Origin of the sequence: Sphingomonas sp. 2R-10 (genome assembly GCF_030062225.1) — a bacterium.
Taxonomy (GTDB): Bacteria; Pseudomonadota; Alphaproteobacteria; order Sphingomonadales; family Sphingomonadaceae; genus Sphingomonas.
Genome location: NZ_JASCXF010000005.1, coordinates 1 through 57,671 on the forward strand (window position 1 = coordinate 1; position 57,671 = coordinate 57,671).

The 57,671-nt window shown below is 68.2% G+C and carries 47 protein-coding genes and 1 tRNA gene (1 of these 48 running past the window's edge); 20 read left to right on the plus strand and 28 right to left on the minus strand.

Features of this window, described 5'->3' with window-relative positions:
* Nucleotides 1-360: 360 nt before the first annotated feature.
* The 3 genes from QLH51_RS03305 to QLH51_RS03315 are packed head-to-tail and all read left to right on the plus strand — an operon-like array spanning nt 361 to nt 2,101.
* Nucleotides 361-633, plus strand: coding sequence for an acyl carrier protein (locus tag QLH51_RS03305; protein WP_125655634.1), 273 nt, complete (start codon nt 361-363; stop codon nt 631-633).
* A complete protein-coding gene (locus QLH51_RS03310) occupies nt 630-1,292 on the plus strand; it encodes a hypothetical protein (RefSeq protein WP_125655632.1) in 663 nt (220 codons plus the stop codon). Before QLH51_RS03305 ends, QLH51_RS03310 begins: the two co-directional genes overlap by 4 nt.
* A complete protein-coding gene (locus tag QLH51_RS03315) occupies nt 1,277-2,101 on the plus strand; it encodes a hydrolase 1, exosortase A system-associated (protein WP_125655630.1) in 825 nt (274 codons plus the stop codon). The genes QLH51_RS03310 and QLH51_RS03315 overlap by 16 nt, the downstream gene beginning before the upstream one ends.
* Here the strand turns inward: QLH51_RS03315 and metH are convergent.
* The 4 genes from metH to QLH51_RS03335 all read right to left on the minus strand — a co-directional run bounded on the left by metH (nt 2,055) and on the right by QLH51_RS03335 (nt 7,822).
* Nucleotides 2,055-4,745, minus strand: a complete 2,691-nt coding sequence (metH, locus tag QLH51_RS03320) for a methionine synthase (protein ID WP_125655628.1) — start codon at nt 4,743-4,745, stop codon at nt 2,055-2,057. The genes QLH51_RS03315 and metH overlap by 47 nt on opposite strands.
* Nucleotides 4,746-4,908: 163 nt before the next feature.
* Complete coding sequence (locus QLH51_RS03325) at nt 4,909-5,958, minus strand: homocysteine S-methyltransferase family protein (RefSeq protein ID WP_125655626.1); 1,050 nt, start codon at nt 5,956-5,958, stop codon at nt 4,909-4,911.
* A gap of 26 nt (nt 5,959-5,984) precedes the next feature.
* Nucleotides 5,985-6,926 carry a methylenetetrahydrofolate reductase [NAD(P)H] gene (gene metF / locus QLH51_RS03330; RefSeq protein ID WP_125655624.1) on the minus strand — a complete coding sequence of 314 codons (942 nt, stop codon included), beginning with the start codon at nt 6,924-6,926 and terminating at the stop codon, nt 5,985-5,987.
* Entirely contained in the window at nt 6,923-7,822 is a 900-nt protein-coding gene (locus tag QLH51_RS03335) for an ArsR/SmtB family transcription factor (protein WP_241217887.1), read from the minus strand. Before QLH51_RS03335 ends, metF begins: the two co-directional genes overlap by 4 nt.
* Here QLH51_RS03335 and QLH51_RS03340 point away from each other — a divergent pair.
* The 3 genes from QLH51_RS03340 (at nt 7,736) to QLH51_RS03350 (ending at nt 9,569) form a co-directional block, all read left to right on the plus strand.
* Nucleotides 7,736-8,359: a hypothetical protein gene (locus QLH51_RS03340; RefSeq protein WP_241217888.1), complete on the plus strand. Its 624-nt coding sequence runs from the start codon at nt 7,736-7,738 to the stop codon at nt 8,357-8,359. The genes QLH51_RS03335 and QLH51_RS03340 overlap by 87 nt on opposite strands.
* Before the next feature lie 74 nt (nt 8,360-8,433).
* Complete coding sequence (locus tag QLH51_RS03345; RefSeq protein WP_125655618.1) at nt 8,434-8,616, plus strand: hypothetical protein; 183 nt, start codon at nt 8,434-8,436, stop codon at nt 8,614-8,616.
* Complete coding sequence (locus QLH51_RS03350) at nt 8,613-9,569, plus strand: aldo/keto reductase (protein ID WP_125655616.1); 957 nt, start codon at nt 8,613-8,615, stop codon at nt 9,567-9,569. Before QLH51_RS03345 ends, QLH51_RS03350 begins: the two co-directional genes overlap by 4 nt.
* Before the next feature lie 36 nt (nt 9,570-9,605).
* Here QLH51_RS03350 and trxB read toward each other — a convergent pair whose 3' ends face one another.
* From trxB to QLH51_RS03400, 10 genes are all read right to left on the minus strand, one after another.
* Complete coding sequence (gene trxB, locus QLH51_RS03355) at nt 9,606-10,553, minus strand: thioredoxin-disulfide reductase (RefSeq protein ID WP_125655658.1); 948 nt, start codon at nt 10,551-10,553, stop codon at nt 9,606-9,608.
* A 131-nt stretch (nt 10,554-10,684) separates the two neighbouring features.
* Complete coding sequence (locus tag QLH51_RS03360; RefSeq protein WP_283514227.1) at nt 10,685-10,819, minus strand: hypothetical protein; 135 nt, start codon at nt 10,817-10,819, stop codon at nt 10,685-10,687.
* Nucleotides 10,820-10,904: 85 nt separating this feature from the next.
* A complete protein-coding gene (locus QLH51_RS03365) occupies nt 10,905-11,075 on the minus strand; it encodes a hypothetical protein (RefSeq protein ID WP_164516086.1) in 171 nt (56 codons plus the stop codon).
* A 104-nt stretch (nt 11,076-11,179) separates the two neighbouring features.
* Nucleotides 11,180-14,140, minus strand: coding sequence for a YadA family autotransporter adhesin (locus tag QLH51_RS03370; protein ID WP_125655614.1), 2,961 nt, complete (start codon nt 14,138-14,140; stop codon nt 11,180-11,182).
* Nucleotides 14,141-14,408: 268 nt separating this feature from the next.
* Nucleotides 14,409-14,485 (minus strand) — tRNA-Met (locus tag QLH51_RS03375).
* 53 nt (nt 14,486-14,538) lie between these two features.
* Entirely contained in the window at nt 14,539-15,051 is a 513-nt protein-coding gene (locus QLH51_RS03380; protein WP_125655611.1) for a 2'-5' RNA ligase family protein, read from the minus strand.
* Complete coding sequence (locus QLH51_RS03385; protein ID WP_206428882.1) at nt 15,048-16,973, minus strand: potassium transporter Kup; 1,926 nt, start codon at nt 16,971-16,973, stop codon at nt 15,048-15,050. The genes QLH51_RS03380 and QLH51_RS03385 overlap by 4 nt, the downstream gene beginning before the upstream one ends.
* 523 nt (nt 16,974-17,496) lie before the next feature.
* Entirely contained in the window at nt 17,497-20,199 is a 2,703-nt protein-coding gene (locus QLH51_RS03390; RefSeq protein WP_125655609.1) for an exo-rhamnogalacturonan lyase family protein, read from the minus strand.
* Between the two features lie 15 nt (nt 20,200-20,214).
* Nucleotides 20,215-20,880: a DUF6250 domain-containing protein gene (locus tag QLH51_RS03395; RefSeq protein WP_125655607.1), complete on the minus strand. Its 666-nt coding sequence runs from the start codon at nt 20,878-20,880 to the stop codon at nt 20,215-20,217.
* Nucleotides 20,880-24,089, minus strand: coding sequence for a TonB-dependent receptor (locus QLH51_RS03400; protein WP_164516085.1), 3,210 nt, complete (start codon nt 24,087-24,089; stop codon nt 20,880-20,882). The genes QLH51_RS03395 and QLH51_RS03400 overlap by 1 nt, the downstream gene beginning before the upstream one ends.
* A 168-nt stretch (nt 24,090-24,257) precedes the next feature.
* Here QLH51_RS03400 and QLH51_RS03405 point away from each other — a divergent pair, with 168 nt between their 5' ends.
* The 5 genes from QLH51_RS03405 (at nt 24,258) to bglB (ending at nt 31,976) form a co-directional block, all read left to right on the plus strand.
* Nucleotides 24,258-26,132 (plus strand): rhamnogalacturonan lyase, encoded by a 1,875-nt coding sequence (locus QLH51_RS03405; protein WP_164516084.1) that lies wholly within the window; start codon nt 24,258-24,260, stop codon nt 26,130-26,132.
* Nucleotides 26,129-27,328, plus strand: a complete 1,200-nt coding sequence (locus QLH51_RS03410; protein WP_125655604.1) for a rhamnogalacturonan acetylesterase — start codon at nt 26,129-26,131, stop codon at nt 27,326-27,328. The genes QLH51_RS03405 and QLH51_RS03410 overlap by 4 nt, the downstream gene beginning before the upstream one ends.
* 106 nt (nt 27,329-27,434) lie before the next feature.
* Nucleotides 27,435-27,749, plus strand: coding sequence for an L-rhamnose mutarotase (locus QLH51_RS03415; RefSeq protein ID WP_125655603.1), 315 nt, complete (start codon nt 27,435-27,437; stop codon nt 27,747-27,749).
* Nucleotides 27,746-30,730: a glycoside hydrolase family 35 protein gene (locus tag QLH51_RS03420; protein WP_125655602.1), complete on the plus strand. Its 2,985-nt coding sequence runs from the start codon at nt 27,746-27,748 to the stop codon at nt 30,728-30,730. The genes QLH51_RS03415 and QLH51_RS03420 overlap by 4 nt, the downstream gene beginning before the upstream one ends.
* Nucleotides 30,731-30,863: 133 nt before the next feature.
* Complete coding sequence (gene bglB / locus QLH51_RS03425) at nt 30,864-31,976, plus strand: beta-galactosidase BglB (RefSeq protein WP_125655600.1); 1,113 nt, start codon at nt 30,864-30,866, stop codon at nt 31,974-31,976.
* 308 nt (nt 31,977-32,284) lie between these two features.
* On the opposite strand, the gene alaS is transcribed toward bglB, so the two are convergent.
* Complete coding sequence (alaS, locus tag QLH51_RS03430; protein ID WP_125655598.1) at nt 32,285-34,930, minus strand: alanine--tRNA ligase; 2,646 nt, start codon at nt 34,928-34,930, stop codon at nt 32,285-32,287.
* Between the two features lie 111 nt (nt 34,931-35,041).
* On the opposite strand from alaS, the gene QLH51_RS03435 reads away from it, so the two are divergent.
* Both QLH51_RS03435 and QLH51_RS03440 read left to right on the plus strand, forming a co-directional pair.
* Nucleotides 35,042-36,385: a dicarboxylate/amino acid:cation symporter gene (locus QLH51_RS03435; RefSeq protein ID WP_125655596.1), complete on the plus strand. Its 1,344-nt coding sequence runs from the start codon at nt 35,042-35,044 to the stop codon at nt 36,383-36,385.
* A gap of 61 nt (nt 36,386-36,446) precedes the next feature.
* The gene (locus tag QLH51_RS03440) at nt 36,447-36,671 is read left to right on the plus strand and encodes a DUF3072 domain-containing protein (protein WP_125655594.1); all 225 of its coding nucleotides are present in this window, start codon (nt 36,447-36,449) and stop codon (nt 36,669-36,671) included.
* A 115-nt stretch (nt 36,672-36,786) separates the two neighbouring features.
* On the opposite strand, the gene QLH51_RS03445 is transcribed toward QLH51_RS03440, so the two are convergent.
* Genes QLH51_RS03445 through ccmC form a run of 7 tightly spaced genes read right to left on the minus strand, consistent with a single transcriptional unit; the run spans nt 36,787 to nt 41,532 of the window.
* Nucleotides 36,787-37,428: a tetratricopeptide repeat protein gene (locus tag QLH51_RS03445; protein WP_125655592.1), complete on the minus strand. Its 642-nt coding sequence runs from the start codon at nt 37,426-37,428 to the stop codon at nt 36,787-36,789.
* On the minus strand, nt 37,425-37,829 hold the full coding sequence (locus QLH51_RS03450; RefSeq protein WP_125655590.1) for a cytochrome c-type biogenesis protein: 405 nt from the start codon (nt 37,827-37,829) through the stop codon (nt 37,425-37,427). Before QLH51_RS03450 ends, QLH51_RS03445 begins: the two co-directional genes overlap by 4 nt.
* Nucleotides 37,826-38,356 (minus strand): DsbE family thiol:disulfide interchange protein, encoded by a 531-nt coding sequence (locus QLH51_RS03455; RefSeq protein ID WP_125655588.1) that lies wholly within the window; start codon nt 38,354-38,356, stop codon nt 37,826-37,828. The genes QLH51_RS03450 and QLH51_RS03455 overlap by 4 nt, the downstream gene beginning before the upstream one ends.
* Nucleotides 38,353-40,281, minus strand: coding sequence for a heme lyase CcmF/NrfE family subunit (locus tag QLH51_RS03460; protein ID WP_125655586.1), 1,929 nt, complete (start codon nt 40,279-40,281; stop codon nt 38,353-38,355). The genes QLH51_RS03455 and QLH51_RS03460 overlap by 4 nt, the downstream gene beginning before the upstream one ends.
* Entirely contained in the window at nt 40,278-40,706 is a 429-nt protein-coding gene (gene ccmE / locus QLH51_RS03465; RefSeq protein ID WP_125655584.1) for a cytochrome c maturation protein CcmE, read from the minus strand. Before ccmE ends, QLH51_RS03460 begins: the two co-directional genes overlap by 4 nt.
* The gene (ccmD, locus tag QLH51_RS03470) at nt 40,703-40,810 is read right to left on the minus strand and encodes a heme exporter protein CcmD (RefSeq protein ID WP_125655582.1); all 108 of its coding nucleotides are present in this window, start codon (nt 40,808-40,810) and stop codon (nt 40,703-40,705) included. The genes ccmE and ccmD overlap by 4 nt, the downstream gene beginning before the upstream one ends.
* A complete protein-coding gene (gene ccmC, locus QLH51_RS03475; protein ID WP_125655580.1) occupies nt 40,807-41,532 on the minus strand; it encodes a heme ABC transporter permease CcmC in 726 nt (241 codons plus the stop codon). The genes ccmD and ccmC overlap by 4 nt, the downstream gene beginning before the upstream one ends.
* A gap of 180 nt (nt 41,533-41,712) precedes the next feature.
* Between ccmC and QLH51_RS03480 the strand changes: the two genes are divergently transcribed.
* A complete protein-coding gene (locus QLH51_RS03480; RefSeq protein WP_164516083.1) occupies nt 41,713-42,432 on the plus strand; it encodes a Crp/Fnr family transcriptional regulator in 720 nt (239 codons plus the stop codon).
* Nucleotides 42,433-42,482: 50 nt separating this feature from the next.
* Here QLH51_RS03480 and QLH51_RS03485 read toward each other — a convergent pair whose 3' ends face one another.
* On the minus strand, nt 42,483-43,490 hold the full coding sequence (locus tag QLH51_RS03485) for a ferritin-like domain-containing protein (protein ID WP_125655576.1): 1,008 nt from the start codon (nt 43,488-43,490) through the stop codon (nt 42,483-42,485).
* A gap of 17 nt (nt 43,491-43,507) precedes the next feature.
* Complete coding sequence (locus QLH51_RS03490) at nt 43,508-44,473, minus strand: ferritin-like domain-containing protein (protein WP_125655574.1); 966 nt, start codon at nt 44,471-44,473, stop codon at nt 43,508-43,510.
* 157 nt (nt 44,474-44,630) lie between these two features.
* On the opposite strand from QLH51_RS03490, the gene QLH51_RS03495 reads away from it, so the two are divergent.
* Nucleotides 44,631-45,344, plus strand: coding sequence for a Crp/Fnr family transcriptional regulator (locus QLH51_RS03495; RefSeq protein ID WP_164516082.1), 714 nt, complete (start codon nt 44,631-44,633; stop codon nt 45,342-45,344).
* A 21-nt stretch (nt 45,345-45,365) separates the two neighbouring features.
* On the opposite strand, the gene QLH51_RS03500 is transcribed toward QLH51_RS03495, so the two are convergent.
* Together QLH51_RS03500 and QLH51_RS03505 are read right to left on the minus strand one after the other, a co-directional pair.
* Complete coding sequence (locus QLH51_RS03500) at nt 45,366-46,676, minus strand: sigma-54-dependent transcriptional regulator (protein ID WP_125655570.1); 1,311 nt, start codon at nt 46,674-46,676, stop codon at nt 45,366-45,368.
* Nucleotides 46,673-48,391: a sensor histidine kinase gene (locus QLH51_RS03505; protein WP_125655568.1), complete on the minus strand. Its 1,719-nt coding sequence runs from the start codon at nt 48,389-48,391 to the stop codon at nt 46,673-46,675. The genes QLH51_RS03500 and QLH51_RS03505 overlap by 4 nt, the downstream gene beginning before the upstream one ends.
* Nucleotides 48,392-48,631: 240 nt before the next feature.
* Here QLH51_RS03505 and QLH51_RS03510 point away from each other — a divergent pair, with 240 nt between their 5' ends.
* The 4 genes from QLH51_RS03510 to QLH51_RS03525 all read left to right on the plus strand — a co-directional run bounded on the left by QLH51_RS03510 (nt 48,632) and on the right by QLH51_RS03525 (nt 53,752).
* A complete protein-coding gene (locus QLH51_RS03510; protein ID WP_125655566.1) occupies nt 48,632-49,972 on the plus strand; it encodes a dicarboxylate/amino acid:cation symporter in 1,341 nt (446 codons plus the stop codon).
* Nucleotides 49,973-50,055: 83 nt separating this feature from the next.
* Nucleotides 50,056-51,555: an alginate export family protein gene (locus tag QLH51_RS03515; protein ID WP_125655564.1), complete on the plus strand. Its 1,500-nt coding sequence runs from the start codon at nt 50,056-50,058 to the stop codon at nt 51,553-51,555.
* A 73-nt stretch (nt 51,556-51,628) separates the two neighbouring features.
* Nucleotides 51,629-53,242 carry an NAD-dependent malic enzyme gene (locus tag QLH51_RS03520; RefSeq protein WP_125655562.1) on the plus strand — a complete coding sequence of 538 codons (1,614 nt, stop codon included), beginning with the start codon at nt 51,629-51,631 and terminating at the stop codon, nt 53,240-53,242.
* A 117-nt stretch (nt 53,243-53,359) separates the two neighbouring features.
* Complete coding sequence (locus tag QLH51_RS03525; protein ID WP_206428880.1) at nt 53,360-53,752, plus strand: hypothetical protein; 393 nt, start codon at nt 53,360-53,362, stop codon at nt 53,750-53,752.
* A gap of 37 nt (nt 53,753-53,789) precedes the next feature.
* On the opposite strand, the gene QLH51_RS03530 is transcribed toward QLH51_RS03525, so the two are convergent.
* Complete coding sequence (locus tag QLH51_RS03530) at nt 53,790-53,990, minus strand: hypothetical protein (RefSeq protein WP_125655560.1); 201 nt, start codon at nt 53,988-53,990, stop codon at nt 53,790-53,792.
* 41 nt (nt 53,991-54,031) lie between these two features.
* Entirely contained in the window at nt 54,032-56,215 is a 2,184-nt protein-coding gene (locus tag QLH51_RS03535) for a TonB-dependent receptor (protein ID WP_206428879.1), read from the minus strand.
* A gap of 88 nt (nt 56,216-56,303) precedes the next feature.
* Between QLH51_RS03535 and QLH51_RS03540 the strand changes: the two genes are divergently transcribed.
* Nucleotides 56,304-57,671, plus strand: partial view of a sulfite reductase flavoprotein subunit alpha gene (locus QLH51_RS03540; protein WP_125655558.1) — the 5' portion only. 1,080 nt of this gene lie beyond the right edge of the window; only the first 1,368 of its 2,448 coding nucleotides appear in the window; the start codon lies at nt 56,304-56,306; the stop codon falls past the right edge of the window.

Genomic DNA, 57,671 nt, shown 5'->3' on the forward strand with positions numbered 1-57,671 from the left:
CCCCAACCCCTACCCCCCAAAACGCATCGTACCCCCGCGCAGGCGGGGGTCCAGAGCCAGACAGACTACCGCTCCGCGAAATAACCCTGGATCCCCGCCTCCGCGGGGATACGACCTGCGTGGCCGTGAAAGCCCGCCTCACCACCCCCGTACCCCGACGAAGGCCGGGGCCCAGTCGGGCGCTGTTAGCGAGCAGTCGTCGCCCTGCCTCAACTGGGCCCCGGCTGCCGCCGGGGTAGGAAGCGCGCGAGGATCGACCCTCGCCCCTATCCCCGGAACGGGCACATCTGAACCAGCGCCCCCCGCTTGGCAGCACCGTCCGCACCCCCTAAACGTCCCCCACCAGCAGGGGAGTGAGTAGTGGTTCAGACCGGTTCGGCGTCGATCGAGGAAACCGTGCGCGCGGTGTTGCGTGACGTACTGGGCCTGTCCGACGCACGGGTGGCGGCGTTCGACGATGCGACGCCGCTGTTCGGCGCGCTTCCCGAACTCGATTCGATGGCGGTGGCCGGCGTCCTGACCGAGATCGAGGACCGCCTCGGCATCCTGATCGAGGACGACGATATCGACGGCGATACGCTGGAGAGCTTCGGCTCGCTGGTCGCCTTCGCCAACGCCAAGGCGCGCGCTTGATCGACCGCTACGACTGGCCCGGCGGACATGAGGCGCTATGGCGCTTCGGCCCCGATACCGGTCCGGTCGTCCTGCTGCTGCTGCCCCCGTTCGAGGAAGCGAACCGCCTGCGGACCTTCGCCGTCGGGCTGTTGCGCGCGCTCGCCGATCGCGGCATCGCCGGGATGCTGCCCGACCTGCCGGGACAGGGGGAAAGCCTGCTGGCGACCGACGCCGTGACGCTGGGCGACTGGCGTTCGGCGGTCACCGCGCTGGTCGAGGCCACCGACCGCCCGGTCATCAGCGCCGCGATTCGCGCCGCCGTCCTGCTCGACACCGATGCCGCCGTCGCGGGCCGCTGGCAGCTTGCCCCGCAGCCCGGCGACCGGATGGTGCGCGAGCTGGCGCGGGTCGCGGGCGGGATCGACCGCGGCGCGCCGGTCGTCGAGATCGCCGGCAACCGGATCGCCGGCCCGCTGCTCTCCGATCTTGCCGCCGCCGTCCCCGACGCCGCCCATCCGCTGCGCATCGTCCGGCTCGGCACCGATCCCGACCATGCCGACCTGCGCCTCGACGCCGCGCCGCTGTGGCGCCGGTCGGAACCCGGCGACGACCCGGCGCTCGTCGCCCTGCTCGCCGACGACCTCGCCGCCTGGAGCCGCGCATGCGTCGGCTGGTGACCTTCCCCTGTGCCGGTGAAACGCTCGCCGCGACGCTCGACGATGCGCCGGGCACCACCGGCCTGCTGATCGTGTCGGGCGGCAACGAACTGCGCATCGGCGCGCATCGCGGCATGGCGCTGCTGGCCGCCGCCATTGCCGGCGCGGGCTATCCGGTGCTGCGCTTCGACCGCCGCGGCATCGGCGATTCGACCGGCACCAATGGCAGCTTCCGGTCGAGCGGTCCCGACATCGCCGCCGCCGCCGCCGCGCTGCGCGACCGGACCGGGGTTACGCGGATGTTGGCATTCGGCAATTGCGACGCCGCGACCGCGCTCGCCCTGTTTCACGCCGACACCGGAATCGACCGGCTGGTCCTCGCAAACCCCTGGATCGTCGAGCCTGCGGGCGACCTGCCGCCGCCCGCCGCGATCCGCGCGACCTATGCCGCTCGGCTGGCTTCGCCTGCGGCATGGCGGCGTCTGCTCACCGGCGGCGTCAACTTCAGCCGCTTGAAGGCAGGATTGGCAACCATCGCCCGCGCCCCGACCGGCCCCGGCGATCTGACCGCCCGCTTCGCCGCGGCCCTGGCTTCTGGAATCCCTACCGAAATCCTGCTGGCCACCGGCGACCACACCGCGATCGCCTTCGTCGATGCGTGGCACCTTCGCCAACTATCGGCCCTGCGCCGCCGCATCCCCCTCCACCACCGCGACACCGCCAGCCACAGCTTCGCCCGCCCCGGCGACCCGGACTGGCTCTGCGACCGGCTGCTGGACGTCCTCAGTCGAGATTGGGCCGCAGCCACCGCTCCGCCTGCTCGAGGCTGACGCCGCGCCGCGTCGCATAGTCCTCCAGCTGGTCCCGCCCGATCCGCGCCACCCCGAAATACGCGCTGTCGGGATGCCCAAAATAGAAGCCCGAAACCGCCGCCGTCGGCAGCATCGCGAAGCTGTCGGTCAGCGTGATCCCCGTCGCGTCGGTGGCACCCAGCATGTCGAACAGGATGGGCTTCTGGCTATGGTCGGGGCACGCCGGATAGCCCGGGGCCGGTCGGATGCCGCGATATTGCTCGCGGATCATCGCCTCGTTGGTCAGTTGCTCGTCGGGCGCATAGCCCCACAGCTCGGTGCGGACATGATGGTGCAGCCGCTCCGCGAACGCCTCGGCCAGCCGATCCGCCAGCGCCTTCAGCAGGATGTCCTGATAATCGTCGTTCTCGGCCTTGAACCGCGCGATATGCGGGTCGATGCCGTGGATGCCGACCGCGAAGCCGCCCATCCAGTCACCCGCCGGATCGACGAAGTCGGCGAGGCACATGTTCGCCCGCCCCTCGCGCTTCTTCACCTGCTGGCGCAGGAACGGCATGCGGATCGCATGGGTGGCGTGGGTCGTCTGCATCGGCGTCGCGAAGTCGTGCGGTACTCCCGACAGCGGCGATACCCGCCCCGCCTCGATCGCCGGTTCCAGCTGTGCGGCGGGCACGTCGATAATCACGTCGTCGCCGTCGCGCCGGCAATGCCACAGCGCCGCGACCCCGCGCGCCGTCAGCCATTTCTCGGCGATGACGCGGTCGAGCATCGCCTGCGCATCCTCGAACAGCGACGTCGCACTTTCGCCGACCACCGCGTCGGTCAGGATCGCCGGGAAATTGCCCGCCAGCTCCCACGCCCGGAAGAACGGCGTCCAGTCGATGTAATCGCGCAGGTCGCCCAGATCCCAGTCGTCGAACACGTGCTGCCCGGGCTTTGCCGGAGCCCCCGGTTTCTGCACGAAATCGACGACGAACGCATTGGCCCGCGCATCGGCGATCGGCGACAGGTCGCTCTGCCCCTTGCCCGCCCGCGCCACGCGGACCGCTTCGTAATCCGCCGCGACCTGCGCGACATAGGCGTCGCGGCCGGTATCGCTGACCAGGGTCGTCGCGACGCCCACCGCGCGGCTCGCGTCGAGCACATGGACGATCGGCCCGTCATAGGCGGGCGAGATGCGCAGCGCGGTGTGGACCTTCGACGTCGTCGCCCCGCCGATCAGCAGCGGCATGGTCATCCCCGCGCGCTTCATCTCCTCGGCCACCGTCACCATTTCGTCCAGCGACGGGGTGATAAGGCCCGACAGCCCGATCATGTCGGCATCGTTCTCGTTCGCGGCTTCGAGGATCTTCGTCCACGGCACCATCACGCCCAGATCGACGACGTCGAACCCGTTGCACTGCAGGACGACGCCGACGATATTCTTGCCGATGTCATGCACGTCGCCCTTGACGGTGGCCATGATGATCTTGCCCTTGCCCTTCGCGCCGGGCTCCTTGGCCGCCTCGATGAAGGGCAGCAGGTGGGCAACCGCCTTCTTCATCACGCGCGCGGATTTCACCACCTGCGGCAGGAACATCTTGCCCGATCCGAACAGGTCGCCCACGACGTTCATTCCGTCCATCAGCGGCCCTTCGATCACCTCGATCGGCCGCGCGAATTGCTGGCGGCATTCCTCGGTATCGTCGACGACATGCGCGTCGATGCCTTTCACCAGCGCATATTCCAGCCGCTTGACCACGGGAAGCGAGCGCCATTCCGCCGCCGCCTTCTCGGCCACCGCATCGGTGCCCTTGTACTTCTCGGCCAGCGCGATCAGCCGGTCGGTGGCACCCGGATCGCGGTTGAGGATCACGTCCTCGCAGGCGGTGCGCAATTCGGCGTCGATCGTGTCGTACACGTCGAGCTGGCCCGCATTGACGATCCCCATGTCCATCCCCGCCGGAATGGCGTGATAGAGGAAGATCGAGTGCATCGCCCGGCGTACCGGTTCGTTGCCGCGGAAGCTGAACGACAGGTTCGATAGCCCGCCCGAGATATGGCAATGCGGGCAGCGCGCCTTGATCTCCTTGCACGCCTCGATGAAGTCGACGCCGTAGTTGTTGTGCTCCTCGATCCCCGTCGCGACCGCGAAGATATTGGGATCGAAGATGATGTCCTCGGGCGGAAAGCCGATCGTCATCAGCAGGTCGTAGGCGCGACCGCAGATCTCGACCTTGCGTGCCTGCGTATCGGCCTGCCCGACCTCGTCGAACGCCATCACGACGACCGCCGCGCCATAGTTCATGCAGATGCGGGCGTGGTGGAGGAACGCTTCCTCCCCCTCCTTCATGCTGATCGAGTTGACGATCGGCTTGCCGGAAACGCATTTCAGCCCCGCCTCGATCACGTCCCATTTCGAGCTGTCGACCATCACCGGAATCCGCGCGATGTCCGGTTCGGCCTGAATGAGTTTCAGGAAGGTCGTCATCGCGTGGTGCGCGTCGAGCAGCCCCTCGTCCATGTTGACGTCGAGGACCTGCGCCCCACTCTCGACCTGCTGCAGCGCGACCTCGACCGCGGCGGCATAGTCGCCGGCCATCACCAGCTTCTTGAAGCGGGCGGAACCGGTCACGTTGGTGCGTTCGCCGATGTTGACGAAACTGGTCGAGGCGTTGGTCATTTATATCTTCCGATCCTCCCCGGCACGGGGAGGGGGACCGCCGCCGATAGGCGGTGGTGGAGGGGGGTCTCCACAAATGAAACGATGGCGATGGTGAAGACCCCCCTCCACCATGCTGCGCATGGTCCCCCTCCCCGTGCCGGGGAGGATCTTTTCGCGGCCCTTACGCCGCCATCGTGAACGGTTCCAGCCCGGCGAGCCGCGTCTGCACCGGCACGCCCGGCACCTTGCGCGGCGCAATGCCCTTCACCCGTTCGGCCATCGCCTTGATATGCGCCGGTGTCGAACCGCAGCAGCCGCCCAGCACGTTGACCTGCCCATGATCCGCCCAGTCGCCGACCAGCGCTGCGGTCGTCGCCGGCGCCTCGTCATAGGCGCCCAGCTCGTTGGGCAGGCCGGCATTGGGATAGACCATGATGAGCGTATCGCAGATCTCGCTCAGCGTCTTGACGTGCGGCCGCAGCTGCTCCGCGCCGAACGAACAGTTCAGCCCGATCGTTACCGGCTTCGCATGGCGGATCGCGTGCCAGAACGCCTCGACGGTATGCCCTGACAGGTTGCGTCCCGACAAGTCGGTCAGCGTCATCGACAGCATGATCGGCAGGTCGCGGCCCAGCGCCTGCCCCGCCTCGATCGCCGCCAGCACGCCGGCCTTGGCGTTCAACGTGTCGAACACCGTCTCGATCAGCACGAAGTCGATGCCGCCGCTCACCAGCGCATCAATCTGCTCTCGGTACACACCCTTGAGATAATCGAAGTCGATCTCGCGATAGCCGGGATCGTTGACGTCCGGGCTCAGCGACAGCGTCTTGTTGGTCGGGCCGATCGCCCCCGCCACGAAGCGCGGCCGCCCGTCGCGCGCGGCATAGTCGTCGGCAAGGCGGCGAGCGATCTTCGCGCTTTCGATGTTGATGTCGGCGACCAGCGCCTCGGCACCGTAATCGGCCTGGCTGATCAGGTTGGCGCTGAACGTGTTGGTCGACACGATATCCGACCCGGCGTCGAGATAGGCGCGGGTGATCGTTTCCGGCACCTCTGGCCTGGTGATCGCGAGGATGTCGTTATTGCCCTTCTGGTCATGGCCCAGCGTCAGGCTGCCCGCATAGTCGGCCTCGGACAGCTTCCAGTTCTGGATTTCGGTACCGAAGGCGCCATCGGTGATGAGCACGCGCTTGGCGGCTTCGGCGTTCAGGCGTTCGCGGGCATCGGTCATGTCGTTCTTCCCCAAAACCGTTCGTGTCAGGCCGCCACGGCGACCGGCTTCGCCTTGGGCCGGAGCCCCATCAGATGGCAGATCGCGTAGGACAGCTCGGCGCGGTTGAGCGTGTAGAAATGGAAGTCGCGCACCCCGCCGGCATAGAGCTTGCGGCACATCTCCGCCGCGACCGTCGCCGCGACCAGCGCGCGCGCGCCGGGATGGTCGTCCAGCCCCTCGAACAGGCGGTCCATCCATGCCGGGATCGCCGCCCCGCACATGCCGGCGAATTTGCGCACTTGCGCCACGTTCGACACCGGCAGGATGCCCGGCACCAGATCGGCCGTGATGCCGGCCGCCGCCGCCGCGTCGCGAAAGCGGAAGAATGCTTCGGGCGTGAAGAAGAACTGCGTGATCGCGCGGGTCGCCCCGGCATCGATCTTGGCGCGAAGATTGTCGAGATCGGCCGACTGGTGTTCCGAATCCGGATGGCATTCGGGATAGGCCGCGACCGAAATCTCGAACGGATGCAGCTTCTGCAATCCCGCGACCAGCGCGGCGGCATTTTCATAGCCATCGGGATGGGCGACGAACTTCTGCCCCATGGTCGGCGGGTCGCCGCGCAGCGCGACGATGTGCCGCACGCCCGCTGCCCAATATTCCTGCGCGACCTGATCGATCTCCGCCCGGCTTGCCTCGACACAGGTCAGGTGCGCCGCCGCCGGCATCGACGTATCGCGCGCGATCCGCGCGACGGTGGCATGGGTCCGCTCGCGCGTCGAACCGCCCGCGCCATAGGTGACGCTGACGAACTTCGGCGCCAGCGGCTCCAGCGCACGCACCGTTTCCCACAGCGCCGCTTCCATCTTCTCGGTCTTGGGCGGGAAGAATTCGAAGCTGACCGCACAATCGCCGGCAAGATCCGCGAACAACGGCGCATCCAGCGCGCGGCGCGCTTCTTCGAGGTCAGAAATGGTAGGAGTCATGCCGCCTTCACCTCTTGTACGTCATAGGCGCGCCGCGCCATCCACAGCTTCACGGTCAACTCGCCGCCGCCCAGCGTCTCGATCGATACCGGCGCCAACCCGGCATCCCCGAACCACCCCAGCATCTGTTCGTCCGAAAAGCCCAGTCGCGCATGGGCGTCGCGCACCCGTAATTCCTCGCGCTCGTGCGGCGCGAAGTCGCAGATCAGCAACCGTCCGCCGGGGCGCAGCACGCGTGCCGCCTCGGCAATGGCGGCACCGGGATGCTGCACGAAATGCAGCACATGGTGCAGCACCGCCGCCCCCGCCACCGCGCTATCAATCGGCAGCGCGAGGATATCGGCCTGGCGCAGCTCGGCATGGTCCAGCCCGCGCTCGGTCAGCTTCGCGCGCGCCAGCCGCAGCATTTCCGACGAGCGGTCGATCCCGATCGCCTGCGCCGCCAGCGGGGCGAACAGTTCCAGCATCCGCCCGGTGCCGGTGCCGATATCGACCAGCAGGTCGATCCGCGCCGATCCCAGCGCCGCCAGCATCGCCGCCTCGACCTGTTCCTCGGCGACGTGCAACGACCGGATCGCATCCCAGTCGCCGGCATGCGCCTCGAACCACGCCGCCGCCGCCGTTGCCCGGTCGGCACGGACCTCCGACAGCCGCACCCCGTCGGCACGCAGCAGCGCATCGTCGGGCACGGTCCATGCGTCGAGCGCATCGAGCAATGGCCGGACGACTGCGGGATGCCCCAGCGCGACGAAGACCCAGCTACCTTCCTTGCGCCGTACCGCTAGTCCGGCGTCGCACAGGATCTTGATATGGCGACTGACGCGGGGTTGGCTCTGTTCCAGCACCTGCGCGAGTTCGCCGACCGACAGCTCCATCGAGCGGAGCAGACACAGCACCCGCAACCGGGTGGCGTCGCTTGCAGCGCGCAATATATCGAGAGCCGGGACCATGAACCGGGATATAAAGAAATCTTTATATGGCGTCAATCGATCATCTCGCAGCTGCGGCAGTCGATGTGCCATGCGGCGGACCGTGCAACCGGGGCCACGCTCGTGCGTTGGGCGGCGGATCGTAACGGAAGGGAAACCACCATGAAGAAGCTCATCCTGCTGCCGCTCGCCGCTGTCGCATTCTCGATCGGGGCTTGCAGCCAGAAGGCGCAGAACGAAACGGGCGAAGCCGCCGACGCCGTCGCCGCCGATGTGAATGCAACGATGGGCGAAGCGGTCGACGACGTACAGACCGCCGGCGAACGCGCCATCGGCGCCGCCGAGAACGCCACCGACCGCGCCGGCGAAAAGATCGAGAACGCTACCGACCGCGCCGGTGCCGCGATCGATCGCGGCGCTGCCAAGGCCGACGCCGCCGCCGACAATGCGCAGCGCGAAGCCGGCGAGGAACTGGAAAAGGCCGGTCGCGATATGCAGCGCTGATCGCGTTGGCGTAAGGATCGGAAGGCCGCGTCCCGACGCAACGGGACGCGGCCTTTTTCGTTGGGAGACGATCGATGCGCCATCTTGCCACCCTTGCCGTCCTGTTCCTCGCCGCCTGCAACGGGGCCGACCAGCGCTCGGCTCCCGGCGGCGTGACCCAGGACGAGGCTGCCGCGCTGAACGATGCCGCAGCGATGCTCGACGACAACGCGCTCGACGCCAACGCCATCGCACCTGACCCGAAGGAACGTCCATGACCGACCCCGTCCGCCGCCGCATCGGTGCCACCGATCTCGAAACGCCGCCGCTGATCCTCGGCGGCAACGTCTTCGGCTGGACGATCGACCGTGCCGAGAGCTTCCGCATCCTCGACGCGTTCGTCGACCTGGGCGGGACCATGATCGACACCGCCGACGTCTACTCGGCATGGGTCGATGGCCATCGCGGCGGCGAATCGGAAACCATCCTCGGCGAATGGCTGCGCCAGTCGGGCAAGCGCGACCGCGTCCTGATCGCGACCAAGGTCGGCATGCTGCCGGGCGATGGTGGCGAGAAGCTGGCGCCCGCGCGTATCGCCGCGGCGGCGGAAGCGTCGCTCGACCGGCTCGGCACCGACCATATCGACCTATATTACGCCCATCAGGACGATGACGACACGCCGCAGGCCGACTATCTGGCGGCGTTCGGGCAGCTGATCGATGCCGGCAAGGTGCGCGTGCTGGGCGCATCGAACTTCCGCGCGATGCGGCTGAAATCGGCGCTCGACGTGGCGACGGCCGAGGGACTGCCGCGTTTCCACGCGCTCCAGCCCGAATACAACCTCGTCAGCCGTCGCAAGTATGAAGGCGAGCTGCAGAATCTGTGCGTCGAGCATAATATCGGCGTCGCGCCCTATTTCGGGCTGGCGGCCGGGTTCCTGACCGGCAAGTATCGCTCGACCGAGGATCTCGGCAAGAGCGTCCGCGGCAGTGGCATGGCGGACCTGCTGGCGGGCAAGGGCAAGTCGATGCTGGCGGCGATGGATTCGGTCGCGGCGGAGACGGGCGCGACCCTGCCCCAGATCGCGCTGGCATGGCTCGCGGCGCAGGAGGGCGTGGTCGCGCCGATCGCCAGCGCTACCAGCGTCGCGCAGCTGGAGGAACTGGTCGGGTCGTGGCAATTGCGACTGAGCGGCGACCAGCTCGCCCGGCTGACCGATGCGGGCGTATGATCCCGGCCGCCGGGCGCGGTGGCGCCCGGACGGTCCTTACTCCGCGGCCTGGGCGATATCGTCGAACTCGACCGCTTGCAGGAAGCGTTCGGCGTCGAGTGCCGCCATGCAGCCCGTACCGGCGGCGGTGACCGCCTGGCGATAAACCTTGTCCATCACGTCGCCGCACGCGAACACGCCGGGGACGCTGGTGCGGGTCGATCCGGTCTCCACCGCGATATAGCCGTCGTCGTCGAGCGCGATGTGCCCACGGAACAGCTCGGTCGCCGGATGGTGGCCGATCGCCACGAACCCGCCATCGACATCTAGCATCGACAGCTCGCCGGTAACCGTATCCTTCAGTTCGATGCCGACCAGCCCGTGCGGATCGCCACCCCCGACGAAGCGCTCGACCTGCTTGTTCCACAGCACGCCGATCTTATCGCTGGCGAACAACCGCTGTTGCAGGATGCGTTCGGCGCGGAAGCTGTCGCGGCGATGGATGATCGTCACGTCGTCGCTATGGTTGGTCAGGTACAGTGCTTCCTCGACGGCGGTGTTGCCGCCGCCGATCACCGCGACCTTCTTGCCGCGATAAAAGAACCCGTCGCAGGTCGCGCAGGCCGACACGCCCTTGCCCTTCAGCAATTCCTCGCTGTCTAGGCCCAGCCAGCGCGCCTGTGCGCCGGTGGCGATGACGAGGACCTCCCCTTCATACACGTCGCCGCTGTCCCCGGTCAGCCGGAACGGACGGCGGGTCACGTCGACATCGACGATCGTGTCCCACATCATCCGCGTGCCGACATGCTCGGCCTGCGCCTGCATCTCGCCCATCAGCCACGGGCCCTGCACGACATCGCGGAAGCCGGGATAATTCTCGACATCGGTGGTGGTCATCAACTGGCCGCCGGGCTGGATGCCCTGCACGACGATCGGCTCCATCCCGGCGCGCGCGCCGTAGATGGCAGCGGAAAGGCCCGCCGGGCCAGAGCCAAGGACGAGCATGCGGGTATGATGGGTTACAGACATGACTAGATATTCCGTTCGATGCGATCGGTCCGTCTATGCCGGTCGCTGGGTCGAACGCAACATGGGGAACGGGCGGCGCGGCGCAAGCCACACCGCCCGACACGCGATTACAGGATGAAGGCGAGGATCGCGGCCCAGAGCGGCACAGCAAGGAGCAGGCCGAACAGCAGTCCCGACATCGTGGTCGGACGATCGGCGTCGATGCCGGATGGTATCGGGCGGACGGGATTGACGGGCGACATGGCGGCGATCCTCTCATGCTGGCTTGTTAACCATTAACGTACGAGGCCGCCCGAGGTTCGAAAGAATCTGAATGCTGGATGAAGATTACCGTCGTACCGCCCGATCGCCGGACAGAACCGGATCGTCCATCGCCTGCCGATGCGCTTCGGCCAACGCCGCATGGGCGTGCGCTGCCGCCGGCGATCGGGCGGCACGTGCCATCGCCATTTCCTGCGCGTGCCGCACCGCGTGATAGTCGCGTGGCGTCGCCGGCATATCCTGCTTCCTCGCGATCGAAGCGCGGAAGCGACCGAACCAGAAATACATCGGCATCGCTTTCCCAAGGGGTACGCCGGGGCGGCGACGCCCCGGCGCTTCGTTCAGAACTGGAACCCGACACCGGCATTGGCGCCGCCATAGCCCTGGCTGTCATAGGTTCCGCCGACCTTCACCACCGCGCGGCCGTCGTTGAACGCACGCGATGCACCGAAGGCGATGGCCGACTGGCCACGATAGGTGCCCCCGCCGATCGCGACCATCGTCGCACCGGGCTCCATCGCCTGCGGCAGGGCGGCAATCGCCATCGCCGCGGACGAACCGGCGCTCAGGTCGCGGCGCAGCACGCCCAGATCGAACCCGACCTCCGCCATGCGGCTGTCGATATAGTTGGTCGTCTGGTTGGCGACGCCCTGCAACCCGGCCTGCAACTGGCCGAGATTGACCGCGTCGGTCACCGCGGTTCCGTTCGCGACGTTGCGCAGCGCGACCGGCGTAGCGCCGCCATTGCCCAGCGTTACGTTACCCGACCCGTCATACTGGACCGAATTCCCCCCCAACGTCAGCGCCGCCTGCGCCGTCTGGTTCACGGCATGGAGCTGTCCGCCGTTCACCGCCTGCGTCGATCCGCTGGCGACCGTACCCGCCGCGACGTTGGCGAGCGTGACGGGCGCCGCGGCGTTGCCCCCCGCCAGCGTCACCTGGTTCGTGCGTGCGCCGGCCGCGTCGCGATCATATTGCAGGCTGTTCGACGACTGGCTGGCGACCGCGAACAACTGGCCGCCGTTGACCGCGTCGGTCGATCCTGCCGCGACGGTGCCGGCTGCGACATTGTGGAGCGCAACCGCTGCGTTCGGATTCGCACCGACCAGCGTGACGTCGTTGGTCAGCGTTCCTCCGTTGGACACGGTCGGTGACCCCGGATTGCTGTACTGGATCGGCGTGACCGTGCTGCCGGTCAGGGTGTTGCTGAGCGTAGTGATCGCCGCGCTGTTGGCCGCGACCTGCACATTGGTTTCCGCCAGCTGCCCGCCATTGACCGCATCGGTCGATCCGATCGCGACATTGCCCGCCCGGACGTTGCGCAACCCGACCGCACCGCCGCTCGCCCCCACGAGCGTCGCGTCGTCGGTCAGCGTGCCGCCATTGGGCGTCGTCGGGGTCGCCGCGTCGGCATATTTGAGCGGCTGGTTGCCGACCTGCGTCTGCAGATTGGTGATCGCGGTCGAATTGGCATCGACCCGGGTCGTGAGGTTGGTGACGGCCGTCCCGTTGCCGCTCAAATTCGCCTGAAGGTCGGCGATCGCGCTGGTGTTGTTCGCGATCTGTGTCGTGTGGGTGCCGACCGTCCCCTCCAGCGTCGTCGTGCGCCCGGCCAGCGCGGTCACCGCCTGGTTGGTAGTGTTCAGCTGATCGCCGTTCACCGCATCGGTCGACCCTGCCCCCACGGCGCCGCCGGCGACATTGTGCAACGCCACCGCTCCGCCGCTGGCACCGACGAGCGTCAGATCGTCGGACACGGTACCACCGTTCGGGGTGGTCGGTGCCGCCGTGCTCGAATACCGCACCGGCCCCGCCGACCCGTTGCCGATCTGCGTGATGGCGTTGCTGTTCGCCACGACCTGCGCGTTCACCGCGAACAGTTGCGCGCCGTTCACCGCCTCGGTCGAGGTGGCGGACACCGCGCCTGCGGCCACGTTCGCCAGGACCGTGCCTGCCGCACCACTTAGCGTCAGCCGATCGCGCGCGACGTTGTCATACTGCACCGCGCTGGCGGCCAGCGCCGTCAGCCCGGCACTGTTGGCGGTCACCTGCGTATCGAGCGCAGCAAGGGCCGTCACCGTGGCATCGAGCCGCTGGTCGGTCGCGAACAGTTGCGATCCGTTGACGGCGTCGGTCGACGTCGCGGTAACCGCACCCGCGGCGACGTTGCCCAGCGTCACCGCCGTGCCCGGCACCGTGCCGACCAGCGTGACGCCGCCGGTGCGCACGCCGCCTGCGTCGACGTCGTAGCGGACTGCATTCGCGCTGGCGCCTTGCAGCGTCGCGATATCCTGACTGTTGCCGGTCACCCGCGTATCGAGCCCGCCGATCGCGGCGGTGTTGGCATCGACGCGCGCGTTCGTGGCGAACAGCTGCGACCCGTTGACCGCCTCGGTCGAGGTCGATGCCAGCGCGCCCGCGCCGACGTTGCCGAGGATCGTGCCGCCTGCCCCGCCCAGCGTCGCGCGCGTCCGGGTGGCATCGTCATAGGCGATCGTACTGCCGGCCAGCGCGGCGACCTGATCGGCGACGCCGGTGACCTGCCCGACGGTCGCGGCGTCGCTCGGTGCCGATCCGGCGGCGACATTGGTGATCTGTCGCAGGCCGCCGGCCGTGCCGACCGACACCTCGCCGGCGGAGTTCTGGGCAGCGGACAGTCCGATGGCGGCATAGCCCGTCTGCGCACCACGCGTCGCGACCGAACCGGCGCCCAGTGCGACGCTGTTGGCGGCGGTCACCTGCGCATTGGTGCCGAGCGCGATGCTGCCCACCGCACCCGCCTCGGCGCGCGCGTTGTTGCCGAACGCGATCGCGTTGACGTCGGCCGCGAAGGACGGCGTTCCGTTCGCCCCCAGCCCGGCGATGCGATTGCCGCCGATCGAAATGCCGGCGGGATTGTCGAGGCTGATCGCGTCGGCCGTCATCTGGCACTGGTCGTTCGGCCCGACGATGTTGCCGCTCGTGTCCAGCACCTGCAGCGTGATCGGCGCCCCGGACGCCGCCTGGTTCAGCAGGCCGGTCACATTGGTATTGAGCGGCGGCAGCAGCGCCCCGAGCAGGGGCAACCCCAGAATGCCGTTCACCGTGTTCTCGATCGGGCCGGTGATGCCGGTCACGACGGGCGTCACGATGTCGGTGACCACCGAACGCGGCAATTGCACGCCGCTGCACGCACTGACGACCCGCGTCTGCGCAGCCGCCTGCTGCGAGACGGCGGTACCGAGCAACATGGTGGAGCCGAGCAGGATCGGCAGGATCGGGCGGGCCTTGCCGGAACGCACGTTGGTCTGGGGTACTCGCATACATCCTCCTGTGTCCCGGAGCGCTGGCCCGGGTTCGCATCAGGATGACGCGGCGTCGCGACGATCTGCTTGACGGCAAATCTTAAGCAAAATCTGTATTTTACAGGCGCTTGACAGGAGAAGATATCCGTTTCCCGGTGCTCGCCGACCATCGCGGACCGCCATGCGGACGCCGGATACGGCGTGGGCATGCCGGCGAGCTTGCCAATGTACGGATTTTTCAGGGTTTGGAGATCGCCGGAACGTACCGGCTCGGGTCCATGGCGGGTGGTAGCGAAGGAGGGATTTGAACCCCCGACCCCAGGATTATGATTCCCGTGCTCTAACCAACTGAGCTACTTCGCCCCGCCGCATCCCCATCGGGGAGGGCGGCCCTATACGAACGCGAATCGTTGCGGTCAAGCGAACATGTGGCGGGAAAGCGCTTCCCACGGGCCGCCGCGATACCACCAGCTCGCCAGACCGGCGACTTTTACGGCGCGGGGGGTGAAAGTTGACGAAAGTGTCGCATGAAGGGTTTTGGCGACCGCGGGTTCGACCTTGTTCTGGATCGTGACATGCGGGCGCCAGCCGGCGCGGTCCTGCGGGATCAGCATCGTCGCGAAGGCGTCGGCCAGTTCGGCGCGGATCGACTCCAGCTCAGGCGATTCAATGCGATAGGCGACGCCCTTGCCAAGGTTCATCAACCCGCCGATCCGCGCCTGCGGCGCTGACTGCCCGCGCGTCAGGGCCGACAGGCGCTGCCTGAGTTCCGCCGCCAGTTCGGGGGCGAGGTGGTGGAACATGGTGCAATGAGCGTCCAGAACGTTGCGTTCCGGCGGGAAGTGCGCGCGACGCTGCGCATCGAACCACGCCTGATCCTCGCGCCCGAACAGCGCGGTCACGATGATCGGGGCGTGCAGGTCGTTCAAATCTCTACCTGACTTCCCAGTTCGACCACCCGGTTGGTCGGCAGGCGGAAGAACTCCATAGCGCTTTCCGAGTTCTGCAACATCCACGCGAAGACCTTTTCGCGCCAGATCATCATCCCCGGCCGCGACGATGCCAGCAGCGTCTGCCGGGCGAGGAAGAAGCTGGTGTCCATCATCCGGAAATCGCCGCCGCAGCACCCGACCGCCTTCAGCGCGCCGGGCACGTCGGGATCCTGCATGAAGCCGAACTTCAGGATCATGCGGTGAAAGCCCTGCCCCAGATCCTCGTTATTTGCGCGGACTTCGGGATCGACATAGGGGGTGTCGGCGATCTTGACCGTCAACAGGATGACGCGTTCGTGCAGCACCTTGTTGTGTTTCAGGTTGTGGAGCAGCGCGTGCGGAACGCCTTCGGGCGTCGAGGTCATGAAGACCGCGGTGCCCGGCACGCGGGTCGCGCTGCTGGCGGCCGACTGGATGAACACCTTGATCGGCATCGCCGCCTCGCGCATCCGCTCGATCATCAGCTTGCGCCCCTTGGCCCAGGTCGTGAGCAGGACGAAGACGACGATCCCGACGAGCAGCGGGAACCAGCCGCCATCGGGCACCTTGGTCAGGTTCGATGCGAAATAGGCGCCGTCGATGCACAGGAAGATCGCCATGAAGCCGGCGACCGCCGCCACCGGCCAGTTCCACACGCGCTTGACCAGCACCGCGATCATGCAGGTGCTAATGAACATCGTGCCGGTCACCGCGATGCCGTAGGCGGCGGCGAGGTTCGACGATTCCTGAAAGCCGAAGATCAGCAGCAGGACCATGACCAGCAGCGCCCAGTTGACCGCCGGGATATAGATCTGCCCCGCGGCATCGGCACTGGTATGCTCGATGCGCAGCCGCGGCATCAGGCCCAGCTGCACCGCCTGCTGCACCACCGAGAACGCGCCGGTGATGACCGCCTGGCTGGCGATGACCGTCGCCAGCGTGGCGAGGATGACCAGCGGCAGGCGGAAATCCTCCGACGCCATGAAGAAGAACGGGTTCGACGCGGCATCGGGGTTCTGGAGCAGTAGCGCCCCCTGCCCCAGATAGTTCAGCATCAACGCCGGAAACACGACATACAGCCACGCGACCGAGATCGGGCGGCGGCCGAAATGGCCCATGTCGGCGTACAGCGCCTCCGCGCCGGTCACCGCCAACACGACCGATCCGAGCGCGAGGAACGCCATCATCCCGTCCTGCGCGAAGAAGCGAACCGCCCAGATCGGGTTGAGCGCCTGGAAAATATCCGGGCGTTCGAGGATGTTGATGACGCCCAGCGCGATCAGCGTGGCGAAATAGGCGATCATGATCGGCCCGAACAGCCGCCCGACGCTGGCGGTGCCGACTGCCTGCAACCAGAACAGCCCGATCATGATGACCACCGCGATCGGGATGACGAACGGGTCGAAGCCGGGATTGACCGTCGCCAGCCCCTCGACCGCCGACAGCACCGACACCGCGGGCGTAATCATGCAGTCGCCGAAGAACAGCGCGGTCGCCAGTACGCCGAGGATGACGAGGCTGGCGGTCCAGCGCCCGCCGCCGCTCTTGCGCTGGATCAGCGCGAGCAGCGCAAGGCTGCCGCCCTCGCCGTTATTGTCGGCGCGCATGATGATGAAGACGTATTTAAGCGTCACGATCAGCATCAGCGACCAGAAGACGAGGCTGACGACGCCGAAGATGTTCAGCTGGTCGACCGGCAGCCGGTGATGGCCGACGAACGTCTCCTTCATCGCGTACAGCGGCGACGTGCCGATATCGCCATAGACGATGCCCAGCGCGCCCAGCGACAGCTTGGCGAGCGACTGGCGCGGGCCGTGATGGCCCGATCCCTCGGCGGGAAGATCGGCGGCTTCGGACGAAGCCTCTCGGGAAAATATCACAGGCGCGGGAACCGCGCCGAAGAGGCTACGAGCTTGGTCATGTCGACCGCGTCCCTGTGGTTCAAGGGCGCGCCGTTAGCACGCGCATTATGGCCGCGCAATCGTTCACCCTGCAACGGGCGAGGTGGACGGGGGATGAATGGTTCGGGGGTCGTGAGACGCACGGGAAACAGGACCGTCCCTGCCGTCGTCACTGCGGACTTGATACGGGGTTCCGTCAGGACCGGTCGACATTCAGCTATCCAGTGTCGTTCCGGGTCTACGGCGCCATTGTTCTGGTCATCCCGGACCTGTTCGAGACCTTTGTGAACGTCTCGAAAAGAGCCAACTCCTCGCCGTACCCCGGCGAAGGCCGGGATCCAGTTGGAAAGGCTTTTCCGTATCCTACCAATGCCTCCCAACTGGGCCCCGGCCTTCGCCGGGGTACGGGTTGAGCGCTTTCGCAGAGGTCTCGACCTGTTTCGGGGTGACGGAGCAAGGATGGACGGTCCCAGCTACTTCCTCGACGCGACGTTCGTCCGCCCTATTCCGATGCCGCGTCGCCCCGCCGGTGCCGGATGGTCCCGGCGTCGATCTGTGCCGGAATGAGCGCGAGGTTTTCGATCGCAGCCAATCCCCATTGCGACGCGGCGTTGGTGCTGACGCCCGGCCACTCCACCACGCCACCGGGCAACGACCGGCGCGGGTCTGCGGTGGCGGTGCCGAGCCCGGCGCGACCGGCGAAGAACTCGCTTGCCCCGCGCGTCGCAAGCGCGGTGTCCTTGTCTGCCCAGGCGGCGAAGGCAGTCAGGCGCGAATGCGCCTCGCCCAGATTTTCCGATCCCTTGCGCGGCCCGAACCGCGCGGCGAACACGTCGCGCGGGGCGTTGTAATAGCGGCAATAGTCGAGCCACGCCGCACGGTAGCGCGGAACGTCGAGCAGTTGCAGCAGCTCGGCATTGATCTCGGCCGCGCCGAACACCGCGTTCAGGTGCGAGATCGATACGCCGCCGCCCGGCCCGACGAACCGCCCGCTGGCGAGGTCGTAGGGCGCGCTGCCTGCCATCCAGCCGTGCTGCAATCGGCCGATGCTGTCCATGCCCGCGGTCAGCCGGTCGCGCCAGCGCCGGTCGCCGGTCCGTTCCCACTCGGTCAGCCATGCCGCCGCCAGCGACGCCCAGACCGTCCCGAACGACATCTCGATCGTCCCGGCGGGCAGGACCGGCCGCTTCGCGCCGGGCACCTTCCGTCCGATCTCCACGTCCTGCAACGTCCGTTCGGAGGCAAGCAGATCGCGCATCAGGTCGCCGACGCGTTCGTCGGCGGTGAGATAGTAGAAGATGCGACGATAGGCGGCGTTGCTGACGCGCGGCTGCTTCGAACTGTCGCTCCAGTGCTGGACACCGTGGCGGGTGCCCAGCCCACGGAACCGGCCGAGATGATAGACATCGACCTCGCCGGTATGCCGGGTCATCGCCTCGGCAAGGCGATAAGCCTGTCCACCGCCGGTGCGCAGCGCCTGCATCCACAGCCACAGGTCGGGCGACAATTCACTGTTCGCCCACGCATAGCCGCCGATGTCGTAGCGCCACTGGTGCCGATCGGCGTCATAGCTGTGCATGACGTCGCCATGGTTCCAGAATCCGTACCAATGGCGCCGTTCGACCTCCCCGGAATAGAAGTCGACCAGCCGGGTCAGCTGATCCTCGATCGCGGCGCGGTTGGGGGTCGAGCGGTCGGGCAGCGACCAGTGGCCGAACACGCCCGCCGCGTGCAATCCCGCCGGATCGGCGACCAGTTGCGGCGCATCGACCACCGCCCTCGCCAGCGCCTGCAACCGCGCGGTGTCGGGCGTCGCGGGGAACGACCACAGCATCAGTTCGCTGGAGCGCGCGATTCCGCTCGCGCTGTCCCAGCCGGGCTCGTAATCCTCGTAGGTGACGGCCAGTCCTTCGTTCTGCGCGTCGTACCCCTCCATCCCCATCGTCGCGCGATAGGGGCGCAGGTCCATCGCCGCCGCGCGCGGCGACCATAGCCAAAGGGTTAGCTTCGCCGCGTCGCCGGCGGCGTCGGCGATCGCAATCTCGCCCGGATGCCGCTGCCAGAACCAGCGCGCGCCGATCGCCGCACCGCCCATCGGCGATCCGACATAGGCAAACCCGGGCGCCCGCCGTCCCTCCGCCGCGTCGATCCAGCCATGGCCGGGCCCGGTGCGCTTGCGCAGCGTGAAGCCCTGTGCCGAGAATTGCGCCAGCGACATCTCGCCCCATGCCGGGATGCGTTCGAGCAGGTCGCCGACCGGACGCGCCATGGCGGCGGGCGGCGGCGTGGCCTGTCCGGCGATCTGCGCGCGGCGGGTCGCCTCGCCCGGATCGCGGCGCAGGCCGGTCAGCGGGCGTACCGCCTCGACGAACATCGCATCGTCGTCCAGCGCGATGCGGACATGGCGGTCGTGCAACGCCGCCGCCATCGGAACGGCGGTGGTCAGCCCGACGCCGGACACGAACAGCGCAGCGGGATCGACGTCGTGGACGAAGCTGTGGACGATCCGCAGCCCCTCCGCCCCGGCATAGGCATAGAGCCGCACGACGAACGGCAGGATCGACAGGCCGGGCGCGACATGATGCCCTTCCAGCCGGATGACGGCGCGGACCGGTCCGCGCTGTTCGACGACCGCGCGCACGATCCGGCCGGTCAGCGGCGTGCGCGGGCCTTCGGGATCGCCGCGGCGGACCTCTGCGACCAGCGCGGCGTCCCGCAACACGATCCGGTCGCGATGCCAGGCAAGGCGGACCAGCGCATCGCCGCTGCGGGCGATCTCCCATCGACGCTCGCCGATCGTGACGAGGATCGCGTCGTCACTATCCTCGATCGCAACCGGACGATCGGGTGCGGACGGACGGCCGGGCACGACCGTTACCCCGGAGCCGGGCTGCGCATCGGCGGGGAGCGCGTGGGCGCTCCATTTGACGCTGCCGTCGGGCCAGGTCGCGGTGGTCCAGCTCTGCGCCGCGATCGCCCTGCCGGCCGCATCCCGTACCGCCAGCGACCGGCGCGGCGACACCTGCCCGCGCGGCCACGCGATGCCGAAGGTCTGGCCGTGATGCAGCGCGGGCATCGTCCCCTCGACCCATCTGGCGCCGGGGCGGCTGTCGGGCTGGGCGGGCGCGGCGAGCGCATCGGGCAGTCGGGCGGCACCCGCCGCCAGCATCGTCGCGCCCATCAGGGTCCGGCGGCTTATCCGCATCGTGCAGTCTCCGGGTCAGGGGCGTGCGATCGTGACGCCCCGGATACGCAAATGGCTTTGGGTCGTACGGAGGGCGAACCATCCGCGGCGATAGGGTTGCGGGTCCTGCAAGGCGAACAGCGGCCGCCCGTCCCGCTCGACCGCGATGCGCGTGCCGTCGGCGACCAGCGCGATCCGGGTCCAGCGATCGGGCTGAAGCAACGCGCCGGGATCGCGGCGGTCGTGTTGCGGCAGTAGCGGGCGATCCCCCGCCCGGCCGGTATAGCGCCGCATCCGGGTGGTGGTGTTGCCGTTGCCGCCGATGCCGACATAATAGGTCGTCAGCGTATCGTAATCTTCGAACCGGCCGCTGCGCCTACCGGGCACCGTGCCGCCCGCCGGCTCGGTCGCCATCCAGAAGGCGTTGAGGTCGCTGACCCGGTCGTTGGGACCACCCGCCGCGACGGCCATCGCCTCGAACGTGATCCGCACCGGGCCGTCGAGCGGTTGCGGATGCCACAGCGTCAGCCCGGCGGGCGTATCGATGTCGATGACGCCGCCGGGCAGGAACGCGACGGTCGCCCGCGGGTCCTGCGCCTCGGTCACCCAGCCGGCAGGCGCCGGCCGGTCGAGCGGAGCGCAGCCCGCCAGCAGCAACAGGCACCAGCCGCCCGCCGGGGCAAGGCGGCCGGTGCGTTGCATCACAGCTTGAACTGCGCGCCGACGAAGATGCGGCGGCCGAAGTCCGAATATTCGATCGACCGGGCATCGTCGATATACGACCGTGCCAGCTCGTTCGTCAGGTTCAGCGCTTCGAAGAACAGGCTGTATTGCGGCGTGATGCGCAGCTGGACCCGCGCGTCGAGATAGGTCTCGCCCCGGCGGAAGATCGGATTGTTCGCGACCGCGGCGTCGGCGGCCAGCAGCAGGTAGTCGCTGCGCTTGTTGTAGCTCAGCCGCGCGTTCAGCCAGTCCTTGTCGTAGAAGACGCTGCCATTGTAGGTGTATTTCGACAGGCCGGGGAACGCGTCGAGCGGCTCGCCGGTGGCGATGTTGGTCAGCGAGCTGTTGAGCGCGCGGCTGTAGGTGAAGTTGCCGTTGATGCCGAACCCGTCGAACGGCGCCGGCAGGAACGTGAAGGCCGTCGACGCGCTGACCTCGAACCCGTCGAGCTTCGCGCCGAAGCCGTTGATCGGCTGCCGCACCGTATACAGCGTGCCGTCGCCGAACAGGTCGACGCCCGAGCGCACCGAGGCCGGCAGGACGAAGCTCTTGATGTCCTTGTAGTAATAGCCGACGCTGACCACGGTATCGCGATTGGGATACCATGCCGCGTTCAGGTCGTACTGGTCGGCGCGGTACGGCTGCAGCGCCGGATTGCCCGCGGTGCAGGTATCCTCGCCCGCGATGGTGTCGGCGACGTCGACGACGCAGTTGACGGCAGGCGACAGGTCGGTCGGCCTGGGCCGCGCGAGGTTCTTGGCATAGGTCGCGCGGACGAACAGGTTCGGCTGCACTTCCAGCGACAGGTTCACCGCCGGCAACCAGTCGTGATAGTCGCTGGTCAGCGTCACTTCGTTCACGCCGACCGTCACCAGCTCGATGACCGCCGGGATGCCGGGAACGCCGGTGCCGGGACGGACGCGGTTCTCGCGCCGGGTGTTGCTGCTGGTCGAATTGTTGCGGGTGTAGGTGTAGCGCATGCCCGCATTTCCGGTCAGGTTCATGCCGAGGAACTCGGTGCCGAAATTGGCGCGGAGATAACCGGCGACGATCTTTTCGTTGATGATGTAGCCCGGGATCTGCGGCAGGCCGTCGGCGAAGCGCACCCGGCTCTGGTTGAAGCCCGACAGGTCGTAGAAACGCGACAGGTTGGCGAAATCGAACAGCGGTTGCGCCAGCCGTTCCGGTGCGCCTTCCACCCCCTTGATCCCGCCGAACAGCGGTGCACCACCGGTGACGCCGCCGTTGGTGGCGAGGAACTGCTGGTACTGGGCCGGGGTGAAGTAGGAGACGTTGGGGATCGGGCCGCTGGCGGGCGGCGCGCCGATGACGGTCGTGAGCGAGACGTTGTTGTTGTACTGCGACAGCGCCGTCTGGATGATCGTGCCGTTGGGCGCACGCAGTTCGGGCCGGAAGAGGCGCGCACCGCCCGCACCGTAGAACACCAGATCCTGGTCGCGATACTGGCCGCCGAACTTGATGCTCTTCAGGAAACCCCAATCGAGATCGTAATCGACGTCGAGCTTCAGCTGATCCTCGGCGCTGTCGCGCTGGCTGGGACGGTACTGCAGCGTCGGACCGGCCTGCACCAGCAGCGCGCCGTTCGCACCGCGGCGGGTGTTGTCGCCATAGGCGGCGATGTTGGCCGGATCGAAGGCGCTGGGGAAGTTGATGATCGGCAGCCCATCGTCGTTGCGCCGGTCGATGCTGATCCCGGACACGCCCGTGGTGATCGACACGAGGTTGGTTTCGTCGACCCGGTTGCCCTCCGACCGCGAGGCGAGGAACGTCATCTTCATCCGGTCGAGTTCCCACTTGAACCCGGTCTGATAGTAGCGCGTATTCTCGTCATAGCTGAAGTCGCGGCGCTGCACGCCGACGATGTTGCTGGCCCCGCCCGAATTGGCGACGACGTTGTTGCCCAGCGGGGTACCGGCGTTGAGCGCGGTCGTCCAGCTGGTCAGCACATGTCCGTCGGTCGTCACGAACGACTGGTTCGGCCGCGCGCGCGATGCCCCGCCCGCGGCGTTGCTGGCCAGCGCCGCGTCGAGGTTGAAGCGCGTCAGGTCGGGCGTGCTGGTCGGCACGCCGGCGTTGCTCAGCCCGCCGCCCATGTTCACGGCGTAGTTGGTGTCGCGCAGGTTCTGGTTGCGGTAGTTCAACGTCACCTGGCCCCAGACGGAGAAATTGTCCGCGAACTGGTACTGCGCCTGGAAGTCCAGCGAGGTGCGCGCATCGGTGCGTTCGTTGTTGCGATAGCGCACCGACCCCGGCGACCAGTCGAAGAACTGGGTTTCGCACGCGAGGCGGTTGGCGGTGGCGATCGCGGCGGTCGTTCCCGTGGTCCCGGCGCAGCTCTCGTACGTGCCGAAATTGGCGTAGGCCGGATCGGCCACGGTCTTTTCCGACGAGCGGTCGAAATCGAAATAGCGTTGCCAGTTGGTGTTCGCGACCGAATCGCCGCGGGTGTCGACCACGCTGTGCGTGACGTTGAGCAGCACGCCCAGCCGCCCGCCGAGCAGGTCGGAACGGCCCGCGGTCAGGTTGAAGCGCGGCCGCCATTTCTCGGTCAGGTTCAGTCGCTGCGCCTCGCCCTTGATGCTGAACAGGGGCCTGGTCAGTTCGAGCGGCCGGCGGGTCTCGACGCGCACGGTGCCGCCGATGCCGCCTTCGGTCAGGTCGACGGTATAGCCCTTGTACACGTCGACCGACTTGACCAGTTCGACCGCCAGTTCGCGGAAGTCGCCGCTGCGGCCGCCACCGGGCGACTGCTGGCTGACGCCGTTGATCTCGATACGGTTGAGGTCGGGTTCGACGCCGCGGATCGAAATCTGCGATCCTTCGCCGAAATCGCGCTGGAGCTGGACGCCGGTGACGCGCGACAGCGCCTCGCCGACATTCTTGTCGGGGAAGCTGGCGATATCCTCCGCCACGATCGAATCGACGACGGTGTCGGCGTTCTTCTTGCGGGCGTTGGCGGATTGCAGCGACGCGCGGGTGCCGGTGACAAGGATGTCGCCGACTTCGTCCGCCAGCGGGTCGGTGGGCGACGAGCGCACGTCGTCGGTGGTGCTGCCGCCCGGCGCGACCTGCGCCATGGCCGGTGCGCTGCCCAGTGCCACGATCAGTGCCAGCCCCGATACCGCGCTGCGCAGCCCCGATCCGCGAATGTCGACGAACGGCGTCATGCAATCCCCTCCTTGTCCCTGACGCGGTGTGGAGTTGTTCCCCATCGCCGCCAAAATCGTGAAGCTCGATCCATGGCGTAATCACGAACGACGCGATTGCAAAGCAGAATCTTCGCAATATGATATCGGTGTTCACATGGTGGAACATTTCAGGTGATGGGACGGACGATGCGGCAAAGCTACAGGGCGGCACTGGCGATCGGATTGGCGGCGATCACGATCGGCGCGGCGCCGCGACCGGTCCGTCAATACGAACGACTCGACCGCGGCCTCGTCGCCGTGCCCGCGACCGGCGGCGGCAACCATGTCGCGTGGCGGCTGCTGGCCGATGACCGGCGCGGCGCCGCATTTCGCCTGTTGCGCGACGGACAGGTGATCGCGCGGCGAATTGCCGGGGCGTCGAGTTTTCACGACAGGCGCGGCGGCCGCGATGCGCGCTACCGGCTGGAGCCGATCGGCGGGCGCGAGCCGGCGAGCGAGGCGACGACCTGGGCCAAGGGCTATCGGTCGATCCCGCTGGAGCGTCCCGCCGAGCGGGTGACGCCGGCGGGCGAGCGCTATGGCTATACCGCCAACGACGCCAGCGTCGGCGACGTCGATGGCGACGGCCGGTACGAGATCATCCTGAAATGGGACCCGACCATTTCGAAGGACAATGCGTTCGGCGGCTATAGCGGCGAGACGCTGCTCGACGCCTATACGCTGGACGGCAGGCGGCTGTGGCGGATCGACCTTGGCCACAATATCCGTTCAGGGGCGCACTACAGCCAGTTCATGGTCCATGACTTCGACGGCGACGGCAGGGCGGAGATCATGGTCAAAACCGCCGACGGCACGATCGACGGCACCGGCCGGGTGCTGGGCGACCCAAAGGCCGACTGGCGGGCGAAGGGCGGCGAACTGCCGCAGGCCGACCGGACCGGCGCGACCACCCTGCCCGACGGGCGCAAGGTCGCGCGGGTACAGGGCCGCATCCTGTCGGGTCCGGAATATCTGACCGTGTTCGAAGGGGCCACCGGCCGGGCGCTGGCCAGCGCCCCCTATGCCCCGCCGCGCGGGTCCGACACGCCCGAAGGGTTGGCGGCATTGTGGGGCGATGGCTATGGCAACCGATCCGACCGGTTCCTCGCCGGGGTCGCCTATCTCGACGGAAGGCGCCCCAGCGGGGTGTTCGGCCGCGGCTATTATGGACGATCGACCGTCGCCGCATGGGACTGGCGCGACGGCAAGCTGACGCGGCGCTGGCTGTTCGACAGCGCGGCGCCGGGCAATGCCCGCTTCGGCGGACAGGGCAACCACAACCTGTCGGTCGCCGATATCGACGGCGATGGCCGCGACGAGATCGTCTATGGATCAATGGCGATCGACGACGACGGCAAGGGGCTGTGGAGCGCAGGGCTGGGCCATGGCGACACGATGCATCTGGGCGACCTCGACCCGACGCGCCCCGGCCTCGAGAAGTTCGGCGTGCACGAGGAGGTACCGCGCAATGGCGGAATCGGGTCGGCGATGCTCGACGCGCGGACCGGCAAGGTGCTGTGGACCACGCCCGCGACGAAGGATACCGGACGCGGGCTGTCCGCCGATATCGACCCGCGCCATCCCGGCGAGGAGAACTGGAACTCCAGCACGCCGTACCTCTACACCGCGCAGGGCAAGGTCATTCCGGGCGCAAAGCCCAAGGTCGCCAATTTTGCGATCTGGTGGGACGGCGACAGCTCACGCGAACTGCTCGACCGCAACCGCATCACCAAATGGGACTGGCGGACCGGCAGCGAGACCCCGCTGCTGGTGGCCGAGGGTGCGACGTCGAACAACGGGACCAAGGCGACGCCCGCGCTGTCGGCCGACATCCTCGGTGACTGGCGCGAGGAGTTGATCCTTCGCAGCGAGGACAACAGCGAGCTGCGCATCTATGCCACCCCCTTCCCCACCGCGATCCGGCGGGTGACGCTGATGCACGACCCGGTCTATCGCCTCGGCGTCGCGTGGCAGAATACCGCGTACAACCAGCCGCCGCATGCGCTGGTCGCGCCGAAATGATCGCGGCGATCGCGCTGCTGCTGGCCGGGCCGGCCGGGGTCGCGACCTATCGGCTGGACGATGCGCCGCGGCAGCCGGGCGAGACGGCGGTGGCGCGCGACCGGCCCTATCGCGGCGACCATGGCTATGAACCGGGCGGTGGCCGGCGCTTTTCGGTCGCGCTGCCCGAGGGGAACTGGCGGGTGACGGTGACGCTGGGCGGAAAGCGAGCGGCGGCGACCACGATCAAGGCGGAGGCGCGGCGGCTGATGCTCGACCGGGTCGCGACGCGCGCCGGGCAGCGGGTGACGCGCAGCTTCGTCGTGAACACGCGGACGCCCGCGCTGGCCCCGCCGCCGCCGGGAGCGCCGGGCGGCCCGGGCGTGCGGCTCAAGCCCGCCGAGCTTGCGAGTGCGACATGGGACGACCGACTGACGCTGGAACTGTCCGACGATGCGGCGGTCGCCACGGTCCGGATCGAGCCGGCGGAGGTGCCGACACTGTACCTGGTAGGCGATTCGACCGTGACCGACCAGCCGTCGGAACCCGCCGCCAGCTGGGGCCAGATGCTGCCGGCGATGGTCGGCGAGCGGGTAGCGGTCGCCAACCATGCCGAATCGGGGGAGACCCTGAAGTCGTTCCTGACCGGGCTGCGGCTCGACAAGGTGCTGTCGGTCATCAGGCCGGGCGACTGGCTGTTGATCCAGTTCGGCCATAACGACCAGAAACGCCAATGGCCGCAGACCTTTGTCGAGGCCGGAACGACCTATCGCAGCTACCTGAAAACCTACATCGCCGAGGCGCGGCGGCGCGGCGCGCGGCCGGTGCTGGTGACCAGTCCGGAACGGCGCAATTTCGATGCGGCGGGACGGATCACGCCGACGCTGGGCGACTATCCCGCCGCCGTCCGCGCGGTGGCGGTGGAGGAGCGGGTGCCGCTGATCGACCTGAACCGGGCGAGCGTCGCGCTGTACGAGGCGCTGGGGCCGACGGTAAGCCCGCAGGCGTTCAACGACGGCGGCAGGGACCGGACCCATCACGACAATTACGGCGCATGGCTGCTGGCGCGGGCGGTGGCGGAGGGGATGCGGACGATCCCCGGACTGGCGCCGGCGGTGACGGCGGCCCCGTTCGATCCGTCCCGGCCGCCCCCGCCCGAAGCCGTGGCGATCGTGCCGAGCGCAGGCAGCAGCACGGTCCGGCCGGACGGCAGCTGACGCCCGCGAAAATTGGCGAAGGTCCCGCACAGCGATTGACCAGCGCGGCGCGAAGTTTTATTATTTGAACATAACGTCCACATGATGGACGAAACGGGAGGGGTCGATGGCACGGCAGGCGTTTCGGATGCAGTTGAAGCCGGGCATGGCCGCCGAGTATCGCGCGCGCCACGATGCGATCTGGCCCGAACTGTCGGCGCTGCTGCGCGAGGCGGGGATTTCGGATTACTGGATCTTCCTCGACGAAGCGACCGGCGCGCTGTTCGCGACGCTGGAGCTGGCCGACGACAACCGGCGCGACACCCTGCCCGATCATCCGGTCATGCAGCGCTGGTGGGCGTCGATGGCACCGCTGATGGAGACGGCCGACGACAACCGGCCGCTCGAAGGCGCGCTCGTGCCCGTTTTCCACCTGCCATGATGCGGCACGTCCTGCTCGCCACCGTCGCCGCGTCGATGGTTACGCCGGCCGCCGCGCAGACCGCCAAACCGACCGCCAATCTGGCCGCGCCGGTCAAGACGTTCGGCCGCGTGTCCTATGACGCCCGGTCGCTGATGATCGACGGCAAGCGGCTGACCATCTGGTCGGCCGAGGTGCACGCGTTCCGCCTGCCCAGCCCCGATCTGTGGCGCGACGTGTTGCAGAAGATGAAGGCGAGCGGGTTCAACACCGTCGCCTTCTACTTCGACTGGGGCTTCCACAGCCCGAAGCGCGGGGTGTACGACTTCAGCGGCATCCGCGACATCGACCGGCTGCTCGACATGGCGGCGGAGGAAGGGCTGTACGTCATCACCCGCGCCGGGCCGTATGTGAATGCCGAGCTGACGCGCGGCGGCTTTCCCGGCTGGCTGGTCAACCAGCGCGCGCGGGCGCGGACCGACGATCCCGACTATCTGGCGGCGGTCGACGAATGGCTCGGCCAGATCAACCCGATCATCGCGCGCCACCAGATCAATGGCGGAAAAGGCACGGTGATCCTGCACCAGATCGAGAACGAGCTGGCGCTGACCACCCCGGCGCAGGGGCGGTATATGGACCACCTGTACGCCAGGGCGCGGGCGGACGGCATCACCGTGCCGCTGTTCCACAACGATCAGGGGCGCAACGGGTACTGGGTGCCGCGCGGATCGAACGTGGCGAAGACGGTCGAGGGGTCGCCCGACCTGTATGCGTTCGACGGCTATCCCGGCGGCACCTGCACCGTCGGGGGCAAGACGACGCGCGGGTCGGCCGCGCCCGACTGGGGCTTCTACGGTCCCGGCGGGGCTAGGGGCGGCGCGTCGGCCAGCCCGAACACGCCGGGCTTCGCGGCGGAGTTCGGCGGCGGCTGGTTCGATTACTGGGGGTCGAACGGCGGGTATGAATGCAACGCGCTCCAGCGCGGCAAACGGTTCCAGCGGGTATTCTATGGCACCAACCTGGCGAACGGCATCGCGATCCAGAGCTTCTACATGGGGTTCGGCGGCACCAGCTGGGGCTGGCTGCCCGCGCCGGTCGTCTTCACCAGCTACGACTATGGCGCGGCGTTCAGCGAGACGCGCGAGGTTCGCGAAAAGGCCGCGGAGCTGAAGGCGCTGGCGGGGACGATCGCGGCGGTGCCCGATCTGGCGGGGATGGTGCCGGCCGGGCCGGTGGCGATCTCCTCGCCCAATATCCAGGTCTATCACAACAGGTCGCCGGAAACCGATGCCCGCTTCCTGATGGTCACGCACAGTCCGTCGAACAAGGCGACGAACGACCGCTTCACCATCACCGCCGACCTGCCCGACGGGCGCTATACCCTGCCCGAAATGGCGCTGAACGGCTTCGATGCGAAGTGGCTGGTCGCGGGGGTCACGCTGGGCGGGCAGCGGCTGGTCTATGCCACGTCGGAATTGCAGAGCCATGTGCGGATCGACGGCGGCGACGTGCTGCTGCTCTATGGCCGCGGGCAGGAAAGCGGGACCAGCGTGCTGCGCTATGCCGGCGCGCCGACCGTCCGGGTGATCGGGGGCGATGTGCGATCGTCGTTCGATGCGGAGAAGGGCGATCTGCGGCTCGATTACGTCCATGGCGCGATCGCGCGGGTGCAGGTGTCGGGCGGCGGACGGCCGCCGCTGACGCTGCTGATCGGTGACGAGGCGCAGGCGGCGACCTTCTGGCAACGGGGAGACGTGCTGGTCCGCGGGCCGGCGCTGTTGCGGTCGGCGAAGGTCGCTGGCGGTACGGTCGCGCTGACCGGCGATACGCAGGCCGCCACGCCGCTGGAGGTCTGGGCACCGCAGCGGGTTCGGTCGGTGACGTGGAACGGGCAACGGATCGCGACCACGACCGGCAGCGCGGGCAGCATCGTCGCGCGCGCGGCGCTGGCGGGGCCGGCGGCGGTGGCGCTGCCGGTGCTGGCCGACTGGCGGATGGCGCCGGGCACGCCCGAGGCCGAGGCCGGGTTCGACGACATCGGCTGGCAGGCGATCGACAACCGCGCCTATGCCAGCATCACCGCGCGGCCCGACGGGCAGCCGAACATGCTGATGGACGCCTACGGCTTTCACGAGGGCGACATATGGTATCGCGGGCGCTTCACCGGCACGGCGGATGCGCAGCGGCTGCGCCTCCATTACGGGGCCGGCGGATCGGGGATGGTGCAGGTGTTCCTCGACGGCAGGCTGATCGGGCAGGACGAACTGCCCGGCGGCCTGCCCCGGCCGATCACCACGGGGACGGCGACGATCGCGCTGCCCGACGCGGCGCGGACGCCCGGCGAGCATGTGCTGTCGGTGATGCTGCGCAACAACGGCCATAACTGGGACCTCGACGCCGACGATTTCCACAAGGAAGCCCGCGGGATCGTGTCGGCATCGGTCGAGAAACAGGCCGGGCAGTCGTTCACGATCCCCGTCGCTTGGAAGATTCAGGGGCGGCAGGGCGGCGAGGACATCGTCGATACCGCGCGCGGCGTGCCCAACAATGGCGGCCAGTATGGCGAGCGCATGGGCTGGCACCTGCCCGGATTCGACGACGCCCGCTGGGCGAAGGTCGCGCTGCCCACGACGACCGCCCCGGCGGGGACGAACTGGTATCGCACCCGATTCGACCTGAACGTGCCCAGGGGGCAGGATGCGACGATCGGCGTGGCGTTCGGCGATGCGTCGGTGCCACGGTCGCCGGTCGATTACCGGGCGCTGGTGTTCGTCAATGGCTGGCACATGGGGCAGTTCATCGCCCATGTCGGGCCGCAGCGGACCTTCGTGGTGCCCGAGGGCATCCTGAACCATCGCGGACGCAACGTGATCGCGCTGGCCGTCACCAGCGACGGCCGGCCGGGCAATGCGCTGGAACAGGTGCGGCTGGTGACGATGCGCAACGTCCGCGGCGGGGTGCCGGTGCGGATGGTCGATGCCCCGACAGTATTAGGGAAGTGACCCCTCACCCCTTTCCGAACCCCCGCGCAGGCGGGGGTCCAGAGCCGCAGGCGGTACGCTCGTGGCCCCGGGCTCCCGCCTGCGCGGGAGCACACCGATTTTTCAACGAAACAACCTTTCACCCGGAGCAATCATGGCCGCGCTGACCCACGACATTCCCCGCCAGGAGGTGACGGACTCGATCGCCCTGCTGATGCACAACCTCGTCAACATCAAGGACGAGACCGGCGAGTTCCTGCTCCACCTCGACGACGGGCGGATCATCGACACCAAGGGCTGGGCCGGGTGGGAATGGACGCATGGCGTCGGCCTGTTCGGGATGTGGCGCTATTACGAGCAAACCGGCGACAAGGCGGCGCTGGCGATCATCAAGCAATGGTTCGAGGATCGCTTTGCGGAGGGGACCCCGACCAAGAACATCAACACCGTCGCGCCGTTCATCACGCTGGCCTATCTGTACGAGCACCAGCCCGACCCGCGCTATATCCCGTATCTGGATACGTGGGCCGAATGGCTGATGGCGCCCGACGGCCTGCCCAAGACCGAGGAAGGCGGGTTCCAGCACATCGTCTACAACGACGAGAATCCGGGCGAGATGTGGGACGACACGCTGATGATGAGCGTGCTGCCGCTGGCCAAGATCGGACTACTGCTGAACCGCCCGCACTATGTCGAGGAGGCCAAGCGCCAGTTCCTCGTCCATATCAAGTATCTGTTCGACAGGAAGACCGGGCTGTGGTTCCACGGCTGGGACTTCAACGGACGGCATAATTTCGCCGAGGCGCTGTGGGCGCGCGGCAATTGCTGGGTCACGATCGCGATTCCCGAAATCATCGAGATCCTCGACCTGCCGGTCGGTGACGCGTTCCGCACCTTCCTGATCGACACGCTGGCGGCGCAGGTGAAGACGCTGGCCGAAACGCAGGACGACAGCGGCCTGTGGCACACGCTGATCGTCGATCCGACCAGCTATCTGGAGGCGTCGGCGGCGGCCGGGTTCGCGTACGGCATCCTGAAGGCGGTGCGGAAGGGCTATCTGCCGCGGCATTACGAGGCGGTCGGCATCAAGGCCGTGCGCGGCGTGCTGGCCAATATCGACGAGAACGGCGAACTGAAGCAGGTCAGCTTCGGGACCGCGATGGGCGATACGCAGCAATTCTACAAGGACATCGCGCTGACCTCGATGCCCTATGGGCAGAGTCTGGCGGTGTGTGCGCTGGCGGAGTTCCTGCGGACGTATATTTGATCGTCCGCCGTATCCCCGCGGAGGCGGGGGTCCAAGGTCACGGGCGGTGCGCTGCCCGGCTCTGGATCCCCGCCTGCGCGGGGATACGTTCCCGGGGGAAGGTGCCACCTACCCGCACAAGCGACGTACCCCGGCGAAGGCCGGGGTACGGTCGTGTCGGTGGTCAGGGCTTGATCCATCCCTGTTGAAACGGGCGTCATCCCAGCGAAGGCTGGGATCTCCCGGTGGTAGCGCGCAGCAGGAGCCGATGGAGACCCCAGCCTTCGCTGGGGTGACGTTTCCCATTCAGGCGGATCAAGCTCTGGGGCTCAGCCCGCCAGCAACGCCCGGATCGCCGCGATCGCTTCCTCGCCCTTCGTGCCGTCCGGACCACCGCCCTGCGCCATGTCGGGACGGCCACCGCCGCCCTGCCCGCCCAGCGCCGCGACCGCTGCCTTGACCAGTTCGACCGCGCTCACCCGGCCGACCAGATCGCTCGACACGCCAACGCCGACCGACGCGCGGCCGTCGTTGACCGCGACCAGCGCGACCACGCCCGAGGGCACGCGGGTGCGCGCCTCATCGATCGTGCCGCGCAGTGCCTTGGCATCGAGCCCGTCGATGACCTGGCCCAGGAACGCGATGTCGCCGACCTGTTCGGGCCCCGCAGGCGCCGCGCCCGCGCCACCGCCCATCGCGAGCGCCTTCTTCGCCTCGGCCAGTTCGCGCTCCAGCCGGCGGCGGTCCTCGACCAGCTGCGCGACGCGCGCCGGCACTTCGTCGGGGGTCGCCTTCAGCGCCGCCGCCGCCTCGCGCAGCTTCGCATCGCGGTTGCCGAGCCATTGCCGCGCCGCTTCGCCGGTCAGCGCCTCGACCCGGCGGACGCCCGACGATACCGCGCCTTCCGACACGATCTTGAACAGCCCGATCTCGCCCAGCGCATTGACGTGGGTGCCACCGCACAGTTCGATCGAATAGGTGCCTTCCGCATCCTGCCCCATCGACACGACACGGACCTCGTCGCCATATTTCTCGCCGAACAGCGCCATCGCGCCCATCGCGATCGCATCGTCGGGGGTCATCAGCCGCGTGGTGACCCCACCGTTGCCGCGAACCTGCGCGTTGACGTCGGCCTCGACCAGCGCCAGCGCGTCCGCCGCGATCGGCGAGGGTTGCGAGAAGTCGAAACGCAGCCGTTCGGGCGCGACCATCGACCCCTTTTGCGCGACATGGGTGCCGAGCCGTTCGCGCAGCGCCTCGTGCAGCAGATGCGTCGCCGAGTGGTTGGCGCGGATCTGCGCGCGGCGGGCATGGTCGATGGCCAGCGCGACGCTGTCGCCGATCTTCACCGTGCCGGCGTCGATCGTCACGACATGGGCGTGGAGCTTGCCGAGCTGCTTGGCGGTGTCGGTGACGGTCGCGCGCAATCCCGCGTCGGTCGTCATGGTGCCGGCGTCGCCGACCTGACCGCCGCTTTCGGCATAGAAGGGCGTCTGGTTGGTCAGCACCAGCACCTCGTCGCCTGCCACCGCGCTGTCGACGCGCGCGCCGTCGCGGACGATCGCGACGACCTGCCCCTCGCCCGCCTCGACCGAATAGCCGATGAACTCGGTCGCGCCGGCGCTCTCCAGCACGTCGAACCAGACATCGTCCGACGCCTTGGCACCCGAGCCCTTCCACGCGGCGCGGGCGGCGCGCTTCTGTTCGGCCATCGCCGCGTCGAAGCCGGCACGGTCGACGCCGTAACCCTGCGCGCGCAGCGCATCCTCGGTCAGGTCATAGGGAAAGCCATAGGTGTCGTAGAGCCTGAACGCGGTTTCCCCCGCCAGCGTCGCGCCATCGGCGAAACCGGCAGTGGCTTCGTCGAGGAGCTTCAGCCCCTTGTCGAGCGTACGGCGGAACTGCGTTTCCTCCTGCGCGAGCGTCGCCTCGATCAGCGGCTGCGCGCGGACCAGTTCAGGGTATGCCGCGCCCATTTCGGACACCAGCGACCCGACCAGCCGGTGCATCAACGGGTCCTTCGCACCCAGCAGATGCGCATGGCGCATCGCCCGGCGCATGATCCGGCGCAGCACATAGCCGCGGCCATCGGCGGCGGGCAGGACGCCATCGGCGATCAGGAAGCCCGATGCGCGCAGATGGTCGGCGATGACGCGGTGGCTGGCCTGCAGTTCGCCTTCGGCCCGCGTGGCCGTCAGCTCGCACGATGCGGCGATCAGCGCCCTGAACGTGTCGGTGTCGTAATTGTCCGACACGCCCTGCATCACCGCCGCGATCCGTTCCAGCCCCATGCCGGTATCGATAGACTTCTTGGGCAGTTCGCCGACGATCTCGTTCGCATCCTGCTCATATTGCATGAACACGAGATTCCAAATCTCGACGAAGCGGTCGCCATCCTCGTCCGGCGAGCCCGGAGGACCGCCGGGGATGTGGTCGCCATGGTCGTAGAAGATTTCCGAACACGGGCCGCACGGGCCGCTGTCGCCCATCGCCCAGAAATTGTCCTTGGTGGGGATGCGGATGATCCGGTGATCGGGCAGGCCGGCGATCTTCCTCCACAGGTCGAACGCCTCGTCGTCGGTATGATAGACGGTCGCGGTCAGCCTGTCCGCCGGCAGCCCCCATTCGCGGGTCAGCAAGCCCCACGCGTTCACGATCGCCTGTTCCTTGAAATAATCGCCGAACGAGAAATTGCCGAGCATTTCGAAGAAGGTGTGATGGCGCGCGGTATAGCCGACATTGTCGAGATCGTTGTGTTTGCCCCCGGCGCGCACGCATTTCTGCGACGACGTCGCCGTCACGTACGGCCGCGTCTCCAGCCCGGTGAACACGTTCTTGAACGGCACCATGCCCGCATTGACGAACATCAGCGTCGGATCGTTCTGCGGAACGAGCGGTGCGGACGGGACGCGGGCGTGGCCCGCCTTCTCGAAAAAGTCGAGGAACGAGCGGCGAACATCGTTGGTCGAGGTCATGGCAATGCTCGATACGCAGCGTTTTCACGCTTGCCAAGCGACGACGCGCACGGGGGTTGACCCGGACGAAACATTCCCCTCCCTTTGCGCGCAAACGAACAGGGACGACGCATGGCCAAGCGGCTCACGACTTTCATCCTCATCGCGCTGGTATCCGGCCTGATCCTCGGCTGGGCGCTGAACGCCGGGCTCGACGATGGCGGCGGCAGCGGTTCCGCGACGTTGAAAAGCATCGCCTATTACCTGTCCGCCGTGACGACCGTGTTCCTGCGGCTCATCAAGATGATTATCGCGCCGCTGGTGTTCTCGACGCTGGTCGTCGGCATCGCGCATATGGGCGACAGTTCGTCGCTGGGCCGGGTCGGCCTGCGCTCGCTCGGCTGGTTCGTGATGGCGAGCTTCATCTCGCTGCTGCTCGGCCTGTTGCTGGTGAACCTGTTGCAGCCGGGCGTCGGCCTGGGCCTGCCCGTCCCGCCGGTCACCGCCGATACCGGCGTGGCGAAGCCGGCGTTCGATTTCGTCAAGTTCGTCGCCCATATCTTCCCCGCCTCCGGCATCGAGGCGATGGCGACCAACGAGATCCTGCAGATCGTCATCTTCTCGCTGTTCATCGGCGTCGCGCTGACGGCGGTGGGCGACAAGGGCAAGCCGCTGGTCCGCGCGCTCGAGGGCCTCGTCGCGGTGATGTTGCAGGTCACCGACTACGTCATGCGCTTCGCCCCGTTCGCGGTGTTCGCGGCGGTGACGGCGACGCTGGCCGAACGCGGGCCGGGGATCATCGGCGACCTCGCCTATTTCATGGGCAGCTTCTATCTCGGCCTCGCCACGCTGTGGACGGTGCTGATCGGCATCGCCTTCGTCATCATCGGGCCGCGGGTGAAGATGCTGCTGCGCTACCTGCGCGACCCGATCCTGCTCGGCTTTTCGACCGCGTCGTCGGAAGCCGCCTATCCGCGCACGCTGGAGGCGCTCGACCGGTTCGGCGTGCCGCCGCGCATCGCCAGCTTCGTGCTGCCGCTGGGCTATTCGTTCAACCTCGACGGATCGATGATGTACATGACGTTCGCGTCGATCTTCATCGCGCAGGCCTATGGCATCGACCTGAGCTGGGGACAGATGTTCCTGATGCTGCTGGTGCTGATGATCACGTCGAAGGGGATCGCCGGCGTGCCGCGCGCCAGCCTGGTGGTGATCGCCGCGACACTGGGCATGTTCAACATTCCCGAGGCCGGGCTGCTGCTGATCCTCGCGATCGACCATTTCCTCGACATGGGCCGCACCGCGACCAATGTGGTCGGCAACGCGATCGCCGCCAGCGTCATCGCCAAATGGGAAGGCGGGTTCGACACGCCCGAATCGCCGGTGATCGAACCGCTGCCGACCCCGGCCGGCCATCCGCGCACCGACGTGCCCGACAGCTTCCGCGACATGGGCGGCCCGCCGGGCGGAAACTGACCGGCGGCGCGACGGAACGAATTGGGAACGGCGTGGTTGGTGCAACGAAAGGATTCATCCCATGACCGACCATGCTAACCCCAAGAGCGAACCCTTTTCGAACGCCGAAAAGGACCCCGACGACTGGACCACCGGCGACGAGGCGATGACCGGTGCGCAGGCGTCGTACCTCAAGACGCTGAGCGAGGAAGCCGGCGAGCCGTTCGACGACACGCTGACCAAGGCGGATGCGTCGAAGGCGATCGATGCGTTGCAGGCGAAGACCGGACGCGGCACGGGGAGTTGATGCAACGGGGAGGCGGTGCGAGGCAGATTGCCCTGCCCCGCCCCCTCCGTCACCCCGGACCTGATCCGGGGTGACAATTCGGCGGGCGTTGCGGCAAAAGCTGGCGTCCCGCTCGCTACTTCCCCGCCACCGGCCGCATCGCCATGAGCCGGTCGAGCAGCACCAGCCGCATCGCCAGATCCCGCCGATAGCTCGCCTGTCGCGGCGTCCGCGCCAGCGCGGCGAGCCATGCGCGCTTCGCGCCGGGCAGGTCGCCGGTCTGGATCAGCGCCATCCCGTAATAGAAATACGGGCCCGGATGATCGGGCGCGGTGGCGATGCCGCGGGCGAAGGCGACGCGGGCGGCGGGCGACAGCACCTGCCCGCCGTCATGCGCGAGGATCGCGGTGCCGAGCCGGGTCCAGAGCCGGCCGCTCCCGGGCGCGCGAGCCAGCCCGCCGAGCACCGCGTTGGCCGCAGCCTGCGTCGCGCCCGCGCGCGCCAGCCCGTCGGCCGCGATGGCATAGGCGTAATCATAGGTGAACCGCCCCCAGATGGCGTCGCGCAGGTCGTCGGCGGCCAGATCCTCGGGCTGCGTCACCCGCACCGCGCCGCGCGGATCGCCGCGCAGTTCGGGGCGCCCCTGCCACGCATAGCCGGCCGCGCCGAGCATCAGCGCGGCGCCGACAAAGCCCCATAGCGGCTTCGCCACGCGAGCGACCACGATCAGGCCGAAGGTCGCCGCCAGCAGCAGCGCGAGCAGGAACCAGCCGTTCATCGCCGTCCCCGCTTCAAACTGCGTGCCGCCACCAGCCCGCCGATCGCCAGCAACAGGATCGGCGCGATCCACAACGGCCCGGTCGCCGCCGACAGCGGCGGGTCGTAGCTGACATAGTCGCCATAGCGCTCGATCAGCCAGTCGCGCACCCGGTCGGGCTGCTCCCCCGCCGCGATCCGTTGCCGCACCAGCGCGCGCATGTCGGCGGCCATGTCGGCATCGCTGTCGGCGATCGACTGCCCCTGACAGACGAGGCAGCGCAGCGTTTCCATCAGTGCCTTGGCCGAGCGTTCCTGCGCCATATCCGGCAGCTGCGTATCGGCCAGCGCTGGCGGCGGGACGCGCGACTGGGCGAGCGCCGGGCCGGCGAGCAGCAGCGGGAGGGGCAGCAGCCACTTCATTTCGCGACCTCCGCGAGTTTGGCGAGCAGCACCGGCACGTCCTCGTCGCGGATCGCGCCGATATGCTGGTGCGCGATACGCCCCTGCCCGTCGATCACGAAGGTTTCGGGCACGCCCGACGATCCGAGCGACAGTTGCACCGAACTGTTGCGGTCGTCGCCGATCGCCGCGAACGGATCGCCGTTGCGGGCAAGGAACTGCGCGACGTCGGCGCGGGTGTCGCGGATCGCGATGGCATCGATCGGCGCGCCCGCCGCCGCCAGCTTCGCCAGTTGCGGCGCTTCGGCCGCGCACGGGATGCACCAGCTGCCGAAGACGTTGAGCAGCCGCGGCTTGCCGGCGCGGAAGGCGGCGGTGGCAAGCCCCGGCTTGCCCGCCGCGATCGGCGCCAGCGTGAAGTCGGGCAGCGGCTTGCCGATCAGGCGCGAGCGCACCTGCCGGTCGGGCTCCTGCGGCAGCATCCACGCGAACAGCGCGGCGACGACCACGAACGCGACCAGCGGCATCCAGAGCAGGCGACGGTTCATGCCGCCGCCTTCCGCCGGCCGCGCCGCACCCGGCCGACCAGCGCCAGCAGTCCGCCCAGCGCAATCATGCCGCCGCCCGCCCAGATGAGCGTCACGAACGGCTTCCACCACAGCCGCAGCTGGCGTCGCCCGCCGACATCGTCGCGACCGAGCACGGCATAGAGCTGTCCGTCCCAGAAGGTGGCGAGCGCCGCCTCGCTGGTCTCGGTCGGCGGGTTGGCGAAGAAGCGCTGTTCGGGGCGCAGCACGAACGGACGCCCGCCGCCGCGCGTCACGGTCAGCCTGCCCTGCACCGCCGACCAGTTGTCGCCGACCACCGGCCTGATCCCGTCGAAGCGCACGTCGAACGGGCCGACGGCGTGATGTTCGCCCGGCGCGGCGGCGACGAGGCGTTCGGCGGTGAACGCGCTGTCGCTGGCCATGCCGGCAAGGCTGACGGCGATGCCGAGATGCGCGACGACCATGCCGTAGATCGCCAGCGGGGTGCGCCACGGCTTGCGCCCGACCAGCGGCAGGACGCTGGCGACCGCCAGCCCGGTGGCGAAGGCAAGGCCCAGCACCGGCAGCCATCCGGCATCGGTCACGGCGCGGGCGGCCACCATGACGATCAGCGCGATCGCGCCCGGTGCCGCTACCCGCCGCAACACCGAGAGGCCGTGGTCGCGCCGCCAGCGCAACAGCGGACCGATCGTCATCGCGGCGACCAGTATCAACGCGATCGGCCCGGCGGCACGGTTGAAGAATGGCGGGCCGACCGACAGCTGCACCCCGAACGCCTCCGCCACCAGCGGATAGAGCGTGCCGATCAGCACGATGCCCAGGATGACCGACAGCAGCAGGTTGTTGAGCACCAGCCCGCCTTCGCGGCTGACCGGTTCGAACAGCGCGCCCTGCCGAACGGTCCCGACCCGGAACGCGAACAGCGCCAGCGCGCCGCCAATATAAAGGATCAACAGCGCGAGGATGAACCCGCCGCGCGTCGGATCGACCGCGAAGGCGTGGACGCTGGTCAGGATGCCTGAGCGGACGAGGAAGGTACCGACCATCGACATCGAAAAGGCGACGACCGACAGCATCACGGTCCATGCGCGCAGGCCGTCGCGCGTCGCCAGCACCGTCACCGAATGCAGCAACGCGGTTGCCGCCAGCCACGGCATCAACGACGCATTCTCGACCGGGTCCCAGAACCACCAGCCGCCCCAGCCAAGCTCGTAATAGGCCCAGTAGCTGCCGGCGGTGATGCCGATGGTCAGGAAAATCCACGCGCCCAGCACCCAGGGCCGCATCGCCCGCGCGAAGTCGCGCCCGACATCGCGGGTGACCAGCGCGCCGACCGCGAAGGAAAAGGCGACCGACAGCCCGACATAGCCGAGATAGAGCGTCGGCGGATGGAAGGCGAGGCCCGGGTCCTGCAACAGCGGGTTAAGCCCCAGCCCCTCGCGCGGTGCCGGCGACAGCCGCGCGAACGGGTTGGAGGCGAACAGCAGGAACGCATAGAATCCCGCCGCGATCGCCCCCTGCGCCGCCAGCGTCGCGGCATGGGTGCGGACGGCCAGCATCCGTTCGAACAGCGCGATGCCGCCGCCCGCCGCCGCCAGGACGGTGATCCACAGCAGCATCGACCCTTCGTGATTGCCCCAGGTCGCGGCGACCTTGTACAGCATCGGCTTGGCCGAATGGCTGTTCTGCGCGACCAGCAGCACCGACAGGTCGGTCCGCGCGAACAGCGCGACCAGCGCGGCGAACGCCCCCGTCGCCAGCAGCGCCTGCGCCACCGCGACCGGACGGACCGCGGACAGCAGGTCGCGGACGATCGGCGGCGGCTCGGCGGCGCGCGACGACAACGCGATCGCCGCCATCGCCAGCTGCAACAACGCCATCGCCGCCGCCAGCCACAGCGCCGCCAGACCGATTTCGGCGATCATCGGGCGATGCTCTCGCTCTTGTGCATCTTGCCCGCGACCTGCGGCGGCATGTACCGCTCGTCATGCTTGGCGAGCAGATTGTCGGCGACGAACCCGCCGCCCGCGACGAAGCGCCCTTCGGCGACCACGCCCGAATTCTCGCGGAACAGGTCGGGGACGATCCCGGCGAAGCGAACCGGCACGGTCGCCTTGCCATCGGTGACGGTGAAGCGGATCGTGACTCCATCGGCATCGCGCTTGACCGATCCGGGCGCGACCATGCCGCCCAGCCGCACCGGCCTTTCGAGCGGCGCGGCGGCGGCATCGGCGGGCGCGTAGAAGAACGCCGCCTCCTCGCCCAGCGCCGACATCGCCAGCAGCACCGCGCCGACGATCGCGACGACCGCCAGCAGCGCCAGCGTCATGCGTTGCCGTTTCGGACTCATCCCCGCTCCGCGCGGCGCATCGCCACCCATGACGCGATGGTGATCGCGGCGATCCCGCCCAGCGTCACGCCATAGGCGGCGGCGATGAAGGCCCAGTGGTTCATGCCGCCGCCCGCCGGCGCATCCGCGCCTCCGCCTTGATCCGGGCGAGGTCGGCGCGCATCCGCATCAGCACGATCCCGCCGAACAACAGACTCGCGCCCCCGGCGGTGAAGAACAGCGGCCACAGGATCGCGGGATCGATCGTCGATCTGGTCAGGGTGATGCTCGGTCCCTGATGCAGCGTGCGCCACCACAGCACCGAATAGCGGATGACCGGCAGCAGCGCGGTGCCGGCGATGCCGAACAGCGCCGGAATCCGGCCGTCGCCATCGCGATCGGCATCGGCGCGGGCGAGGGCGAGATAGGCGAGATAGACGAAGAACAGCAGCAGCATCGACGTCAGCCGCCCGTCCCATTGCCACCACGTCCCCCAGGTCGGCCGGCCCCAGATCGATCCGGTGGCGAGGCACAGCGCGGTGAACAGCGCACCGGGCAGCGCGATCGCCCGCGCGGCCACGGCGGCCAGCGGATGCCGCCAAACCAGAAAGACGATGCTGGCGATGGCGAGGCTCGACCAGCCGCCCATCCCCAGCCACGCGGCCGGGACATGGACATAGAGGATGCGGACGCTGTCGCCCTGCAGATAATCCGCCGGCGTCTGCGTCAGCCCGGCCCAGCAGCCGAAGGCGAACAGCACGAGCCCGCCCCACACCAGCAGCGGCGTGAGCGGCCGGGCGATCGACAGGAAACGCCGGGGATTGGCAAGGGCGTGAAGGCTGGGCACGGTCGCGCCCTGTCTATGCAAGGCGCGGGCAAACGGCAATCGGCATCGCACATGCAATGCCAGACGCCTGTGGCCGTCCGGGCACAGGGAGCCTTCGGCGCAGCTTCGAGTTTGCCTTTGCAATGAAAGCCATGGAACATGCTGCCTATGACGGTCTTACCCCGCACTATTGACGGCATGATGCCGGCCTGCCCCATCGGCGACGGCAATCGCCTGCTCGCCTCGCTCGAAGCGGGCGATCGCGCCTTGCTCGCCCCCTCGCTCGAACGCATCGCGCTGGAGGTGGGCGACACGCTGCTGACCGCCGGCGGGCCGATCGAGCATGTCTATTTCCTCGAAGGGGGCATCGCCGCGGTGCTGGAGGTGATCGACGGCGAACGGCTGCATGCGGTGGGATTGCTGGGATCGGACGGCTATGTCGGCTGGCCGGTGCTGCTGGGCGACGACCGTTCACCGCACGACGTGGTGCTGCGCGCCGAGCCGGGCACGGCGCTGCGCATTCCGGTCGACCTGCTGATGGCGGCGCTCGACCAGAGCGAATCGCTCCAGGCGGCGCTCCTGCGGTTCGTGCAGGTGTTCCTGATCCAGATGGGGCGGACGGTCGTGTCGGCGCTGTCGCATCCGGTCGAGCGGCGGCTCGCGCGCTGGATCCTGCTCTATCACGACCGCGTGCGCGGCGACGAGATCGCGATGACGCACGAGGAATTCCGCCTTATGCTGGCGGTCCGGCGCAGCAGCATCACCGACGCGCTCCACAAGCTGGAGGAGACGCTGGCGATCCGTGCATTGCGCGGGCGGGTGATCGTGCGCGATCGCGAGAAGCTGCTGGAAATGGCGGCGATGACATATGGGCCGGCCGAAGAGGCGTATGCGCGGCTGGTGGGGCCGCCTGCGGCCTGACGACGAAGGGGGCGACGTCCCGGCACGACACCGGAACGCCGCCCCACCCCTTAGTTCGCCGCGCTCGAACGGATCGTGCCGTTGACGCCGCTGGGGAAGAAGCCCCCGGCGGTCTTGGCGGTGCGGTCGAGATAGACGATGTTGAGCACCTGTCCCGGCGTCCGGCTGAACGCGATGCCGCTGCCGTCGGTCGGTACGATGTTCGACACCGCGGTCGCACCGCTTCCGGTCGGACGGACGCCCTGATCGAGATCGCTGCTGCCGTCGAGGCTGTCGCGCGCGGTGGAGATCGCCTCCGTCGCGTCGATCAGCGCGGGCGTGGCGATGCCCTTGCGATACAGCACCGTCCGCACCAGCCCGGCGTGATACGCCTCGGCGGCATGGATGCCCGCTGCGGCCTCGAGGAAGGTCTTGTTGCTGATGAAGCCGACCGCCCCCTTGTACGCGGTGACGCCGACATCCTCGAAGATGAACGCGCCGAGGAGGAAGTTTTCGTCCGTCGCATAGACGTCGAAGGAGGCGCCGGCCCCGATCAGCCCCGCGGCACGGGCCGCGTTCGAGAAGGCGCTGGTCGGGGTGGTGCCGATGTCGATCGCCGGTTGCGCCACCGCCGCCGATCCGAGCGCGGTGCGCAGGAAGTTGACGTGCGCCAGTTCGTCGGCGGCGATTTCACGGGCGTAGCGCGCGACCAGCGGATCGGTGAACGTCACCTGCCGGCCGCCGGTGACCGCCCCTTGCGTGCCGGTACCCGACAGGCTGCTGTTGGGCAGGCCGGCACCGTTGGCAGCGAAGGCATAGAATTGCGCTTCGAGATATTCGAGGTTCAGCGCGAAGTTCAGCACGTCGGCATCGGTCAGCGCCGCAGTGCCGGTCGGTGTCGGGGTGGGCGTCGGCGTGGTGCCGTCGATGAAGCCGCCGCCGCTGTCGCTGCACGCGGACAGCACCGTCGCGCCCGCCGTGGCGACCGCGGCCCCGCCGGCGAAGCGGATGAAGTCGCGCCGCGCATTGCGACGTTCGCCACAGGCTTCGAGCACCTGCAGAATCGGATCGTTCGTCATGATGTCTCTCCCTGGGCTCAGTTGGCGGCGCTGGCGCGGATGGTGCCGTTGACACCATTGGGGAAGAAGCCCCCACCGCTGGCCTGGGCGTTGGTCAGATAGACGATGTTGAGCACCTGTCCGGCCGACCGGCTGAAGGCGATGCCGTTATTGTCGAGCGGCGCGATGTTGCTAGCGCTCGGGTTGCTCGCCAACGGGGTCAGCCCCTGGTCGAGGTCGAGCGTTCCGTCGAGGCTGTCGCGTGCGTTCGAGATCGAATCGCTCGCCGCGATCAGGCCGGACGCCGGGGTCTCGATCCCCTTGGCATACAGCGTCGTACGCACGATCGCGGCGTGATACGCCTCGACCGCCAGAATGCCGGCGGCCGCTTCGAGGAAGGTCTTGCTGGACAGCAACGGTGCCGCGCCCTTGTAGGCGGTGACGCCGACATCCTCGAAGATATATGCGCCGAGCAGGAAATTCTCGTCGCTGGCATAGGGATCGAACGACGCCCCGGCACCGATCAGCCCGGCAGCACGCGCCGCCGAGGAAAAGGCGCCCGTCGCCGATGCGCTGATGTCGATCGCCGGCTGCGCGACCGCCGCCGTGCCCAGCGCCGTGCGCAGGAATTCGACATGCGCGCGCTCGTCTGCCGCGATCTCGCGGGCATATTGCCCGACGACCGCGTCGGAGAAGTTTACCTGACGACCGCCGGTGACCGCGCCCTGCGTGCCGGTGCCGGTGAGGATCGAATTGGGCAGCCCCGAACCGAATGCCGCGAAATAATAGAATTGCGCCTCAAGATATTCGAGGTTCAGCGCGAAGTTCAGCACGTCGGCATCGCTCGGCGCACTCTGCGCCAGGGCGTCGTCGGAGCGGGTGGCGAAGATCGCCGCGCCCCCCACGACGGCGGCACCACTCAGCATCTTGAAGAAATCGCGGCGATCGTCCCGCCGCTTCGCCCGTGCTTCGAACGCCTCCGTCACCAATGTCTGGTCGGTCATGGCACCGTCTCCCTGGATCGTTGTCACGCCCCAACGGTTGATGGAGGTTAATGGACGCACGTTCGCCTTCGCACGTACGGTTCCGTACAAGGTGCGCCGGACGACTGGATTGATGCTGTTCTTGCGGGCAAAAGAAGGCCGGATGGCGTTCGCAGTAATGACAGAAAACCCGGCCGACGCGGCTACTGGCCTGCCCACGACCGACAACATGCTGATCGGCGCGCTGCACCTCGAGGTGCGGCGGTTACTGGCGCGATCCGCGACCCGCATCGAATTGCAGCCCGGCGAAATCCTGACGCGCAGCGGCGAGCCGATCGACCGGCTGGTCTTTCCCGAAGGCGCGCCGGCGATGCTGTCGCTGTCGACCGGCGGATCGTCGCAGGATGTCGGCATGATCGGGCGCGACGGCGTGGTCGGCTGGTCGCGGCTGTTCAGCGACCAGCCGACGCCGTTCACGTCGCGCGCGCATATCCAGCCGGGTACCGCGATCGTCATCCCGGCCGCCGCGGTGGTGGAGACGGCCGAGCAGCATCCGGTGCTGCTGAAGGCGATCCTGACCTTCGCCCAGCGTTTCTCGATGCAGATGGCGCGCACCCTCGCCTCGGCGCTGCGCGACGTGCCCGAGCGTCGCATCGCGCGCCTGCTGCTGATGATCGACGACCGGATCGACGGCGACGCAATGTCGGTCACCCATGCCTCGATCGCGGCGACGCTCAACCTGCGCCGTGCGACCGTCACCGATTGCCTCCACATCCTCGAGGGCGAGCATATGGTCCGCTGTTCGCGCGGACGGATCGTCATGCGCGACCGCACGGCGCTGGAGGCGCGGGCCGGGCTGGCCTATGTTCCGGACGACGGGCTTTCGGTCTAGCGGGCGGGCCGTTTGCCGTCCCTAACCCTGGTTGCGCAGCGTCCGTAGGTCGATGCCGAGCCGCTGCACCTTGTAGTAGAACGTCTTGCGCGGGATGCCGAGGCGGTCGATCGCCGCGCCGATCTCACCGCCGGTCGCCGCGATCGCCGACAGGATCGCCTCGCGCTCGAACGCCGCCAGCCGTTCGGGGAGCGGCCGGGTGGCATCGCTGCCGGACGCCGCGTCGCTGCCGCCGTCCAACCCCAGCACGAACCGGTCGGCGAAATGCGCCAGTTCGCGGACGTTGCCCGGCCAGTCGTGCCGCGCCAGCATGTCGCGCGCACCCTGTGTCAGCGCGGGCACCGGCCGCCGCAGCCGGTTCGCCGACAGGTCGACCAGATGCGCGAACAGCAACGGCACGTCCTCGCGCCGGTCGCGCAGCGGCGGCATGCGGAGCCGCACCGCTGCCAGCCGGTAGAGCAGCCCCGGCGCGATCGCGTCCGGCCCGCGCTGCGCCTCCTCCGCCGCGGTTGCGATCACCCGCACGTCGATGGGCACGACGTCGCGGGCGCCACGCAGCGCGCGATCCTCGATCACCTGGGTCAGCCGCCCCTGCAACCCGCGCGACGCCTGGTCGATATCGTCGAGGAACAGCGTGCCGCGCTGCGCCGCCACGATCCCGCGGTCGCCGACGGTCGCGAACAGTTCGTCCTCGATCGCCGGTCCCGGCAGCGCGGCGCAGGCGACCGAGACGAATCGATGCCGCGCGCGGCGTCCGGCCCGGTGGATCGCGCGGGCCAGCAATTCCTTGCCGGTACCGGTTTCCCCCTCGATCAGCAGGTCGATATCGGTGTCGGCCAGCACCGGGATCATGTCGCGCAGCCGGGCGATCGCCGGCGACCGCCCGACCAGCGCCGCCTGTTCGCCACCCGCCGCCTGCGCCCGCAGCCGCCGGTTCTCCAGCGCCAGCGTCCGCGCCGCCATCGCCCGCGTGGCGGCGGCGACCAGCGCGTCGGGATCGAACGGCTTGGACAGGAAATCCCACGCCCCGGCCTTGATCGTCTCCACCGCGGTCTCGACATCGGCATGGCCGGTAACCAGCACGACCGGCAGCGTCGGGTCGCGTTCGCGCAGGATCCGGAATAGCTCTATCCCCGACATTAGCGGCATCCGGACGTCGGTGACGACGATCCCGTCGAACTCGGCGTCGATCGCGAGCAGCGCAGGCGGGGCCGCGGGAAAGGCCACTACGTCGAACCCGGCCAGCGTCAGCAGCTGCGCGGTCGAGACGCGCAGGTCTTCGTCGTCCTCGACCAGCGCGACGCGCCCGGCCCGGTCGGACGGTCCGCTCATGGCACCCGCCGCAACGTCGCCTCGAACCGCGCGCCCCCGTCCGAAGGCAACAGCCGCAACGTACCGCCCAGATCGGTCATGATGTCCTGCGCGATCACCAGCCCCAGTCCCAGCCCGTTCGGCCGGCTGGTCACAAACGGAGTGAACATCCGGTCGGCGACGGCCGGGTCGATGCCGGGACCATTGTCGGCGACGATCAGCGATACCGTCATGGGCTGCACATCCATCTCGATCGCGATGCGGGGATCCGGCCGGCCGCCGAGCGCCTCCAGCGCGTTCTGCAACAGGTTCACCAATACCTGTTCCAGCCGCACCCGCCCGGCGACCACGATCAGGTCCGGCGCGATCGCGGGTACGGTGAAGGCAACCTCGGACAGCCGTTCCTTCAGGATCAGGCGCGCGCCGTCGACCACCTCGGCCAGCGGGATCGGGCCGATCGTCCCGCTGCCCTTGCGCGCGAAGCCGCGCAGTTCGGCAGTGACCAGCCCGATGCGGTCGGTCAACCGCGCGATCGCACCGAGATTGTCGTCGACCGCGCGCGGATCGCCCCGCGCCAGCAGTTGCCGCGCGGTCGCGACATAGTTGCGGATCGCCGCGACCGGCTGGGCGGTCTCGTGCGCGACGCTGGCGGTGATCTGTCCCAGCGCGGCGAGGCGGTTCGCCTGGCGCAGCCCCTCGCGCAGTTCGGCGGCGCGTTCTTCCGCGGCGGCGCGCTCGTCGATCTCGGCGCGCAGCTTGGCGGTGCGGTCGGCGACGGCGGCCTCCAGCTCGCTGGTGCGTAGCGCGCGCCGCCGTGAGCGTTCGTGCAGCCCCCACGCCAGCGCCAGCAGCGCCAGCGTGGTCAGTGCCGCCGCGAGCGCGCTGCCGCGCACCACGCCGCCGACCGTCGGCTGTACCGGCATGATCAGGTGGACGCGCCATCCGCCGTCGTCGGGCCCGGTCGCGACATGCTGCAGCAGGGTCCGCTGTCCGTTCAGCCGGACCGCGTCGCCGACGCTGGCGAAGGGCGGGGCTTTCAGGACCTGCGCTCCGCTGTCGGCACGCACCGCGGCGGCGACCGTGGTCGAGATGCTGCGGGTGGTGGCGAAGCGCCACGACGGGCGGCTGGAGATCAGCACGACGCCCGCACCGTCGGTGACGAAGGTGATGCCACCCGCCGCCCGCCACTCCCGCTCGATCACGTCGAATTCGAGTTTCACGACCACGACGCCGCGATTGATCGTCCGGCGGCTGAGATACAGGCCGGGGCGATGGCTGACGGTGCCGAGCGCGAACTGGGTGCCCGATCCATTGGCGACCGCGTCGTTGTAGTAGCGGCGAAAGCCGTAATCATTGCCGACGAAACTCTGCGGCCCGGCCCAGTTGCTCGCCGCGATCGCCCGGCCATCCGTACCGACCAGATAGATGACCGAGGCCCCGGTCGTCCGCGCCAGTGCCTCGAACTTGCGATCCAGCGCGGCGGTCGCGCCTGCCTCGCCGCGCATCGCGGCGACCACGTCGCGATCGTCGGCCAGCGCCAGCGGCAGCAGGCGGAACCGGGCAACCTCGCTGGCAAGCAATACCTGCCGCAACCGCGCATCGCTTTCCATCGACGCGACCAGTTCGGCACGCGCCCGGCGCTCGGCGATCCGCGCGACGATCGCGGCCACGGTGACGCTCAGCAGCAGCGCCCCGCACAGCCAAATGATCCAGCCGGTGCGGAGTCTCCATCGCATGCACCATTGCATATGGCGACCGGATGCAATGTGCAACAATTTGCACTCGGACAGAAATTTCGTGGCGAAAAGCGGCCCAATCCAACAATACCTCGATAGCTATCTAGCTGTTTTGTAATGTTTTAATTTCGACGATTGCAATCAGGACAAGTCGGATTGCAGCCGGGTAAACCCATGGTGTCGCGGCAACCGCCTGGAAGAGCCGGAGCCGAGCGCCAACAGAGGATGAAAGGTCGCCGCATGATCATCGCTACCGCCCCCACCCACCCGGCGATCCCGCCCGCCGCCAAGCCGTGGTACAAGCACCTGTATGTACAGGTGCTGATCGCGATCATCGCGGGCGTGCTGCTCGGCCATTTCTACCCGTCGACGGGTGAGGCGCTTAAGCCGATCGGCGACGCCTTCATCAAGCTGGTGAAGATGATCATCGCGCCGGTGATCTTCCTGACCATCGTCACCGGTATCGCCGGGATGCGCGACCTGGCCAGCGTCGGCCGCGTCGCCGGCAAGGCGTTCGCCTATTTCCTGTTCTTCTCCACGCTCGCGCTCATCATCGGCATGATCGTCGGCAACGTCGTCCAGCCGGGTGCGGGGCTGAACATCGACCCGACGACGCTCGACACGTCGAAGGTCACCGAATACGCTGCCAAGGCGCATGACACGACGATCACCGGCTTTCTGACCGGGATCATCCCCGACACGTTCCTGTCGGCGCTGACCGAAGGCAACATCCTGCAGACGCTGTTCGTGGCGATCCTGTTCGGGATCGGCCTCGCCATGATCGGCGACAAGGGCGAGCGCGTGCTCGACGCGCTGAACGACATCTCGATCGCCTTTTTCAAGGTCGTCGCGATCGTCATGAAGGCGGCCCCGCTCGGTGCGTTCGGCGCGATGGCGTTCACCATCGGCAAATACGGCATCGGCACGCTGTTCAGCCTCGCCGCGCTGGTCGGCACCTTCTACCTCACCGCCTTCCTGTTCGTGGTCGTGATCCTCGGTGCGGTCGCGCAGTTCTGCGGCTTTTCGATCTTCAAGCTCATCTCGTACCTGAAGGCCGAACTGCTGCTGGTGCTCGGCACGTCGTCGTCGGAAAGCGCCCTGCCCTCGCTGATCGAGAAGATGGAGCGCGCCGGCATTCCGAAGTCGATCGTCGGGCTGGTCGTTCCCACCGGCTATTCGTTCAACCTCGACGGCACCAACATCTACATGACGATGGCGGCGCTGTTCATCGCGCAGGCGTGCAATGTCGAACTGACGATCGGGCAGCAGGTGCTGCTGCTGGCGGTCGCGATGCTGTCGTCGAAGGGCGCGGCCGGCGTCACCGGTGCGGGCTTCATCACGCTGGCCGCCACGCTGTCGATCGTGCCGTCGGTGCCGGTCGCGGGCATGGCGCTGATCCTCGGCGTCGACCGGTTCATGTCGGAATGCCGCAGCCTGACCAACTTCATCGGCAATGCGGTCGCGACCGTCGTCGTCGCCAAGTGGGAAGGCAAGCTGGACAAGCACCAGTTCGACGAGGCGCTGGCCGGTCGCAGCGTGCGGGTCGACCAGATGCCCGAAGGCGCCGTCGCCGCCGAGTAATTGGTTAACGGGTGTCGGTGCAGAGGGAATACACCCGCACCGGCACCCATTTTGTTGCCCCGCAAGGCACCGGAGAGAATTTCATGAAGACGTTGCTGCGGCTGTGCACCGCCACTGCCCTGATCACGCCGTCGGCCGCGTGGGCCGAAAACGCCCCGGCCGCCCCCGCCCCGATCGCCGCCACGCAGATCGCAGATCGCGGCAATGCCCGTGTCGTCGCACAGGAGTATCCGACCGTCGGGGTCGGTGACGGGGTAACCGCCGGCGGCTACAACCAGTCGCGCTGGGCCGAGGACTGGACGAAGTATCGCGATCCGAAGAAGCGCGAGGATATCCTCGACAAGCTCAAATACATCCCGATCGCCGGCGACGACGTCTATCTGACCCTTTCCGGCGAGTTCCGGGCGCGCGTCAACCTGACCACCAATCCCAACCTGCGCGACCGCGAGGCGCAGCGACAGGACATTTTCCGCGTGGTCGGCGGTGCCGACCTGCACCTGGGCGACCACGTCCGGCTGTACGGCGAACTTGCCCATGCCGGGATGTCGGGCCGCAACCTCGGCGTGAAGGCCGGACAACTGCACAACGACCTGGTCGTGCAGCAGAGCTTCGTCGACGTGACCGGAACGCTCGGGACGGTCGACATGGGCATACGCTATGGTCGCCAGACCTTCGCCGACGGTCCCAACCTGATGGTGGTGCCGCGCGACAACAACACCATCTTCTTCGTCTATAATGGCGTGCGCGCCTGGGCGAAGGGCGACAAAATCCGCGGCGACGTGTTCGATTTCAAGACGACCCGTCTGGGTGTGGGCGGCACCGGGGACGATATCGTCGACGACAATCGTCGCTTCTCGGGCGCCACCGCGGGGTTCGTGATCCCGAAGAACGTGCTCGGCGGATCGAACCTGTTCTTCGATCCCTTCTTCTGGCGGCTGCGCAACAGCAACGCCGTATGGGGTGGACGCACGGCGGAGGAAGTTCGCCAGTTCTACGGCCTGCACCTTTATGGCGACGCCGGCCCGGTCAATCTCGACTGGACCGTCAACTATCAGGGCGGCGAGTTCGACGACCGGCCGATCTCGGCGTGGCTGGTGATGCTGCAACAGACGTACAAGGTCGGCAAGTCGAAGACCGCGCCGCGCGTCGGCTTCCACTTCGACTATGCCAGCGGCGGCGGATCGTACGGCAACGGCACGCTCAAGACCTCGCTCGCGCCGTTCGGCAACAACATCTATTACAGCTACCAGCTGTATGCGACGCCGACCAACATGTTCGCGTTCGCGCCCAGCGTGCAGTTCCAGCCGCAGGCGAAGCTGCGGATCGCCGCCGAATACCAGCTGTCGTGGCGCGACAGCCTGAACGACGCGGTGTACCGCGCCAACGGACAGGCGTTCGCAGGGACCCAGCTCGGCGATTCGCGCAAGATCGCCGACACGATCCGGTTCCAGGCGATCTATGCCGTCAGCCCGCGCGTCAGCCTGACCGCGCGCTACGAACATCTGATCGCCGGTCCGGCGCTGACCGACGCCAACTATCGCAGTTCCGATTTCGTGGCCGGCTGGGTCAGCTTCCGCTTCTGATCCGCCGTCACCTCTCGACGCCCCGGTGCCCGTCACCGGGGCGTTTCCCTGTCTGTTCGAGAAGGGTTCGTCCATGTCCCCCGCCGCCCACGCCGCCGCCCGCGCGCTGCTCGCCGATCCGCTGACCAACAAGGGCACCGCCTTTACCGAGGCGGAACGCGATACGCTGGGTCTGCACGGGCTGTTGCCGCCGCATGTCGGCACGCTCGACAGCCAGATCGAACGGCGCCAGCGCGCGCTGGCCGGCATGCCCGACGATTTCCATCGCTATGCCTTCCTGCGCGAACTGCAGGATTCGAACGAGATCCTGTTCCACGCGATGGTCCAGCGCGACCTGCCCGCCATGCTGCCGCTGGTCTACACGCCGACCGTCGGCGAAGGGTGCGAGCGGTTCAGCGAAATCTGGCGCCGCCCGCGCGGGCTGTTCCTGTCATGGCCCAACCGCCAGCGGATCGCGGAAATCCTCGGCGACCCGGCGCTCGACCGGGTGAAGGTGATCGTCGTCAGCGACGGCGAACGCATCCTCGGCCTGGGCGACCAGGGCGCCGGCGGCATGGGCATCCCGATCGGCAAGCTGGCGCTCTACACCGCCTGCGCCGGCATCCATCCGTCCGAAGTGCTGCCGATCCTGCTCGACGTCGGCACCGACAACGAGGCGCGGCGCGACGACCCGCTCTATGTCGGCTGGCGTCACCCGCGCATCCGCGGAGCCGAATATGATGCGTTCGTCGAGGACTTCGTGACCGCCGTCGCCGATCGCTTCCCCGGCGTGCTGCTGCAATGGGAGGATTTTGCCGGGCACAACGCCCACAAGCTGCTGGGCCGCTATCGCGACCGGCTGCTGAGCTTCAACGACGATATCCAGGGAACGGCCGCGACCGCCGTCGGCACGCTGCTGTCGGCGATCGAGCGGACCGGCACCCCGCTGGCCGAACAGCGCATCCTGCTGTTCGGGGCGGGCGCGGCCGGGTGCGGCATCGCCGACATGCTGTTGCAGGCGTTGCGGGCGGAGGGGCTGGTCGAAGGTCAGGCGCGCAGCCGGCTGTGGGCGGTCGATCGCGACGGGCTGATCCTGTCGGACATGGACGGCCTTCCCGCGGCGCAGGCCGTCCTGGCGCGCGATCCCGACGACGTCGCGTCGTGGACGCGCACGTCGCACGGGCCGGTCGACCTGTTCGATACGGTCGCCAATGTCCGCCCGACCGTCCTGATCGGCGCGTCGGGCCAGCATGGCGCGTTCGGCGAGGCGGTGGTCCGCACCATGGCGCAGGCGGTCGAGCGGCCGGTGATCTTCCCGCTGTCCAACCCGGTTTCGCGCGCCGAGGCGCATCCCGACGACCTGAAGCGGTGGAGCGCCGACCGCGCGCTGATCGGCACCGGCAGCCCGTTCGGCGTCGCCGGCGTGACGCAGGTCAACAACGTCTACATCTTCCCGGGTGTCGGGCTAGGCGCGCTGGCGGCCGGCGCGCGGACGATCACCGACACGATGTTCATGGCGGCGGCACGCGCGCTGGGCGCGATGGGTGGCGACAACACGCTCTTGCCGCCGATCGAGCGGCTGCGCGACGTGGCGCTCGATATTGCCGTAGTCGTCGCGGCACAGGCCGTCGCCGACGGCGTCGCTGCACCCGACGCGGCGATCGATCGCAACACCATCGCCGCGCAGATGTGGCTGCCGACCTACTAACCGCCGACCCGGACCGGGAACCATCGCCGGCGCATGAGTCTTTCTGACTGCTGTCAATGCCGTCCACCACGGGTTCACCTGCAACCCGGTAGGACCTGCGGCAGAGAGGAAGCGATCATGAAGCAGTTGATGAACATCTTCGCCGGCATCGGCCTGACCATCGCCGGACTGACGGCGGTCCCGGCCGTCGCCGACGCACAGCCGGGGCGCCACGGATACCGCGACCACGGCCCGCGCGCGCATCATGACGACCGGCGTCGCTGGGACGACCGTCGCGGCTGGAACGACCGGCGCGGCTGGAACGACCGGCGCGGCCATGATAATCGCCGGGCGTGGAACGACCGTCGCCGCTGGGACGATCGCCGCCGCCATGACGGGCGTCGCGACCGCTACGGCTATCGCGGCGAGCGGGTCGTACCGGGCTGGTCGCGCGAAGCCGCCGCAATGGGCGTGCAGTATCGCGGCCCCTGCCGCTACGTGATCCGCAACGGCCGCCGCGTCTGCGGTTAAGACTTTCGACCCCTTCCAGCACGCCCGCCGGGAGGGGTCATTTTCTGGGCGTGACCCACACCGATACCGGCACCACGACCTTGCCCGGCGCGGGTTTGCCGACGTCGACGCGGTCGGCGGTGACGAGTTCGCCGGTTTCGAGATTGAACGACGCCCAGGGCTTCGGCATCCGGCCGAAGGTCATCTTCTGGATCGGCTGGCCGGTGGTCGAATTCATGATGGTGGCAATGACAGGCATGACCGCGCGCCTAACCGCCCGCTGCCCCGCCTGTCCAGCCTTCAGAACCGCACGTCCCACCCCAGCGTGAACGTCCGCCCCCTCCCGGCGAAGAACGCCAGATTGTCGTTCGGCAGCCGCGTGTCGCTGTTATAGTCGATATAGAAGCGATCGAAGATGTTCTGCGCGCTGAGCGACAGTCCACCGAATTTCGTCTGATACCGGATCGACGCGTCGGTCACGTCGTAACCACCGAAATTATTGTCGGGATTGGGGTTCGCCTTCCCGCGGAAATTCCGCGACAGATAGAATTGCGTCTGCACCCGCGCGGTCAGCGGCCCACTGGACACATCGGCGGCGAGGTTCAGCCGGTCGGGCGAGATGTTGGTCCCGTCGAGATCGGTATCGACTACGCCGTCCGCCGGACGATCGCTGTCGTAGCGGCCGAGGATATGGGCATAGCCGGTCGACAGCCGCAGCCACGGCAGCGGCGTGCGGACCGCCAGATTGACCTCCAGCCCCTGAAGCTCGACGCGCTGGCGCTGCACCTCGAAAATGCCGTTGCCCTGCGCGATCAGCAGCTGCCCCCGGTCGCTCGATGACCAGAAATAGGTGGCGCCGGCGTCGAGCGGCCCGCGCTTCACCTCGAACCCGACCTCGCGATTGTTCGACACGACCGGTTCGATGTCGAGGAAGTCGTCGAGCCGGACACCCGGCGTCGCGATCGCCCGCGTGATGCGGCCGATATCGGCCATGGTGAAGCCCTGCGCATAGCTGGCATAGGCGCGCACCCCGGCGATCGGCTCGACGATCACGCCGCCATTGTACAACAGGTCGGAAAAGCGCGGGCGTCCGCCGGTCACGGCGACGCCGCCATAGGTCGCCGGGTTGCGGCCGTTATAGGTCGTCGACGCCAACGTTCGGAAATCGTCGATGCGGACCTGCACATTCTCCCACCGCGCCCCGCCCGCCACGCGGACCAGCCCGTCGAACAGCTTCAGATTGGCCTGCGCGAACGGCGCGAGGCTGCCGAAATCGGCCGGCGGCACCCAGATGCGGCCGGTGGCGATCAACCGCTGTTCGGTCTTGTCGAACAGCGCGTCGAACCCGATCGTCGCGACCAGCGCCTCGAACCCCGGCACCGCGCGTTCGTAGCTGACCTTCGCCCCCAGCTTGCGCGAACGGTTCTCCGACTGGTCGAACAGCGTTCCTTCGGGCGCGATCGCCGGGTCCTGGAACGTCGGGGTAAAGGTAACCTCACCACCGAACGTGTCGTAGGTGCGGTTGAAGAACAGCTGGGTGACGAGGTTGCCGCCCGCCAGATCGGTATCGGTATAGGATAGCGACAGCGCCTCCGCCCGGTTGGCGGCGGGCTTGCCCGGCGGATTGCCGCGCACCGCGCCGGTCGGCAGGCCGGTGCGACGATTGCCCGGAACCGCGACATAATCGCCGTCGCCGTTCAGTTCGAACCGATTGGCGATCAGGTCGAGCCGCCCGGTAGCGCCGACCGCCATGCCGACCCGCGCGAAGAAATCGGTCGCCCGTGAATCCTGCGTCTCGCCCTGCGTCAGGTTGATGCCAACCCGGCGACCGCGCGCATCGTAGAACGCGCCGCGCTGTTCATAGCTGGCACCGAAGGTCGCATCGAACCGCCCGGCCTTGTACTGGACCAGGCCCGCCGCCTTGCCGCCCGCCGCATCGCCTTCGAACCCGTCCCCGGTCGTGCCCTGCAGCAGCGCCCGGCCGCTCACTCCCTCCTGCCGGGGCGCGCCGACGGTCACCTGGTTGACGATGCCGCCGGTCCCGCCGATGCCCTGCAACGCGTTCGATCCATAGATCAGTTCGACCCGGTCGATGAAGAAGCCGTCGATCGTGAAGCCGTCGCGGCTGCCGTCGCGCAGCGGCGTCGTCTGCGGAATGCCGTTGATCGCATAGAGCGGCGAACGGCCGCGCAACGTCTCCCCCGCCCCCGACAGCTTGCCGCGCGTCGGCGAGAAGCTGGGCGTCAGCGTCGCGATCGCATCGGTGATGCTGCCCGAAATCGCGATCTGCTGGTCGATCACTTGCTTGTCGAGGATGTCGATGGTCAGCGGCAGCGCGTTGGGCGGCAGGATGGTGCGTGCCGCCGTCACCACGATCTCGTCATCGCCCTCGGTTGCCGGGTCGACGTCCTGCGCCACCGCCACCGTCGGCAGCGCCAGCATCGCGACACCTGCCATCCCGCCCCACCGTGCCGCTGCCCCCATTGTCATTTCCCTTGCGCAACATTGACCGTATTCGATCGCGGCGCTAACGCGATCCATTATCAATATCAAGCCTTCCGAGCAGTACCGTATGACCCGAAACGTCCTGTTCCAAATTCACTGGTTCCTCGGCATCACCGCCGGGCTGGTGCTGGCGGTGATGGGCGTGACCGGGGCGACGATCAGCTTCGAGCCGGAGATCATCGCCGCGCTGAACGCCGATCGTCCGGCGGCGGGTGCGGCACGGCTGAGCGCACCGCGGCTGATTGAACGCATCGCCGAACAGCGGCCGGACGCGAAGATCACGCGGCTGACGGTCCCGGCGACGTCGAACGAGCCGACGCTGGTCGGCTATACGATCGGCAATGTCGGGGAGCGGCAGGTCGACCGGATCGACCCGTTCACCGGGAAGTTGCTCGGTGCGCCGCGCGGTGCCGGGGTGATGGAGGTGATCGAACATCTCCATCGCTGGCTGGCGCTGCCCGGCGAAGGTAACGGGATCGGGCGGCAGATCACCGGCTTCTCTGCGATCGCGCTGCTCTATTTCGCGCTGTCCGGCCTGTATCTGCGCTGGCCGCGGCGTCCGCTCAACTGGCGCAACTGGTTCGTGCTCGATTTCCGCAAGACCGGACGCAACCTCTACCGGATGCTGCACGCCGTCATCGGCGGTTGGGTGCTGGTCTTCTACCTCGTCAGCGGGTTCACCGGGCTGTGGTGGTCCTATGACTGGTACCGGCAGGGGGTGCGCGCGATCCTCGTCGCGGAGGCGCCCGAACGACCGAAGACCGGGCCGAAGGACGCGCCGGTCGATCTGGCGCGCGCATGGGCCGGCTTCACCGCCGCGACCAGTGGCCGTGGCTATGACCGGATCACCGCCAGCGTCCGCGATCATGGCGAGGTGCAGTTTCGCGGCAAGCTGCCCGATGCGCGCCACGACCGGGTCAGCGACGAGCTGATCGTCGACGGCACGACGGGTGCGGTGGTGGACGCGACGCGCTATGCCGACCGCACGCTGGGCGAGGATATCGTCGCCAGCGTCTATGAACTGCACCGCGGCGCCTATTTCGGCATCGCCGGGCGCATCGCGATGCTGCTGGCCAGCCTGACGATGCCGCTGTTCACCGTCACCGGCTTCCTGCTCTATTTCGCGCGGCGCCAGCGCAAGGGGGCGCTGGCGCAGGTCATCGCCGATACCGGTACGACACCGCCCGACCGTGCGACGACGCTGGTCGCCTATGCCAGCCAGACCGGATCGGCCGAGCGCATCGCCCGCCTGACCGCCGACGCCCTGCCCGGTGCCGCCGCGCTGCCGATCGCGTCGCTCGATCCGGTGACGCTTGCCCGGGTGGAACGGCTGTTCGTCGTCGCCAGTACCTATGGCGAGGGCGAACCGCCCGACAATGCCCGCGGTTTCGCGCGGACCATGGACCACCTCCGTCCCGACCTGTCGCACCTGCGC

Bases quoted from the DNA above. Each gene is read 5' to 3' on its own strand.
- QLH51_RS03315 (WP_125655630.1), top strand. From the start codon at position 1,277: ATGCGTCGGCTGGTGACCTTCCCCTGTGCCGGTGAAACGCTCGCCGCG.
- metH (WP_125655628.1), bottom strand. From the start codon at position 4,745: ATGACCAACGCCTCGACCAGTTTCGTCAACATCGGCGAACGCACCAAC.
- QLH51_RS03325 (WP_125655626.1), bottom strand. From the start codon at position 5,958: ATGACCGATGCCCGCGAACGCCTGAACGCCGAAGCCGCCAAGCGCGTG.
- metF (WP_125655624.1), bottom strand. From the start codon at position 6,926: ATGACTCCTACCATTTCTGACCTCGAAGAAGCGCGCCGCGCGCTGGAT.
- QLH51_RS03340 (WP_241217888.1), top strand. From the start codon at position 7,736: ATGGCGACTGACGCGGGGTTGGCTCTGTTCCAGCACCTGCGCGAGTTC.
- QLH51_RS03345 (WP_125655618.1), top strand. From the start codon at position 8,434: ATGCGCCATCTTGCCACCCTTGCCGTCCTGTTCCTCGCCGCCTGCAAC.
- QLH51_RS03350 (WP_125655616.1), top strand. From the start codon at position 8,613: ATGACCGACCCCGTCCGCCGCCGCATCGGTGCCACCGATCTCGAAACG.
- trxB (WP_125655658.1), bottom strand. From the start codon at position 10,553: ATGCTCGTCCTTGGCTCTGGCCCGGCGGGCCTTTCCGCTGCCATCTAC.
- QLH51_RS03360 (WP_283514227.1), bottom strand. From the start codon at position 10,819: ATGTCGCCCGTCAATCCCGTCCGCCCGATACCATCCGGCATCGACGCC.
- QLH51_RS03365 (WP_164516086.1), bottom strand. From the start codon at position 11,075: ATGCCGGCGACGCCACGCGACTATCACGCGGTGCGGCACGCGCAGGAA.
- QLH51_RS03370 (WP_125655614.1), bottom strand. From the start codon at position 14,140: ATGCGAGTACCCCAGACCAACGTGCGTTCCGGCAAGGCCCGCCCGATC.
- QLH51_RS03390 (WP_125655609.1), bottom strand. From the start codon at position 20,199: ATGCGGATAAGCCGCCGGACCCTGATGGGCGCGACGATGCTGGCGGCG.
- QLH51_RS03395 (WP_125655607.1), bottom strand. From the start codon at position 20,880: ATGCAACGCACCGGCCGCCTTGCCCCGGCGGGCGGCTGGTGCCTGTTG.
- QLH51_RS03400 (WP_164516085.1), bottom strand. From the start codon at position 24,089: ATGACGCCGTTCGTCGACATTCGCGGATCGGGGCTGCGCAGCGCGGTA.
- QLH51_RS03405 (WP_164516084.1), top strand. From the start codon at position 24,258: ATGCGGCAAAGCTACAGGGCGGCACTGGCGATCGGATTGGCGGCGATC.
- QLH51_RS03410 (WP_125655604.1), top strand. From the start codon at position 26,129: ATGATCGCGGCGATCGCGCTGCTGCTGGCCGGGCCGGCCGGGGTCGCG.
- QLH51_RS03415 (WP_125655603.1), top strand. From the start codon at position 27,435: ATGGCACGGCAGGCGTTTCGGATGCAGTTGAAGCCGGGCATGGCCGCC.
- QLH51_RS03420 (WP_125655602.1), top strand. From the start codon at position 27,746: ATGATGCGGCACGTCCTGCTCGCCACCGTCGCCGCGTCGATGGTTACG.
- bglB (WP_125655600.1), top strand. From the start codon at position 30,864: ATGGCCGCGCTGACCCACGACATTCCCCGCCAGGAGGTGACGGACTCG.
- alaS (WP_125655598.1), bottom strand. From the start codon at position 34,930: ATGACCTCGACCAACGATGTTCGCCGCTCGTTCCTCGACTTTTTCGAG.
- QLH51_RS03435 (WP_125655596.1), top strand. From the start codon at position 35,042: ATGGCCAAGCGGCTCACGACTTTCATCCTCATCGCGCTGGTATCCGGC.
- QLH51_RS03440 (WP_125655594.1), top strand. From the start codon at position 36,447: ATGACCGACCATGCTAACCCCAAGAGCGAACCCTTTTCGAACGCCGAA.
- QLH51_RS03445 (WP_125655592.1), bottom strand. From the start codon at position 37,428: ATGAACGGCTGGTTCCTGCTCGCGCTGCTGCTGGCGGCGACCTTCGGC.
- QLH51_RS03450 (WP_125655590.1), bottom strand. From the start codon at position 37,829: ATGAAGTGGCTGCTGCCCCTCCCGCTGCTGCTCGCCGGCCCGGCGCTC.
- QLH51_RS03455 (WP_125655588.1), bottom strand. From the start codon at position 38,356: ATGAACCGTCGCCTGCTCTGGATGCCGCTGGTCGCGTTCGTGGTCGTC.
- QLH51_RS03460 (WP_125655586.1), bottom strand. From the start codon at position 40,281: ATGATCGCCGAAATCGGTCTGGCGGCGCTGTGGCTGGCGGCGGCGATG.
- ccmE (WP_125655584.1), bottom strand. From the start codon at position 40,706: ATGAGTCCGAAACGGCAACGCATGACGCTGGCGCTGCTGGCGGTCGTC.
- ccmD (WP_125655582.1), bottom strand. From the start codon at position 40,810: ATGAACCACTGGGCCTTCATCGCCGCCGCCTATGGCGTGACGCTGGGC.
- QLH51_RS03480 (WP_164516083.1), top strand. From the start codon at position 41,713: ATGCCGGCCTGCCCCATCGGCGACGGCAATCGCCTGCTCGCCTCGCTC.
- QLH51_RS03485 (WP_125655576.1), bottom strand. From the start codon at position 43,490: ATGACGAACGATCCGATTCTGCAGGTGCTCGAAGCCTGTGGCGAACGT.
- QLH51_RS03490 (WP_125655574.1), bottom strand. From the start codon at position 44,473: ATGACCGACCAGACATTGGTGACGGAGGCGTTCGAAGCACGGGCGAAG.
- QLH51_RS03495 (WP_164516082.1), top strand. From the start codon at position 44,631: ATGACAGAAAACCCGGCCGACGCGGCTACTGGCCTGCCCACGACCGAC.
- QLH51_RS03500 (WP_125655570.1), bottom strand. From the start codon at position 46,676: ATGAGCGGACCGTCCGACCGGGCCGGGCGCGTCGCGCTGGTCGAGGAC.
- QLH51_RS03505 (WP_125655568.1), bottom strand. From the start codon at position 48,391: ATGCGATGGAGACTCCGCACCGGCTGGATCATTTGGCTGTGCGGGGCG.
- QLH51_RS03510 (WP_125655566.1), top strand. From the start codon at position 48,632: ATGATCATCGCTACCGCCCCCACCCACCCGGCGATCCCGCCCGCCGCC.
- QLH51_RS03515 (WP_125655564.1), top strand. From the start codon at position 50,056: ATGAAGACGTTGCTGCGGCTGTGCACCGCCACTGCCCTGATCACGCCG.
- QLH51_RS03520 (WP_125655562.1), top strand. From the start codon at position 51,629: ATGTCCCCCGCCGCCCACGCCGCCGCCCGCGCGCTGCTCGCCGATCCG.
- QLH51_RS03525 (WP_206428880.1), top strand. From the start codon at position 53,360: ATGAAGCAGTTGATGAACATCTTCGCCGGCATCGGCCTGACCATCGCC.
- QLH51_RS03530 (WP_125655560.1), bottom strand. From the start codon at position 53,990: ATGCCTGTCATTGCCACCATCATGAATTCGACCACCGGCCAGCCGATC.
- QLH51_RS03535 (WP_206428879.1), bottom strand. From the start codon at position 56,215: ATGGGGGCAGCGGCACGGTGGGGCGGGATGGCAGGTGTCGCGATGCTG.